Source organism: Methylorubrum sp. POS3, from assembly GCF_043352485.1.
GTDB lineage: Bacteria > Pseudomonadota > Alphaproteobacteria > Rhizobiales > Beijerinckiaceae > Methylobacterium > Methylobacterium suomiense.
This window is the reverse complement of sequence record NZ_JAPRBT010000001.1, coordinates 3,377,494-3,432,308: the sequence shown is the minus strand read 5'-3', so window position 1 is coordinate 3,432,308 and position 54,815 is coordinate 3,377,494. Positions and strand designations below refer to the sequence as shown.

General features: G+C 69.8%; 53 protein-coding genes (1 of these 53 running past the window's edge). 19 read left to right on the top strand and 34 right to left on the bottom strand.

Annotated features, from left to right (window positions below; translation table 11 throughout):
- On the top strand, positions 1 to 1,686 hold the 3' portion of the coding sequence (locus OWC43_RS15885) for an ABC-F family ATP-binding cassette domain-containing protein (RefSeq protein WP_137830987.1). 177 nt of this gene lie to the left of the window's left edge; the window shows 1,686 of its 1,863 coding nt (coding positions 178-1,863); the start codon falls outside the window, past its left edge; its stop codon occupies positions 1,684 to 1,686.
- Between the two features lie 151 nt (positions 1,687 to 1,837).
- Here the strand turns inward: OWC43_RS15885 and OWC43_RS15880 are convergent, their stop codons facing one another.
- Positions 1,838 to 2,320 (bottom strand): DUF302 domain-containing protein, encoded by a 483-nt coding sequence (locus OWC43_RS15880; protein ID WP_238307722.1) that lies wholly within the window; start codon positions 2,318 to 2,320, stop codon positions 1,838 to 1,840.
- Between the two features lie 112 nt (positions 2,321 to 2,432).
- Positions 2,433 to 3,524 (bottom strand): NmrA family NAD(P)-binding protein, encoded by a 1,092-nt coding sequence (locus OWC43_RS15875; protein ID WP_393957368.1) that lies wholly within the window; start codon positions 3,522 to 3,524, stop codon positions 2,433 to 2,435.
- A gap of 127 nt (positions 3,525 to 3,651) precedes the next feature.
- Between OWC43_RS15875 and OWC43_RS15870 the strand changes: the two genes are divergently transcribed.
- Positions 3,652 to 4,209, top strand: coding sequence for a winged helix-turn-helix transcriptional regulator (locus OWC43_RS15870; RefSeq protein WP_393957367.1), 558 nt, complete (start codon positions 3,652 to 3,654; stop codon positions 4,207 to 4,209).
- Between the two features lie 173 nt (positions 4,210 to 4,382).
- Here OWC43_RS15870 and OWC43_RS15865 read toward each other — a convergent pair whose 3' ends face one another.
- On the bottom strand, positions 4,383 to 4,826 hold the full coding sequence (locus tag OWC43_RS15865) for a PACE efflux transporter (protein ID WP_393957366.1): 444 nt from the start codon (positions 4,824 to 4,826) through the stop codon (positions 4,383 to 4,385).
- Between the two features lie 89 nt (positions 4,827 to 4,915).
- On the opposite strand from OWC43_RS15865, the gene OWC43_RS15860 reads away from it, so the two are divergent.
- Positions 4,916 to 5,815, top strand: a complete 900-nt coding sequence (locus OWC43_RS15860; protein ID WP_393957365.1) for a LysR family transcriptional regulator — start codon at positions 4,916 to 4,918, stop codon at positions 5,813 to 5,815.
- A gap of 57 nt (positions 5,816 to 5,872) precedes the next feature.
- Here OWC43_RS15860 and OWC43_RS15855 read toward each other — a convergent pair whose 3' ends face one another.
- From OWC43_RS15855 to OWC43_RS15845, 3 genes are all read right to left on the bottom strand, one after another.
- Entirely contained in the window at positions 5,873 to 6,388 is a 516-nt protein-coding gene (locus tag OWC43_RS15855) for a hypothetical protein (RefSeq protein ID WP_393957364.1), read from the bottom strand.
- Between the two features lie 334 nt (positions 6,389 to 6,722).
- Entirely contained in the window at positions 6,723 to 7,448 is a 726-nt protein-coding gene (locus OWC43_RS15850) for a response regulator transcription factor (protein WP_137830993.1), read from the bottom strand.
- A 111-nt stretch (positions 7,449 to 7,559) separates the two neighbouring features.
- Entirely contained in the window at positions 7,560 to 8,093 is a 534-nt protein-coding gene (locus OWC43_RS15845) for a GNAT family N-acetyltransferase (RefSeq protein WP_137830994.1), read from the bottom strand.
- A gap of 187 nt (positions 8,094 to 8,280) precedes the next feature.
- Here OWC43_RS15845 and OWC43_RS15840 point away from each other — a divergent pair, with 187 nt between their 5' ends.
- The gene (locus OWC43_RS15840) at positions 8,281 to 8,700 is read left to right on the top strand and encodes a DUF983 domain-containing protein (protein ID WP_393957362.1); all 420 of its coding nucleotides are present in this window, start codon (positions 8,281 to 8,283) and stop codon (positions 8,698 to 8,700) included.
- A 100-nt stretch (positions 8,701 to 8,800) separates the two neighbouring features.
- Here the strand turns inward: OWC43_RS15840 and OWC43_RS15835 are convergent, their stop codons facing one another.
- Positions 8,801 to 10,540 carry an L-lactate permease gene (locus OWC43_RS15835; RefSeq protein ID WP_393957361.1) on the bottom strand — a complete coding sequence of 580 codons (1,740 nt, stop codon included), beginning with the start codon at positions 10,538 to 10,540 and terminating at the stop codon, positions 8,801 to 8,803.
- A 245-nt stretch (positions 10,541 to 10,785) separates the two neighbouring features.
- Here OWC43_RS15835 and OWC43_RS15830 point away from each other — a divergent pair, with 245 nt between their 5' ends.
- A complete protein-coding gene (locus OWC43_RS15830; protein WP_393957360.1) occupies positions 10,786 to 11,709 on the top strand; it encodes a manganese catalase family protein in 924 nt (307 codons plus the stop codon).
- A 34-nt stretch (positions 11,710 to 11,743) separates the two neighbouring features.
- On the opposite strand, the gene OWC43_RS15825 is transcribed toward OWC43_RS15830, so the two are convergent.
- Both OWC43_RS15825 and OWC43_RS15820 read right to left on the bottom strand, forming a co-directional pair.
- Positions 11,744 to 12,121 carry a hypothetical protein gene (locus OWC43_RS15825; protein ID WP_393957359.1) on the bottom strand — a complete coding sequence of 126 codons (378 nt, stop codon included), beginning with the start codon at positions 12,119 to 12,121 and terminating at the stop codon, positions 11,744 to 11,746.
- A 171-nt stretch (positions 12,122 to 12,292) separates the two neighbouring features.
- Positions 12,293 to 12,808, bottom strand: coding sequence for a peptide deformylase (locus tag OWC43_RS15820; RefSeq protein WP_393957358.1), 516 nt, complete (start codon positions 12,806 to 12,808; stop codon positions 12,293 to 12,295).
- Positions 12,809 to 13,293: 485 nt separating this feature from the next.
- On the opposite strand from OWC43_RS15820, the gene OWC43_RS15815 reads away from it, so the two are divergent.
- The 3 genes from OWC43_RS15815 to OWC43_RS15805 all read left to right on the top strand — a co-directional run bounded on the left by OWC43_RS15815 (position 13,294) and on the right by OWC43_RS15805 (position 14,646).
- Positions 13,294 to 13,503 carry a cold-shock protein gene (locus tag OWC43_RS15815; RefSeq protein WP_056238742.1) on the top strand — a complete coding sequence of 70 codons (210 nt, stop codon included), beginning with the start codon at positions 13,294 to 13,296 and terminating at the stop codon, positions 13,501 to 13,503.
- A 263-nt stretch (positions 13,504 to 13,766) separates the two neighbouring features.
- Positions 13,767 to 14,147 carry a DUF6481 family protein gene (locus OWC43_RS15810; RefSeq protein ID WP_137831000.1) on the top strand — a complete coding sequence of 127 codons (381 nt, stop codon included), beginning with the start codon at positions 13,767 to 13,769 and terminating at the stop codon, positions 14,145 to 14,147.
- A 289-nt stretch (positions 14,148 to 14,436) separates the two neighbouring features.
- Entirely contained in the window at positions 14,437 to 14,646 is a 210-nt protein-coding gene (locus OWC43_RS15805) for a hypothetical protein (RefSeq protein WP_393957357.1), read from the top strand.
- A 79-nt stretch (positions 14,647 to 14,725) separates the two neighbouring features.
- On the opposite strand, the gene OWC43_RS15800 is transcribed toward OWC43_RS15805, so the two are convergent.
- From OWC43_RS15800 to OWC43_RS15770, 7 genes are all read right to left on the bottom strand, one after another.
- A complete protein-coding gene (locus OWC43_RS15800; protein ID WP_137831002.1) occupies positions 14,726 to 14,935 on the bottom strand; it encodes a hypothetical protein in 210 nt (69 codons plus the stop codon).
- Positions 14,936 to 15,057: 122 nt separating this feature from the next.
- Positions 15,058 to 15,741: an HAD family hydrolase gene (locus OWC43_RS15795; RefSeq protein WP_393957356.1), complete on the bottom strand. Its 684-nt coding sequence runs from the start codon at positions 15,739 to 15,741 to the stop codon at positions 15,058 to 15,060.
- An 11-nt stretch (positions 15,742 to 15,752) separates the two neighbouring features.
- Positions 15,753 to 16,043: a hypothetical protein gene (locus OWC43_RS15790; RefSeq protein WP_393957355.1), complete on the bottom strand. Its 291-nt coding sequence runs from the start codon at positions 16,041 to 16,043 to the stop codon at positions 15,753 to 15,755.
- A gap of 198 nt (positions 16,044 to 16,241) precedes the next feature.
- Complete coding sequence (locus OWC43_RS15785; RefSeq protein WP_137830935.1) at positions 16,242 to 16,691, bottom strand: DUF2934 domain-containing protein; 450 nt, start codon at positions 16,689 to 16,691, stop codon at positions 16,242 to 16,244.
- A gap of 80 nt (positions 16,692 to 16,771) precedes the next feature.
- Entirely contained in the window at positions 16,772 to 17,065 is a 294-nt protein-coding gene (locus tag OWC43_RS15780; protein WP_137830934.1) for a hypothetical protein, read from the bottom strand.
- A gap of 173 nt (positions 17,066 to 17,238) precedes the next feature.
- Positions 17,239 to 17,631, bottom strand: a complete 393-nt coding sequence (locus OWC43_RS15775; protein WP_393957354.1) for a hypothetical protein — start codon at positions 17,629 to 17,631, stop codon at positions 17,239 to 17,241.
- Positions 17,632 to 18,330: 699 nt separating this feature from the next.
- The gene (locus OWC43_RS15770; RefSeq protein ID WP_137830932.1) at positions 18,331 to 19,215 is read right to left on the bottom strand and encodes an outer membrane protein; all 885 of its coding nucleotides are present in this window, start codon (positions 19,213 to 19,215) and stop codon (positions 18,331 to 18,333) included.
- A gap of 434 nt (positions 19,216 to 19,649) precedes the next feature.
- Between OWC43_RS15770 and OWC43_RS15765 the strand changes: the two genes are divergently transcribed.
- The 3 genes from OWC43_RS15765 (at position 19,650) to OWC43_RS15755 (ending at position 22,850) form a co-directional block, all read left to right on the top strand.
- Complete coding sequence (locus OWC43_RS15765; protein ID WP_393957352.1) at positions 19,650 to 19,880, top strand: hypothetical protein; 231 nt, start codon at positions 19,650 to 19,652, stop codon at positions 19,878 to 19,880.
- Positions 19,881 to 20,119: 239 nt separating this feature from the next.
- The gene (locus tag OWC43_RS15760) at positions 20,120 to 21,649 is read left to right on the top strand and encodes a DEAD/DEAH box helicase (RefSeq protein ID WP_393957351.1); all 1,530 of its coding nucleotides are present in this window, start codon (positions 20,120 to 20,122) and stop codon (positions 21,647 to 21,649) included.
- 145 nt (positions 21,650 to 21,794) lie between these two features.
- Complete coding sequence (locus OWC43_RS15755; protein WP_137830929.1) at positions 21,795 to 22,850, top strand: GGDEF domain-containing protein; 1,056 nt, start codon at positions 21,795 to 21,797, stop codon at positions 22,848 to 22,850.
- 114 nt (positions 22,851 to 22,964) lie between these two features.
- Here OWC43_RS15755 and OWC43_RS15750 read toward each other — a convergent pair whose 3' ends face one another.
- On the bottom strand, positions 22,965 to 23,339 hold the full coding sequence (locus OWC43_RS15750; protein ID WP_393957349.1) for a HesB/IscA family protein: 375 nt from the start codon (positions 23,337 to 23,339) through the stop codon (positions 22,965 to 22,967).
- A 154-nt stretch (positions 23,340 to 23,493) separates the two neighbouring features.
- Between OWC43_RS15750 and OWC43_RS15745 the strand changes: the two genes are divergently transcribed.
- A complete protein-coding gene (locus tag OWC43_RS15745) occupies positions 23,494 to 24,081 on the top strand; it encodes a Uma2 family endonuclease (RefSeq protein ID WP_137830927.1) in 588 nt (195 codons plus the stop codon).
- Between the two features lie 4 nt (positions 24,082 to 24,085).
- Here OWC43_RS15745 and OWC43_RS15740 read toward each other — a convergent pair whose 3' ends face one another.
- From OWC43_RS15740 to OWC43_RS15710, 7 genes are all read right to left on the bottom strand, one after another.
- A complete protein-coding gene (locus tag OWC43_RS15740) occupies positions 24,086 to 24,469 on the bottom strand; it encodes an SUF system Fe-S cluster assembly protein (protein WP_137830926.1) in 384 nt (127 codons plus the stop codon).
- Between the two features lie 66 nt (positions 24,470 to 24,535).
- Positions 24,536 to 25,780 (bottom strand): cysteine desulfurase, encoded by a 1,245-nt coding sequence (locus OWC43_RS15735; RefSeq protein ID WP_137830925.1) that lies wholly within the window; start codon positions 25,778 to 25,780, stop codon positions 24,536 to 24,538.
- Positions 25,781 to 26,080: 300 nt separating this feature from the next.
- The gene (locus tag OWC43_RS15730) at positions 26,081 to 27,403 is read right to left on the bottom strand and encodes a SufD family Fe-S cluster assembly protein (protein WP_393957348.1); all 1,323 of its coding nucleotides are present in this window, start codon (positions 27,401 to 27,403) and stop codon (positions 26,081 to 26,083) included.
- Positions 27,403 to 28,155 (bottom strand): Fe-S cluster assembly ATPase SufC, encoded by a 753-nt coding sequence (gene sufC / locus OWC43_RS15725; protein WP_137830923.1) that lies wholly within the window; start codon positions 28,153 to 28,155, stop codon positions 27,403 to 27,405. The genes OWC43_RS15730 and sufC overlap by 1 nt, the downstream gene beginning before the upstream one ends.
- Positions 28,156 to 28,196: 41 nt before the next feature.
- The gene (locus OWC43_RS15720; RefSeq protein WP_393957346.1) at positions 28,197 to 28,646 is read right to left on the bottom strand and encodes a hypothetical protein; all 450 of its coding nucleotides are present in this window, start codon (positions 28,644 to 28,646) and stop codon (positions 28,197 to 28,199) included.
- On the bottom strand, positions 28,643 to 30,112 hold the full coding sequence (sufB, locus tag OWC43_RS15715; RefSeq protein WP_137830921.1) for a Fe-S cluster assembly protein SufB: 1,470 nt from the start codon (positions 30,110 to 30,112) through the stop codon (positions 28,643 to 28,645). Before sufB ends, OWC43_RS15720 begins: the two co-directional genes overlap by 4 nt.
- A 74-nt stretch (positions 30,113 to 30,186) precedes the next feature.
- Positions 30,187 to 31,359, bottom strand: a complete 1,173-nt coding sequence (locus tag OWC43_RS15710; protein ID WP_393957345.1) for a cysteine desulfurase family protein — start codon at positions 31,357 to 31,359, stop codon at positions 30,187 to 30,189.
- 297 nt (positions 31,360 to 31,656) lie between these two features.
- Between OWC43_RS15710 and OWC43_RS15705 the strand changes: the two genes are divergently transcribed.
- Entirely contained in the window at positions 31,657 to 32,313 is a 657-nt protein-coding gene (locus OWC43_RS15705) for an alpha/beta hydrolase (protein WP_056237741.1), read from the top strand.
- A 335-nt stretch (positions 32,314 to 32,648) separates the two neighbouring features.
- On the opposite strand, the gene OWC43_RS15700 is transcribed toward OWC43_RS15705, so the two are convergent.
- The 4 genes from OWC43_RS15700 to OWC43_RS15685 form a co-directional block, all read right to left on the bottom strand.
- Positions 32,649 to 32,936 (bottom strand): Fis family transcriptional regulator, encoded by a 288-nt coding sequence (locus OWC43_RS15700; protein ID WP_393957344.1) that lies wholly within the window; start codon positions 32,934 to 32,936, stop codon positions 32,649 to 32,651.
- A complete protein-coding gene (locus OWC43_RS15695) occupies positions 32,933 to 33,295 on the bottom strand; it encodes a type II toxin-antitoxin system RelE/ParE family toxin (RefSeq protein ID WP_393957342.1) in 363 nt (120 codons plus the stop codon). The genes OWC43_RS15700 and OWC43_RS15695 overlap by 4 nt, the downstream gene beginning before the upstream one ends.
- A 21-nt stretch (positions 33,296 to 33,316) precedes the next feature.
- Entirely contained in the window at positions 33,317 to 37,408 is a 4,092-nt protein-coding gene (locus OWC43_RS15690; RefSeq protein WP_393957341.1) for a Pls/PosA family non-ribosomal peptide synthetase, read from the bottom strand.
- A 301-nt stretch (positions 37,409 to 37,709) separates the two neighbouring features.
- Positions 37,710 to 38,306 (bottom strand): histidine phosphatase family protein, encoded by a 597-nt coding sequence (locus tag OWC43_RS15685; RefSeq protein ID WP_137830916.1) that lies wholly within the window; start codon positions 38,304 to 38,306, stop codon positions 37,710 to 37,712.
- 137 nt (positions 38,307 to 38,443) lie between these two features.
- Here OWC43_RS15685 and OWC43_RS15680 point away from each other — a divergent pair, with 137 nt between their 5' ends.
- The 4 genes from OWC43_RS15680 to OWC43_RS15665 all read left to right on the top strand — a co-directional run bounded on the left by OWC43_RS15680 (position 38,444) and on the right by OWC43_RS15665 (position 43,518).
- Positions 38,444 to 39,526: a polyphosphate kinase 2 family protein gene (locus tag OWC43_RS15680; protein WP_393957339.1), complete on the top strand. Its 1,083-nt coding sequence runs from the start codon at positions 38,444 to 38,446 to the stop codon at positions 39,524 to 39,526.
- 157 nt (positions 39,527 to 39,683) lie between these two features.
- Positions 39,684 to 40,967, top strand: a complete 1,284-nt coding sequence (coaBC, locus tag OWC43_RS15675) for a bifunctional phosphopantothenoylcysteine decarboxylase/phosphopantothenate--cysteine ligase CoaBC (protein ID WP_393957338.1) — start codon at positions 39,684 to 39,686, stop codon at positions 40,965 to 40,967.
- Positions 40,968 to 41,104: 137 nt separating this feature from the next.
- Positions 41,105 to 43,087 carry a putative bifunctional diguanylate cyclase/phosphodiesterase gene (locus OWC43_RS15670; RefSeq protein ID WP_393957337.1) on the top strand — a complete coding sequence of 661 codons (1,983 nt, stop codon included), beginning with the start codon at positions 41,105 to 41,107 and terminating at the stop codon, positions 43,085 to 43,087.
- Between the two features lie 119 nt (positions 43,088 to 43,206).
- Positions 43,207 to 43,518, top strand: a complete 312-nt coding sequence (locus OWC43_RS15665) for a hypothetical protein (protein ID WP_393958571.1) — start codon at positions 43,207 to 43,209, stop codon at positions 43,516 to 43,518.
- 38 nt (positions 43,519 to 43,556) lie between these two features.
- Here the strand turns inward: OWC43_RS15665 and OWC43_RS15660 are convergent, their stop codons facing one another.
- Positions 43,557 to 44,999, bottom strand: coding sequence for a TIGR04222 domain-containing membrane protein (locus tag OWC43_RS15660; RefSeq protein ID WP_393957336.1), 1,443 nt, complete (start codon positions 44,997 to 44,999; stop codon positions 43,557 to 43,559).
- A 128-nt stretch (positions 45,000 to 45,127) separates the two neighbouring features.
- Between OWC43_RS15660 and speB the strand changes: the two genes are divergently transcribed.
- On the top strand, positions 45,128 to 46,174 hold the full coding sequence (gene speB / locus OWC43_RS15655) for an agmatinase (protein ID WP_393957335.1): 1,047 nt from the start codon (positions 45,128 to 45,130) through the stop codon (positions 46,172 to 46,174).
- A 7-nt stretch (positions 46,175 to 46,181) separates the two neighbouring features.
- On the opposite strand, the gene OWC43_RS15650 is transcribed toward speB, so the two are convergent.
- From OWC43_RS15650 to OWC43_RS15635, 4 genes are all read right to left on the bottom strand, one after another.
- Positions 46,182 to 47,378, bottom strand: a complete 1,197-nt coding sequence (locus OWC43_RS15650) for a diguanylate cyclase domain-containing protein (protein WP_393957334.1) — start codon at positions 47,376 to 47,378, stop codon at positions 46,182 to 46,184.
- A gap of 199 nt (positions 47,379 to 47,577) precedes the next feature.
- Complete coding sequence (locus tag OWC43_RS15645) at positions 47,578 to 48,729, bottom strand: HD-GYP domain-containing protein (protein ID WP_393957333.1); 1,152 nt, start codon at positions 48,727 to 48,729, stop codon at positions 47,578 to 47,580.
- Positions 48,730 to 49,029: 300 nt separating this feature from the next.
- Positions 49,030 to 52,170, bottom strand: coding sequence for an efflux RND transporter permease subunit (locus tag OWC43_RS15640; protein ID WP_393957332.1), 3,141 nt, complete (start codon positions 52,168 to 52,170; stop codon positions 49,030 to 49,032).
- 11 nt (positions 52,171 to 52,181) lie between these two features.
- Positions 52,182 to 53,384: an efflux RND transporter periplasmic adaptor subunit gene (locus tag OWC43_RS15635; RefSeq protein ID WP_393957331.1), complete on the bottom strand. Its 1,203-nt coding sequence runs from the start codon at positions 53,382 to 53,384 to the stop codon at positions 52,182 to 52,184.
- Between the two features lie 225 nt (positions 53,385 to 53,609).
- Here OWC43_RS15635 and OWC43_RS15630 point away from each other — a divergent pair, with 225 nt between their 5' ends.
- The gene (locus tag OWC43_RS15630) at positions 53,610 to 53,792 is read left to right on the top strand and encodes a hypothetical protein (protein WP_393957330.1); all 183 of its coding nucleotides are present in this window, start codon (positions 53,610 to 53,612) and stop codon (positions 53,790 to 53,792) included.
- A 144-nt stretch (positions 53,793 to 53,936) separates the two neighbouring features.
- On the opposite strand, the gene mazG is transcribed toward OWC43_RS15630, so the two are convergent.
- A complete protein-coding gene (gene mazG / locus OWC43_RS15625; protein WP_393957329.1) occupies positions 53,937 to 54,758 on the bottom strand; it encodes a nucleoside triphosphate pyrophosphohydrolase in 822 nt (273 codons plus the stop codon).
- Positions 54,759 to 54,815 lie beyond the last annotated feature (57 nt).

Below are 54,815 nucleotides of genomic sequence, written 5' to 3'. Positions count from 1 at the left end.
GTGCCCAAGGGCATGCGCATCGGCGCCGTCGCCCAGGAGGCGCCCGCCGGCCCCGAGACCCTGCACGAGGTCGTGCTCGCCGCCGACACCGAGCGGGCCCGGCTGATGCGGGAGGCGGAGAGCGCGGAAGGCTTGGCGCGCGCCGAGATCGAGACCCGGCTGGTCGATATCGGCGCCCATTCGGCCCCGGCCCGCGCGGCGGCGATCCTGCACGGCCTGGGCTTCGACGCGGCGGCGCAGGCGCGCCCTTGCGCGGATTTCTCCGGCGGCTGGCGCATGCGGGTGGCGCTCGCCGCCGTGCTGTTCTCCGAGCCGGACCTCCTGCTCCTCGACGAGCCGACCAACTACCTCGACATCGAGGGCACGCTCTGGCTCTACGACTACCTCGAGAAGTATCCCCGCACCGCGATCATCATCAGCCACGACCGGGAATTGCTCGACACGAGCGTCGATCACATCCTCCACCTCGATCGCGGCAAGCTCACGATCTATCGCGGCGGCTTCACCAGCTTCGCGCGCCAGCTCGCCGAGAAGCGCGTGCTCCAGGCCAAGGCCAAGGCCAAGCAGGACGCCGAGCGCGCCCATCTCCAGAGCTTCATCGACCGGTTCAAGGCCAAGGCGACCAAGGCGCGCCAGGCTCAGTCGCGGATGAAGCGCCTCGCCAAGATGGAGCCGATCGCGGCGCTGATCGAGGACGACGTGCCGGTGATCCACCTGCCGAGCCCGGAGAAGCCGCTCTCGCCGCCGATCGTGGCGATGGAGCGGGTCCAGGCGGGCTACGGCGAGCGGATCGTGCTGTCGGGCCTCAACCTGTCGCTCGCCCCCGACGACCGGGTGGCGTTGCTGGGCGCCAACGGCAACGGCAAGTCGACCTTCTGCAAGCTGATCGGCGGACGGCTGCCACCGCTCTCGGGCGAGGTGAAGCGCTCCTCCAAGATGGAGGTCGCCTATTTTGCCCAGCACCAGCTCGACGAGCTGCGGCCCGCCGAGAGCGCGGTGGCGCATGTGCGCGACCGCATGCCCGATGCGCCGGAGGCGCGGGTCCGCTCGGCCGCCGCGCGGCTCGGATTCCCGGCGACCAAGGCCGACACGCCGGTGGAGAAGCTCTCGGGCGGCGAGAAGGCGCGGCTCTTGATGGGCTTGGCCGCCTTCGACGGCCCCCATCTCCTCATCCTCGACGAGCCGACCAACCACCTCGACATCGAGAGCCGCCAGGCTCTGGTCGAGGCGATCAACGACTACGAGGGGGCGGTGATCCTCGTCTCCCACGACCGCTTCCTGATCGAGGCCTGCGCCGACCGGCTCTGGCTGGTGCGGGACGGCTCGGTGAAGACCTTCGACGGCGACATGGACGATTACCGCCGCCTCGTGCTCGCCGGGCCGGAGCGGACGGAATCCGGGTCGGAATCGACCGGCGGCCAGAAGGCCGAGGCGCGCCGCTCCGCGGTCGAGCGGCGCGCGGCCCTGGCGCCCCTCAAGAAGAAGCTCGACGGGATCGAGGCGCGGATGGGCAAGCTGTCGGCGGCGATCGCCAAGATCGACGCGGCGCTCGCCGACGGCACCGCCTTCCTCAAGGACGCGGCGAAGGCCGGCGAGCTCGCCCGGATGCGCGCGGAAGCCGCCGACGCGCTCGCCAAGGCCGAGGAGGAGTGGCTGGAGGTGAGCGGGGAGATCGAGGCGGCCTAGCGCATCGCGCTGAACATCGGGTGCAGTCGATGTTCTAGGCCATTGTGTCGTATCGGCTTTTTCCGATAGCCGGCTCCCGCCTTTCGGGCCGATCCTCCCGGATCGCAGGCCCGGCGGCGGGCCTCTCGTCGCGCCCGGGCGGACAGGATCGTCACCCGGCCGCCGCCGTCAGGGCGGCGCGGAGGTGGTCGTCCAGTTCCCCCGCGACGCGACGGACATTCTCGTCCCCGAACTGACCGAAGGTGGTGGCCGGGCGGTCGTACTCGAACGCGACGCGGCCCCCGGCATCCTCGCGCAACAGGACGCGGATCGGCGCGTACAGGGCCGCCGAGAGCACGTGACGCGTCATCCGGGAGGCGGTCAGCGGATTGCCGATGTCGTACTGGATGGCTTTTCGCTCCAGGCCGGCGATCCGCAGCAGCGCGCCGTGATCGCGCGAGCCGAAGATCGAGAGGGGCGCGGCCTGTTCGAGAAGGGTGCGCGCCGCATCGGCCTGCCCGCTCGCGACGAGGGACGCGTAGCGGTGATCGACAGGCGGAAGCGCGTCCTCCAGCGCGGCGCGGACGGCCTCGAAGGATCGGGCCGAGGGAATCACGACGTGCTCGATCGTGATCGCGGTCGATTGAACCTCCATCGGGACATCTCCTCTCTGCGCGATCCGCGGATCGCCTCCGGCCATGGGGGAATTTCTTCGTGGGGTGTTCTCGGCGGGAATGTCCCGAGCGAAGAGGGCCGCCGGTCCGGCCTCAGAGCCTGCCGCGCCTCTGATCCTCGCCGATCTTCAGGATCACGTGTTTGCGGAGATTCTCGGGTTGGAGCTTGTCGAACAAGCCGCCGCGCCCGGCCGCGCGCTCGGCCTCATCCTGGCGGCGCAGCCATTGCTCGACGCTGCGGATGCGGCCGGGATGGATCTCGTCGAGCAGGGCGTAGTCCCGGGAGATGATGTTGTGCTTCCACTGGTTCCAGAAGCCGGTGAAGTTGTCCCGGAAGCTCATCGTGCTCTTGTCGCTCGGGTCCGCGTTGTAACCCGCGGGCTGGTCGGCCATCGCCCCGTAGGCGCGGGCGAAATAGGCGTCGATGTCGATATCGATGTAGCGGGCGGGATGGCCGGTGACGCGCGTGAACGCGGCGGCGAGGGCGTCGTATCGGACCGGCTCGATCGCCACCGCGAGGTTCATGCCGTCGGCGCGGTCCGGGTGGTCGAACAGCCACCGCACGTAGGTGCCGCAATCCTCGAGTGCGACGTGGACCACGGCGCCGTCCCCGAGCGGCACCCGCCACGTCACGACACCGTCCTCGATGCTCGGCGTCATCGGCGTGCGCGACGAGAACGCCATCTCCATATACGGCCCCGTCGTGAACAGGGCCGCCGCCATCCGGTCGCGGTTCGCCGCGTTCTGCGACAGGATCCACTCGCCGACCCGGCCCTTGCCGTCGTAATGCCCGCACCGGAACCGGGAATCGTAACCCGCCTTCTGCAGGGTGTAGTCGAGATTGCCGTAGACGAAGACCCGCACGCCCTCTTCGAGGGCGATCTCGTAACTGCGGATCGCCCAGTACATTTCGGTCTTCTCGCCCGTGTTGAAGCCGTCGATGTTGACGAAGGCGCCATCGCAGGCCCGCAAGCCCGCCCTCAGCGTCTCCTCATCGGCGAACGTCCCCTCCAGGAGCGCGACGTTGCCGAGATCGAGCAGGGACCGGGCCCGGGCCGATCCGGCATCGCGGGTGAGGGCGAGGACGGAGTAGGCTCCGTCGCCGACGAGGCCGGCGACGACCGGCAGCCCCTGGGCACCGGTCGCGCCGACAACGAAGATGCGTGAAACGGTCCGGGACGGCACGGCCTGCGCTCCGCGTTGCGACACGCGAACTTAACTCTGATAATCAGAGTGAAGCAAGACCTGGCCAACGGGCGCAAGGATACCGACCGGGATGCGGCAATGCGGCTGACAGGAGGGCGCGCGGGCGATGCGATCGAGAGGTTTCGAGGGAATGGTCTGCTCGGCCGCCGACGTGCTGGGCGCGCTCGGAGACCGCTGGGGCACGCTCCTCATGCGCGACCTGCTTCTGGGCCTCACCCGCTACGAAGATCTGCGCCGATCGACCGGCGCGACGAACGCCACGCTCTCGGATCGCCTGAGGGAGCTGGAGGCGAACGGATTGGTGGAGCGGCGGCGCTACCAGACCCGGCCGGACCGCTACGAGTACCTGCCCACGCCGCGCGGCCGCGATCTCAAACTGCTCCTGACCGCGATGGTGCAGATCGGCGATACGTGGAACCTCGCCGATCGCGAGGGGCCGCCGCTGCGCTTCGTCGACACGCGCACCGGCCGCCGGGTCGCGCTCGCGCTGGTCGATGCCGAGACGAGGGAGCCGGTCAGCGCCGGCCACGTGGCCGTCGAGGCGGGCTGCGGTGCGGACGCGGTGATGCGCTGGCGGCTCGAGCGGGCCGCGGCCCTGCGGAAGGCCGGATCGGATGCAGGCCCCGTTTCGGCGGACGGGGACGCGACGCCGCGTGCGAGGTGATCGACGCAAGGCACGCCCCTTCCGACCCCCGCTTCCCGGCGGAATGCCGGGCCGGGCCGCCGCGCGCGGCGGCGCTTGGCGCCCCCCGATCGGGCTTCGACCTCGGGACGCGGGCAAAGCCTCCCAAGCGACTTGCCAAGGGGGCAGCCGACGGAACGACTGTGTGGGACGGCTCAGTGCGACGGCTGCGTCGCATTCCCGTCCCAGTCCCGCAGGGGAAAGGCCCGGTCGTAGGCGAGATTGAAGACCAAGGCGTAGGCCACGTAGAAGGCCGCGATCGCGAGATCCATGACCAGGGCCTGGATCAGGCCGATGCCGAGATACCAGGCGATCGGCGGCAGCAGGATCACGAGCAGCCCCGCCTCGAACAGCACGGCGTGCCCGACCCGCAGGAGCAGGGTCTTGCGCGTATGCCCGACGAGGCGCTGCATCGCCCGGTCGAAGCCGAGATTGTAGACGTAGTTCCACCCCGCCGCGGCCACGGTGCTGCCCACGCCGACCACGCCCATATCGGCGGTGTGGAGGCCGAACAGCAGGCTCCCGAACGGAATGATCAGGGCGAGGCCGACGATTTCGAACAGGAGGGCGTGGCGGATACGGTCGCGCGTGCTGCGCATGGTCTGGCTCCGGAAGACCGAATGAATCCGCCGCCTTCTATCTGTGATACCCCGGTCGGCAAGTTAGCACGTATCTGGGAATCAGATGGATGGCCGTTTCGCTCGAGCAGCTTCAGGCCTTCGTGGCCGCGGCCGAGGCCGGGTCCTTTTCCGGCGCCGCGCGGGCATTGCGCAAGGCGCAATCGGCCGTCAGCACGCAGGTGGCCCATCTCGAAGCCGATCTGGGGCTGACCCTGTTCAGCCGTGCGGGCCGGAACCCGGTGCTCACCGCGGCGGGGGAGCGGCTGCTCCTGGAGGCGCGGGTGGTGCTCGATCGGCGCGAGCACCTGATCGGCGTGGCCAGCAGCCTGGAGCGGCGGGTGGAGAACCGGCTCGTGGTCGCCATCGACGAACTCTACCCCGAGCACGCGCTCGGCGCCCTGTTCGCCGATTTCGCCCGGCACTTCCCCTTCGTGGAGCTGGAGTTGCTCTTCCCGCTGATGGAGGATGTCAGCCGCATGGTGCAATCCGGCGCCGCCGATCTCGGGGTGATGTGGCGCCAGGAGGTGCTGCCCACCGAACTCGGCTTCCAGACCATCGGCTGGGTGCCGCTCAAGCTCGTCTGCGGACGGGATCACCCGCTCGCGAAGGCGCGGGTGGAGTGGGAGGAGTTGAAGCGCCACCGCCAGATCCTGGTGGCCGCGCGCAGCGACGGGCCGGAGAAACGCCGGTTGCGGGTCGCCGCCGAGGTGTGGTGGGTCGAGAGCCACTGGGTGATCCTTGAGATGGTCAAGCACGGGATCGGCTGGGCCTTCGTCACCGACCACGTCATCGCCGCCTCCCTCACCGCGCCGCATCTCGTCACGCCGGACCTGCAATTCGATCAGGGCGACTGGCCCATCGCCCTGGAACTCGTCTGGCACAAGCAGCGGCCCTGCGGTCCCGCCGCGGCCTGGCTGCGCGAACGTTTCGCCGCGGAGCGGATCGGCGCCCTGAGGGCGGCCGGTTGAGAGGACGGGCGGGGGCGATCCGGCGAAGCGCCGAGGGTGAAGGATCAGGGCGAAGGGTCAGGGCCGCGCATCGGGCGCCGCGGCCGCCCGGCGCAGCCAGATCGCCGAGGCCACCGTCAGGGGTTCGAGGGGCAGGGTGACCGCGCCCTGGCGCTTGCCCCACAGGTCGAGCCCGCCGAAGCCGACCCTCCGGACGGTGAGCCACGCACCGAAGGGAAACACCGTCTCGGTGCCCTCGCCCGGCCCGAAACATTCCTCGAAGGCGATCGGATCGACCATGAGGGCGTCGTATTGGGCCAGATGCTCGGCCATGCCGACCTTGGAGCGGAACGGTCCCCGGTCGCGCCGGAATGCCGCGAAGCAGGGCTCGTAGGCGGAGAGCGACAGGCGCAGGCGGCCGCCGATGCGCAGATAGGGCGGGTTCGGTCCCTCCGTCCCGAACTGCGCCGGTCCCCAGCCGGCCTCCCGCACCAGGGAGTCCGCCAGCGTCACGGGTGCGGGCGGGTCGGCGGCGTCGGCCGCGCCGGTTCGAGGTTCGGCCGGTTTGGGCCGGGTCGTTTCGGGCTCGGCCATTCCAGGCTCGGCCATGTCATGCCCCTCACCCTCGCCCGTCATCAGGACGGCACACAGGCACTATCCCGCATTGAGGGCCGCCGGGCGACCAGATTCTTTGTTCATGTGGCCTGGTGGGAGCCGGGCATTTCAGAACCTGTTCGGCGTGAAACGTCCGGAGCAAGTCTGCGCGAACCTGAGATCTTTCAGTCGTCCGCCCTCATCCTGAGGTGCCGCAGCGCAGCGGAGGCCTCGAAGGAGGCTCCAGGGATCGCGCGACGTCTGGAGCCCTCCTTCGAGGCCGCTCACGCGGCACCTCAGGATGAGGGTGAGGATGAGCGGGTCGAACAGGCCCTTAGAATCCGCCGCCGGTCTGATCGAAGTCCAGATAGGCGGTCTCGATCACGATCTGGGTGCGGCTGATGACTTCGAGCTTGCGCAGGATCTCGGAGACATGGGCCTTCACGGTCGAGTCGCCGACCTGAAGCTCGTGGGCGATCTGCTTGTTGAGCTTGCCCTGGCGGATCATGGTCAGGACCCGCATCTGCTGCGGCGTCAGCCGGGCGACGCGCTCGGCGAGCGGCGGCTTCTTGCTCGGTCGGGCCGGGGCGGGCGGGGCGGCGCGATCGGGCGGCATGAACAGGGCGCCGTTCAAAACCTCGGAGATCGCCCGCGTCAGCGTCGCCTTGTCGACGGCCTTGGGCACGAAGCCCGCCGCGCCGTGGCGGACCGCCTCGTGCATGATGCGCGGCTCCTCCAGGCCGGAGACGATCAGGATCGGCACCCGGGGAAAGCGGGTGCGGATGGTGACGAGTCCGTCGAAGCCGGCCACGCCCTGCATGGTCAGGTCGAGGAGCGTCAGGTCGATGCCTAGATTCCTGTCGAGAATCTCGCAGGCGCCGCGGATGCCGTCGGCCTCGTGCAGCTCGGCGCCGGGAAAGGCCAGGGCGATGGCGCTCGCCAGCGCCTCGCGGAACAGGGGATGGTCGTCGACCAGGAGGAGCCGCAGGGTGCCCTCCCCGGTCCGCGGGGCGGCCTCCGCGGGAGCGTTCGCCGGATCGGTTGCTGCGCTGGCCATCATTCGCGGGTCACGCCTTCCGGTGGGCCGGTGCACCGGCCTCGTCTCACCCGACTCTTAAGGCATTTCGGCAAAGATGGCTGCCCGTGCTTTTGTCCAATCGCCGTTCCGGCGTCACGCGCCTTCGAGCACGAGCTGGCGCCGTCCCGGACGATGCCCCTCCGAGCCGGTGTCGCGGAACCCGAGCTTGTGCAGCAGGCCCCAGGAGGCGACGTTGCCGGGCCGGCACTCGGCCAGGATCGCGCGGCGGGGAAAGCGCCGCCGCAGCAGGGCGAGGACGCCCCCCACCGCCTCCGCACCGAAGCCGCGCCCCCGGGCGGCGCCGCCGATCCAGTAGCCGATCTCGATGGCGCCCTCGCCCCGCAGATGCGCGCCGACGACGCCGGCGAGCGGTGCCGCGCCGGGCTCGCGCATCCAGGCGCCGAGAAAGCGGTCGCGCCCGTGCCGCCCGCCCGCGATCAGTCCCTCGGCATCCGTGAGGGTGAAGGGATCGGGCAGGAAGTCGATGGCGCCGACGATCGCCGGGTCGTCGGTCAGGCGGTGCAGGGCCGGCGCATCGGCATGCACCAGCGGAGTGATCGACAGCCGTTCGGTCTCGATCCGGGGGAGGTCGAGGAGGCTGTCGCGACGGGCGCGCCGGAAAAACATGTCCGTGATGTGGGCACGCGGATGCCGGGGGAAAGGCACGTGCGTCGGCGCGACTCTAATCCCGGTCCGACCGGAGAAATTCCACAGAGCTGCCCTGCCCTTGCCGGGATGTCGCGGGTTCGTGATGAGAGCGAACCATCGCCGCCGGGCCCCGTTGCCCCTGCGAAGAGAGGTTCGACGAGGTTCGATGCCCGATCCCGCCTACCCCACCCAATCGCCCGTCGCCTGCGCCGTCCGCAGCGCCTGCCCGCGCTGCGGACGCGGACACCTGTTCAAGGGTTTCCTGCAGGTGGCGCCCTCCTGCGACGCCTGCGGGCTCGACTACGCTTTCGCCGACCCCGCCGACGGGCCGGCCTTCTTCGTGATGATGACCACCGCGATCCCCGCGGTCGCCTTCGGCCTCTGGCTCGAACTGACCTACAACCCGCCGGTCTGGCTCCACTTCGTGCTGACGCTGCCGGTGGTGCTGATCGCCTGCACCCTCCCCTTGCGCTTCTTCAAGGGCTGGCTCGTGGCGAGTCAGTACGTCCACCGGGCCGCGGAGGGACGGCTTGCCCGGCCCGCCCCGGCGGCGCCCGCGAGACCGGACTCGTCCGGCCCGGCCTAGCCGCGACCGGCATCGATGCGAAATGCAGAAGGCCCGCCCCGTTCGCACGGGGCGGGCCTTCTCTTTGGTCAGGTCCTGGGTCGGACGGTGCCGGCCCGGATCAGTGCGCGGCGGGCACGCCGGCCGGCGGGTGGATCACCATCTCGGTGAACGGGTAGACATAGGCCTGCAGCATCACGAGACCGCCGACGAGGCAGGCCAGCACGATCGAGTGCCAGAACACGAAGCGCAGGATCTTGCTCTCCTGGCCGAAATACCCGGTCGCGGTCGAGGCCACGACGATCGACTGGGCGTCGATCATCTTGCCCATCACGCCGCCCGAGGAATTGGCCGAGGCCATGAGGATGCCCGACAGGCCGAGCTGCTCGGAGGTGATCCGCTGCAGGCCGCCGAACAGCACGTTGGAGGCGGTGTCCGATCCCGTCAGCGCCACGCCGAGCCAACCGAGCAGCGTGCCGAAGAAGGGGTAGAGGATGCCGGTGCCGGCGAACGCCAGACCCAGCGTGGCATCGACGCCCGCGTAGCGGGTGAGGACGCCGAGCGCGAGCATCGCCGCGATGGTGATGAGCGAGTAGCGCAGCACCCAGATCGTCTCGAAATACGCGGTGATGAGACGCACCGGCGAGAAGCGCATGATGAAGCCGGAGATGATCGCGGCGAACAGCACGCCCGTGCCGGTGTAGGACATGTAGGTGAAGTTGAAGATCGCGGCCTCGGCCTTCGGCTTGGCCTCCACCGGCGGCACCTTCATGATCATGTTGTGCAGGCCCGGCACCTCGTATTTCCACGAGAAGATCGGGTTGACGATGCCCTTGAACCAGCCGGTGCCCCAGACCGCCACGATGATCGACAGGATGATCCACGGCACCCAGGCCATCATGATCTCCCGCGAGGAGGCGGTGCGGCCGCCGAGCTGAACCTTCGGCAGGTCGCTGGGCACGCCCGCGCCGAGGGAGGCCGGGCGCGGCTCGCCGTAGCCGATCGACGGATCGTGGCCGCGCAGGGCGGGCGAGGTCCAGACCTGCGCCGGGCGCCACACCTTCAGGAAGGCCACGAGGGCCGCCATCGAGGCGAGCGAGGCGCCGATATCGACGATCCACGGGTTGACGTAGTTCGAGATCAGGAACTGGGCGAGCGCGAAGGACACGCCGCAGACCGCGATCGGCGGCCAGATCGCCATCATGCCGCGGAAGCCCGCGAACACCCAGATCAGCCAGAACGGCACGATCACCGAGAAGAACGGCAGCTGGCGGCCGATCATGGCGCCGAGGACGTAGGGATCGTAGCCCGTCACCGAGGCCAGTCCCTGAACCGGGGCACCCAGCGCGCCGTAGGCCACGGGGGCCGTGTTGGCGATGAGCGAGAGGCCCGAGGCCGCCAGCGGCGAGAAGCCCAGGCCGATCAGGATGGCGCCCGTGACGGCGACCGGGGTGCCGAAGCCGCCCGCGCCCTCGAAGAAGGCGCCGAAGGCGAAGGCCACCAGGAGCAGCTGGATGCGCCGGTCCTCGGTGATGCCCGCGACCGATTGCTGGAGGATCGCGAACCAGCCCTTCTCCACCGTCAGGCGGTAGAGGAAGATCACGTTGAGGATGATCCAGCCGATCGGGAACATGCCCGTGACCATGCCGAGGATGGTCGCCCGGACGGCGAGATCGGTCGGCATGCCGAAGGCCACCACCGCCACGAGGAAGGCGACGACGAGGGCGAGGACGGCGGCGATATGGACCTTGATCTTACCGCTCGCGATCATGCCCAGCAGGGCGATGACCGGCAGCGAGGCCATGAAGGTCGAGACCCATTGGTTTCCGAATGGGTCGTAAACTTGATTCCAGGGTGTCACGGGCGTCGCCCTCCTCCGTGCCCGGATTTTTTGCCCGGACCTTATCAGAGGGTTGCTAGCAGAGCCGTTTGGCTCGCTCAACGCGTTGTATCCTGTATCCAGGGCAAGTGTCGTGACCTTGCAACAGGTTAAGCCTCACGCGCCGCCGTAACCTGCGTAAACCTGAAGCAGGCTCGGATACCGATCCCTCCGGGCGGGTTCCCACGCCGCGGTCTCTCAGGCCGCACGGTGAAGGAGAGCCCCTCATGTTCATGCGCGTCGACCAGCTGCAGGCCGAGTTGCCCGCCCCCAAGCGTCGCGATCCCAACGCGGCGGCCGCGCTCCAGGAGCTCTTGGGCGGCAAGTACGGTGAGATGTCCACCCTGGGCAATTACATGTTCCAGAGCTTTAATTTCCGCAGCAAGGACAAGCTGAAGCCGTTCTACAGCCTGGTCGCCAGCATCACCGCGGAGGAACTCGGCCATGTCGAGCTCGTCAGCAACGGCGTCGCCATGCTCAACAACGGGCCGGACAACGACGGTGATTCGAGCGATGGCGGCGACATCTCCGGCGCGCCGTTCGAGGACATGAAGGACATCCGCCTCGCCGCGGCCTTCCTGTCGGGCGGGGGCGGGGCGGCGCCGATCAACAGCAACGGCGCCTCGTGGAACAACGATTTCATCACCTCGACCGGCAACGTCGTCGTCGATCTGCTGCACAACTTCCATCTCGAATGCGGCGCGCGGCTGCACAAGCTGCGGGTCTACGAGACGCTCACCGACCCGACCGGCCGCGAGGTCTGCGGCTACCTGCTCGTGCGCGGCTCGGTCCACGCCCATGCCTACGCGCTCGCTCTGAAACAGATCACCGGCGTGGAAATCGAGAAGTTCCTGCCGACGCCCAATATCGATCTCTCGAAGATTCCCGAGAGCCAGAAATACCTGCAGGAGGGCTCGCACCGCCGGCTCTACACCTGGAGCCCGAACGATTACCGCGAGATCGCCGGCCTCTGGGGCAATGGCGAGCAGGCCCTGCCGGGTGATCCGCCGGGCGAGCTGGAGGTGGTGGAGGGCATGCCCGACGGCGGCAAGATCCATCAGCTCACCGGCGTTCCCTCGGCCTTCACGCCGGACTACGCGCCGGAGGAGATGTTCGAGATCGCCCAGAAGCTGACCAAGAAGGCCCGCTGATTCCGGCGCCGGGGAGGCGACGCGCCCTCCCCGGTCACTTCTTCGATTTGGCCGGTGGCGCCGCCTTCGGCTCGGGCGGGGCCACCGCGCCGGCGACGACCCAGTGACAGACCGCCGTCCCCTTGAGGGCGAGGCAATCGTAGGCCCTGCCGCCCAGCGCCGCGTGATCGGCGATCTCGGTGACCGCGGCGCGCTCGACCGTGCTGCAGCCGAGATCGGATTTCGGGTCGCGGATCGTCGCCAGTGCCGCGGCCGTGTCGCCCTTGGTGTCGCGCAGGAGGCTGCGCAGGTTCGAGAGCGACGTGCAGCCGATTACCGGCTCGCCCCCCGCCTTCGCGGCTTTTTCGGCAGCGCCCTGGGCAGCGGCGCCGGTCGCGGCCAGCAGGGCGAGAAGAGGAAGAAAGCGGAGCATCGCGCGGATCCAGGGTGACGGCCGCGACGATACCACGGCGCGGGTCGGCCGGGCGACGCGCGGCGATGGGCCGGTGCGGCCGCACACGCCGCCAGATCCACCGGGCCGAGCGCCGGATCGCCCCTTACCCTCCAAGGTTTCGAAGCCCCCGCCCCGTGACGCGGGGCCGCCTCACCCGGCCTTGCGCGCCGCCTGCCCCCGGATCTTGGCGAAGCGCCGCAAGGCCCGATCCCGGCGCAGGCGGGTCAGGCGCTCGATCCAGAACACGCCGTCGAGCTGATCGATCTCGTGCTGGAGGCAGGCGGCGCGCAGACCCTCGGCCGCCTCCTCCCGCTCCACCCCGTCGAGGTCGCGGTAGCGCACCCGGATCCGGGCGGGTCGCTCGACGGGCTCGATCACCCCCGGCATCGACACGCTGCCCTCGGGATGGGCGGCGCGCTCCTCGGAGGCCCAGACGATGACGGGATCGACATAGGTGGCGGCGTCCTCGTCCGGCTGAAGGCGGATCACCACGATCCGCTCGGCGCGGCCGATATGCGGCGCGGTGAGGCCCATCGCCCCGACCTCGCCGAGGGTGTCGAGCACGTCCCGCGCCAGCGCGCGCACGGCTTCTGGGGACAGGGCCATCGCCGCCGCCGGCCGGCTCAGGCGGGGATCGGGATGGAAGATCAATGGGCAGGCAGGCATGGGCGGTTCGGTCACTTCGGGCGGTTGGGAGAGGGGTGCGACGGGGCGATCCGGCCCCCCTGGCGGGAGCGATCGCGATCCCATCACGGCGGCGCAAGCGGGTCAGCTCAGCCCGCCGCAGGAAGCGTCATAACCTTTGTTAATCAAGGTGACTGCGGGCCGCACGAAGACGTGATGCCAAGACTTTAGTCCTCATTGGCGTTCGGCAGAGAGAGCGCACGATCGTTTCTCTTGAAGGCCAAGCTTGTTCAAGGTCGAAGAACCGACCATCCCGGATGAAACCTTCGACCGGGTTGCAGGTTTGCCTCTTCGATCATACGTATGCCTCGTCGATCGGCGACCGGTCTTTGCGAGACCGTTCCCGATATCCCGGACGGGATGCGGTTCCGGCACCATTCCCCTCGCTCGCTTCGACGAACGGGACGGCCTTGAGGCCGGGACGCGACCTGTGCGGACCCCGACGACGAGGGGCAGGAGAGACCCGCATGAGCAACGGCACCGTGAAGTGGTTCGACGAGATCAAGGGCTACGGATTCATCCAGCCCGACGATGGCGGCAAGGACGTGTTCGTCCATATCTCCGCCGTCCAGCAAGCGGGCCTGCGCGGTCTCGCCGAGGGGCAGAAGGTGACCTTCGACATCGAGAACGATCGCCGCAGCGGCAAGCCGGCAGCCATCAACCTCCAGGCTTCCTGAGGCTGACGACTGCGCAGCGATCAAAAAAATCGCTGATTCGCAGCAACAGATCGAAAAATGTGACCGGCGCTGTGCATGGAACCTTCCATATCTGTTGCGTGTTGCAGCGCACTGGTGCATCGACTGCGCCGGTTGCATAAGATTCGCGCCGAGTTCCGGCCGCCCGGTCCCCGAGAGCTTGTTTCAGATCCCGATCCGTGCGCCGCGACGCGCGCTGATGACCGACCCGGCGGCCGGCCGTATCACCACATGAGAAAGGCCATATGAGCGCATTCGACTTCAGGAACTTCGAGGATCGCCGTCAGAACTCCCAGGCCGCCAAGGCGGCCTTGCTCGAGAAATTCAAGGCCCGTCCCCCGCTGGACGACCCGGAGCAGCGCGCCAAGGCCCAAGCCCGTGCCGAAGTGGCCCGTGCCCGCGACGAGCGCGCCCGCGAGCGTGAGCGTGCCCGCATCGAGGCCGAGCGCAAGGCTGCGGAAGAGAAGCGCGCCCGCGAAGAGGCGGAACTCGCCGCTCAGATCGCCCGCGAGGCCGCCGAGGCCGCCGCCCTCGCCGAGCGCAAGGCCGCCGAGGCCGCCGAGAAGAAGGCTGCCCGCGATGCTCGCTACGCGGCTCGCAAGGCCAAGGTGAAGATCCGCCGCTGACGGGCGGTCTTCCCGATCGATTAAGACCCGCGCGCCGGACGCTTCGAGCCCGGCGCGTTTTTTGTGCGCGGCTCCGCGCAGATCTCAGCTCAAACTACGCAATCTGGACAGGATTTCGCGCGGCGGTGCTTGGCAAGGTGCCGCATTGTCGGCACCTCTTTCCCAAAGACGCTGATAGAAAGCGGATGAGGGAGGACAGTCCTTGGAAAACATCCGGCGCATCATCCCAGGGCGGTCCCCCGGGCCGGCTCGAAGACTTGCTCCGCTGATCGCCGCGGCCGGACTCTCGATGTTCGCCTCGGGCGCCCGGGCCGAACCGCCGATCCGCAGCGCCGAAGATGCCTTCTGCCGGAGCGAAGCGCGGGCGCAGGTGTTCTCGGCACCCGATCCGCTCAATCTCGGCCTTCGCGAGATCGGCCGTCAGATCTGGGCCTCCTGCATGCAGCGCAAGTCGGGCGGCCAGACCAAGAAGGGTCAGCGTCGGCGGCGCCACCGCTGAGACATGCCCCTCATCCGCGTCCGAGCCGCCGGCCCCTATCGGTTCCGGTCGGAGTTCGGCGCGGGGAGGCAGCCGGCGATCAGGCGTCGAGGGGCTCGCCGATCCGGGCGCGCAGGCGGGCCCGCAGATTCTGGTTGGCAGGGCTGCGCTCGGCATCGAGCGCCCACATCAGGCGCAGCAGCCGGCTGATCGGCAAGGCCCGATCCTCAATCGCCTCGGCGACCTGCTGCTGCAGGGACTTGCCCAGGATGGTGGAGGAAGGCGCGAGCGTCTCGGCAGTGGTCGGCATCGAGTGCATCCGAAAAGCGGGCTTCGCCCCCCGCGGGGCGGGCTGATAGACCGTTCCGTCGCGAATGGCCATAGCTTTGCCGGCTTGCGGTTACCCGCTCGCTTGCATGCGGCAAGTCCCGTTCACAGCTTCTTTACCGAGAAGGGTGCCTGCGCGTAACCGTCGAGCAGGTCCTGCAGGTCGCGGTAGATGGCGATGCAGCCGGCCGCCGAGAGGTCCGCCTCGGGGAAGCCGCCGCACAGGACGCCGATCGTGGCGAGGCCCGCTCGCCCCGCCGCCTCGGCGTCGTAGGGCGTGTCGCCCACCGCGATCACCGATTCCTTCGGGCAGTCGGGGATCTTGCGCAGGACCGCCTCGAAGATGTCGGGATGGGGCTTGGAACGGTCGGCATCGTCCGCACTCGTCACCGCGTCGACCAGATCCTCGATGCCGAGGATCTTCTGATAGTGCTCGACCTCGGAGGCCTTGCCCGAGGAGGCGAGGGCCACGGTCAGGCCGTCCTCGCGCAGGTGGGCGAGGAGCGCCCGCACGCCGGGGAAGGGCCGGACCTGATCGAGGTAGCGCCGCTTGAACAGATCCGAGCGGTAGGCCTCGATGGTCTCGCCCTCGCGGGCGAGCCGGTCGGGATCGACGAAGACCGGCAGGAGCTGGTCGCCCCCCTTGCCGATCTGGCGGCGGACCTCCGCTTCCTCCGCCTGGATTCCAAAATGCGCGAAGGCCTCGACCCAGGCGCGGGCATGCTGGTCGACGCTGTCGAGCAGGGTGCCGTCGATGTCGAAGACGACGGCGCCTCGGGGGGATGCCATTGGCCCCGCCCCTATCGCGGAAACAGGTGGACGCCGTCATCCGGCAGCAGGTTGCGGGCCGGGCCGCCGGTCTGCTGGCCGCGGCCCTGCTGGTAATAGGGAAGCTCGGGGCGCCGGTCGTTGTCGCTGCCCGTATCGTATTCCCACGGGGTGTTCCACGGCGCCCGCCCGCTCGCCGCCGGCACGGCCGGCCCCTCGAAGACCGCCTCGCGCCGCGGCCCCGCTTCGGCCGCGCCCGCGGACAGGGTGATTCCGAGGGTTGCCCCGAGAGCCGCCAGCAAACCGGTCGTCAACGCGCGCATGGCACCCTCTCGCGAAACCCCGCCCGAGTCAGGCAGCGAGGATCCAACGGCCGAGCCTGCCCGGCGTTCCCGCCCGCTTGCCCGCCCCCTTCCCGACCACTTCCCAACCCCTTGCCCGACCCGCATGCCCCTGAAACGGCGAAGCCCGCCGACCCCGGGGGCGGCGGGCTCTCGCACCGTATCCCGACAGGGCCGATCTCAGTGCAGGGACGCGCCCTCGGCGGCGGCGCGCGGCTTGGCCCGGGAGGCGGCCTTCGGCGCCGATTTCGAGGCGGGCTTGGCAGCAGCCTTGGTGGTTTTGGCCGCAACCTTGGCCGGCGCCTGATCGACGCTGGTCTCGGCGGCCTTGCGCGCGACCTTGACCGGCTTTACGGCGGCCCGGGCGGCGGGCGACTTGGCCGCCTCGGTGACGCCCGCGAGGGCCTCGGCCGGCGTCCGTACGGCCGGCTTGGCAGCGCGGGGCTTCGCCGGCGCCTTGGCCGCCTTCACCGGGACGGCCTCGGCCGCATGCGCGACGCCCGCCTCGGCGCCCCGGCGCAGCTCCGCCTCGGCCTGAAGCCAATGGATTTCGGCCCGGCCGAAGCCCCGGCCCTCGTCTTCCCAGATGTAGTAGGCGCGCTCGCGCACCTGGTGCTCGCACAACGGCATGAAGCCTCCTGATGGTCGTCCGGCGTGAGCCCGAACGATGGGAGGCCATGGTTAAAGGGCGGTTAACCGCCCCCGCCCCGTCACCGTTTGGAGCCCGTCTTGGGGCTCGCCTTGGGAGCGCGCGAGAGCCGGCGGTGGTTCGCCCGCACCTTGCGGCGATAGCCGGCGACCACCGCCCCGGTGGAGGCGCCGGTGGCGATCTGCATCGCCGCCTCGCCGGCCGCGAAGATCTTCTCGCTGACCATGCGCTGCGCCTCGACCTGGGCGGCGCTGCCGCCGGCCGCGAGTTTGGCGAGGCGCAGGCCGATCACCGCCTGCGCCTCGAAGGCCAGCAGGGTCGTGTCGACCCCGAGCTTCCACCACGGTCCGAACATGTCTGTGCTCCCACGGCGCCGCTCGACGGCCGGGTTCCGACCCGTCGGGAGGCGCCTCGATACAAGCGGTCGATACACGCTCTTGGGCCGAGCCGCACGGACCGTCGAGAAGTCGGTCCGGCTTCGTGCGCCGCGTGGCTGAAGGCGGGCTCCTGGGCCGGGTGGCCCCCGGGTCAGTCGAAGCTGCGGCCCTTGGCGGCCGAGCCGCCGAGGCTGATCTTCTTCGGAGCCGGCGCCGGCCGCCCCCGGCTGGGAACGGCGGCGGGTTCCGGGGTGGCCGGGGCGGGCTTCAGACGCGACTGCCCATGGATCACCGAGCCGATCTCGCCGGCCGCGCGGATCAGGTCGTCCCGCTCGCAGGCACGGGCCACCTTGAGGCCGAGCTGATGCATGTGGCTCTTGCCGTAGAGATAGGCGGCGAGCCGCGCCCGGGTCAGCTCCGGGATCTTCTCCAGGATGTAGGGCAGGTCGTAATCGTCGGCGCGATAGACCTCCCCGAGCAATTCGAGGGAGACCGGGCATTCCGGATCGACGGTCGCGCCGGTGGTCGGGTGGGCCTGGCTCATGGATCACCTGCTGGCGGTGGGTTGGACCAAAGGGGTGTCAACGGGACGGTGTCCTCCGCCGCGGCCATCGCCGCATTCGGGGAACGGGACGCACGCACGACCGGAACCGGCGCCTCCGCCGGACGCCCGACGATGCGCGTGTCGAGACATCCGGTACAGACCGAGGCGATCGCGAGGCGGGCACGCCGGTCGGCGCGCTCCCAGACGGTTTCGCGCCCGGCTTCACGCCCGGATTCACGCTCTTTCCCCGATCCTGCCACGGCTGTCGCCGCGGGGACCGGGTTGGGACGAATCCGCAGGTAGAGCGGTCCCTCCGCACGGACAGCGGCGGGCATAGCCGAGAGCAGCGCGACAGCAAAGAGCGCCGGCGCGCAGACCTGCCCGCCCATCCGGGCCACCCGCGAACGCGACCGCCGATCGAAGCCCCGGTCCTGTCTCATGCGGCGGCACGGCCCTGCCCTGGCGTTTCGGATCCGGCGGGCCCACTCCGAGCCTCCGGGCCGGCAGCATCGGCCGGTATGGTAAACCGGGCATGAAGATCGGGCCCGTGCGGGCCACCTCCGACGCGAGGCGGCGGGTCGGGCAGGACAAAAAAGAGCCCGACGCGGGGGCGCCGGGCTCCGAGGGGGCCGACGGCTCGGGTGAGCCATCGACGCTGGGAAGGTGTCGGGACGTCTCGACGTCCGACCGGGTGCGGTCTCAGTACGAGCCGAACTTGTAGTTGATGCCGGCGCGGACGACGGCGAACTCGCTCTCGCGAACCTCGCGGCCGCCGCTGACGAGCAGGACGCCGGGGCTGTTCACGGTGACGGTGCGGCCGGCGTTGTCGACGGCGAAGGCGCCGTTGCGGGCCGAGCCCTTGTCGAGGTTCACGTACAGGCCTTCGACCTTCAGCGTGACGGCCGACGAGCGGAAGAAGTTCAGGAAGCTGTCGGTCGGCAGGGCGTACTCGACGCCGCCGCCGGCGGCCCAGCCGGTCTGGAAGTCGTTGCTCGACACGCCGGTGCCGAAGTCCCGGCCGCCGCCGCCGCCATAGGCGAAGCCGCCGGTGCCGTAGACGAGGGTGCGGTCGAAGGCGTAGCCGAGGCGGCCGCGCACGGTGCCGAAGTAGTCGAGGCCGGCGATGCCCGCCGGGTTGAACACCTGCTGAGCGGCGAGGGCGTTGACGCCGTTGCTGCTGATGACCTGGAAGCGGTTCCGCTCACGGCCGAAATCGGCGTACTGGGCATCGGCCTCGACACCGACGACGAAGCCGGAGCCCGGCGTGAACTGATAGTTGTAGCCGATCTGACCGCCGCCGACGAAGCCCTCGTTGGTGCGGTTGTTGTTGAAGGCGACGACGGCGGTGGTGCCGGCCGGCACGAGCAGCGAGGCGCCGTTGAGGCCGAGGACGGTCGCGCCGGTGCGGTTGTCGTTGGTGCCGAAGCCGTAGCCCGCGTTGAAACCGGCGTAGAAGCCGGTCCAGGTGAACACGGGAACCGGCTGGAACACCGGCGGCGGGGCGGCGCGGCGGGGGAGGTCGGCGGCCGAGGCGGCGATGGTGCCGGCCACGAGAGCGGTCGAGGCGAGAAGAAGGGTCTTCATGGGGTCGGGTTCCTGGGTTTGGCGGGAGCCGGCACGCAGCGCGCTCCGGGTGTTATGGCCTGCATCCTGGCCTGGTGAGTGCCGGGGGCCTTCCCCGGATGTCGTCGCCCTCCTGCGATGAACGAAGCAATTAGGCCGAACCCGTCAACGAAACATGAAGCTTACGCGCCCGTTTGCATTGGCTCCGGCTCGATGTGTCGTTCCGCACATCTGGTCTCGCTCGCGATCGCTCGAAGAACAAGTCAAGACTTGATCGCCTTTCAAGTCGCAAACGTGGTTAACAAGACCTTCTATAGCTTCGGCGCGGACGACGGTCTCGCATCCTCCGCTCACCCCGCCGGGCGCGGCTTGGTGAAGGCGCCGTTAACCCTGTTCGGGCAGGCTGGAGCCGGGGTCCTGTCAGGGCCCGCGAACAGGCCCGGATCTCTGCCGCCATGCCTCTCGACACCGGCCCGCACCCGACCCGCGGCCTCCTGTCCTGGACCCTCAAGGTGACCGTGGCCGCAGGCCTCGCCGCCGTGGGGCTCGGCCATTACGTCGCCCGCTCGGTCGAACCCGGCGCCGCGCGCATCGCGTCCCTCGACACCGATCCGGTCGTGACGGGCTCGATCGGTCCGTCGGCGCGAACGACCGCCCTCGACCCCTGCCTGCTGCGCGGTCGCTGAGAGCGGACGCCTCCCGGCCCTGTTCGGATGTCCTGGCTGCAACCGTGCCCGCGCGGTGCGGACGGGGCTCGCATCGCCCATCGGCCGTACCATCGATTGACAAGCCCGCACGGCCCTCTAAGTGTCGCGCGCGTCGGGATGCGCGACGACGGCTTGCGCGACGGCACCGCGAGGACCGGCGGAACGCGCCCGGCCCCTACCGACCGGCCGATCCCAAGCGCGATGGTTCCCTGCCCCAGATGTCTTTTGCCGATCTCGGACTGAGCGACAAGGTCCTCCAGGCCGTCACCGCCGCCGGCTATACCGAGCCGACGCCGATCCAGGCCCAGGCGATCCCGCACGTGCTGGCCCGCCGCGACGTTCTCGGCATCGCCCAAACCGGCACCGGCAAGACCGCGGCCTTCACCCTGCCGATGCTGACCATGCTGGAATCGGGCCGCGCCCGCGCCCGCATGCCGCGCACGCTCATCCTGGAGCCGACCCGCGAACTCGCCGCTCAGGTCGAGGAGAATTTCGAGCGCTACGGCACCAACCACAAGCTCAACGTCGCGCTCATCATCGGCGGCGTCTCCTTCGCCGACCAGGATGCCAAGCTCACCCGCGGCACCGACGTGCTGATCGCCACGCCGGGCCGGCTGCTCGACCATTTCGAGCGCGGCAAGCTGCTGCTCACCGGCGTCGAGCTCCTCGTCATCGACGAGGCCGACCGCATGCTCGACATGGGCTTCATCCCCGACATCGAGCGCATCGTGAAGATGGTGCCGTTCACGCGCCAGACCCTGTTCTTCTCCGCGACCATGCCGCCGGAGATCGAGCGGCTGGCCGACATGTTCCTGTCGAACCCGCAGCGGGTCGAGGTCAGCCGCCCGGCCTCGGCCGCGACCACCATCGAGCAGCGCCTCGTGGCGACCGGCGCCGAGGGTCACGAGAAGCGGAAGGTGCTGCGCCAGCTCATCCGCGCGGCGGACGAGCTCCAGAACGGCATCATTTTCTGCAACCGCAAGCGCGACGTGGCGCAGCTGCAGAAGTCGCTGGCCAATCACGGCTTCAACGCCGCCGCGCTCCACGGTGACATGGACCAGCGGGCCCGCATGGCCGCCCTCGACGGCTTCCGCAGCGGCGAGGTGCCCCTGCTCGTGGCCTCCGACGTCGCCGCCCGCGGCCTCGACATCCCGGCGGTGAGCCACGTCTTCAACTTCGACGTGCCGCATCACCCGGAGGATTACGTCCACCGCATCGGCCGCACCGGACGGGCCGGCCGCTCCGGCCACGCCTTCACCCTGGCGAGCCGCTCCGACGAGCGCTCGCTCTCGGCGATCGAATCCCTGATCGGCCAGCCGATCGCGTGGCTCGACGGCGACCTCGCGAGCCTTCCCGAGGCGAGCGAGGACGAGTCCGAGCCGCGCCGCCGCCGCGGTGCCCGGCGCGGCGCCAAGGGATCGTCGGACAGGAGTTCCTCGGACCGGGGCTCCCCCGAGCGGGACGGTGCCAGGGCCGAAGGCGCGCGTTCGGAGGGCCGCGGGCGCTCCGGCCGCCGCGCCGGCGGCGAGCGCACCCGCTCCGAGGAGCCGCGTCGCGAGGCAGAACCGCGCCGGGAGGCCGAGCCCGTCGCCCCTGTCCGGGAGCCCCGCCGCGCGAACGAGCCCCGCGGTCGAAACGAGCCGCGCGGCCGTCACCGCGACGAGGACGACGATACGCCGGTCGGTCTGGGCTCCCACGTGCCCGCCTTCCTGCTGAAGCCGACCGCTCCCCGCAAGAGCAAGGACTGATCCCGGCCACCGCGGGGAAGGGGCTGGGCCGGTCCGGGATCGCATCCCGGCCCCGGATTCCTGGGGGGCCTTAACGTCCTGGCGAGGATCGCCGAGCGATACTCTGGGCAGGACGATCCTCGTCCGGAGGAGCGGAAATCGCCGGATGAGCCCCGACCTCGACCGTGAGCGCAGCCTCGCTCTGGCGCAGCGCAGCTTCGAGCTGATGCGCGACTACTGCACCTGCGCGACCCCGCGCGCCTACGCGGTCTGGTACACCTACGTGGCCGGCAGCCAGCCGCTCATGAACGACGCGATCAAGCGCCTGACCACGCAGAACGGCACGCTGACCAGCGCCGATATCGACCAGCTCCACGATACCTATATCGACGGGCGCCGCCTCGCGCTCGAGATGGACCGGGTGAACTCGACCCTCATCGCCGAGGTCGAGGGCATCATGGAGATGATCGACGTGTCGGTCCGCTCCACGGCCCAGTACGGCGAGTCGCTCCAGGCCTTCACCCACGACATCGCCAACGCCGCGACCAGTCGGACGCGGCTCAGGGAGGTGGTCTCCACGATCATCGCCAACACCCGCGACGTGACGGCGAACAACCGCACCCTCGAAGCCCGCATGCGCGAGAGCCGCAACGAGATCGAGACCCTGCGCGAGACGCTCGAGGCGACACGGCTCGAGAGCCTGACCGATCCGCTGACGGGGCTGGGAAATCGCAAGAGCTTCGAAGAGGGCCTGCGCCGGGAGATCGATGCGGGGGCGAGCCACCGGCCGTCGAGCCTGATCGTGCTCGACATCGACTATTTCAAGCGCTTCAACGACCTCTACGGCCACCTGACCGGCGATCAGGTGCTGCGCCTCGTCGCCATCGTGATGCGCGAGCATATCGGCCAGAAGGGTGCGACCCTCGCCCGCTTCGGCGGCGAGGAATTCGGCATCGTCCTCCCGGAGGTCGATCTGGCCACCGCCCGCGAGATCGCCGAGCGGGTGCGCACCAGCGTGACCGGGCGGGAGCTGGTCAAGCGCTCCACCGGCGAATCGCTCGGCAAGGTCACGGTCTCGCTCGGCGTCGCCCAGCAGCGCCCGGACGACAACGCGGTCTCGCTGCTGGAACGGGCCGATGCCTGCCTGTTCGCGGCCAAGCGGGCCGGACGCAACCGGACCATCGACGAGATCCAAGCCGCCGCCCTGCCGAACGTGGCCTGATCCGGGCGAGCCGCCTCACATTCGAAGCCGTCGCGTCGTCGCCTCGGAGAGGATCCGGAGCGACGCGCCCGTATCCTGGACCCCGGCCCGCATTCGCGGCGGGCTTCGTCAGCCTCAGGCCGGGACGGGGACCCGGTCCGGGGTGACGGGCGTGATCGCCACTGACTCGCCGCAGCCGCAGGCGGAGGTCTGGTTCGGGTTGTTGAACACGAACTGCGACGACAGCTTGTTGGTCTGGAAATCCATCTCGGTGCCGAGCAGGAACAGCACCGCCTTGGGATCGATGAAGACGGTCACGCCGCGATCCTCGATCATGTCCTCGCCGGGCTTGCGCTCCTCGGCATATTCCATCGTGTAGGACATGCCGGCGCAGCCGCCGTTCTTCACGCCGACGCGCAGGCCCGCGATCGGCCGGTCGGCATCAGCCATGATGGCCTTGATCCGATCCGCGGCGCGGTCGGTCAGCGAGATTACCTTGAAACCTGACATGGTTGTCTCTCTCCTGCGGCCGGGTTCAAGGCCCGGGCGGGTGAGTTGGTCGAACATATCGGAAGATAAGCATCCGGCGGGCAAGGGTCCACCGGAGGGTCCCTGCGCCGCACGCATTCCGGCGTGCTATGCTTCCGCAGTCACGGAGGGTGCGATGGCCGATCCTGCGCGGCGGCGGATGACGCCGGAAGAGTTCTTCGAATGGCAATCGGCCCAAGACGGGCTCTACGAACTCGTCGACGGCGTGCCGGTACCGCATGTGAAGATGATGACCGGCGCGAGCGTTCAGCACGACCGCGCGACCGTGAACATCATCGTCAGCCTCGGCGTGCAATTGCGCGGATCCGGCTGCCGCCCGACGACCGACGACGTCGCGCTACGCACCAGCATCGCCACGATCCGGCGGCCCGACGTGACGGTGGAATGCGGCGAACTCATCCGCGACACTTACGAGAACCGTTCGCCGCGTCTCGTCGTCGAAGTGCTGTCGCCCTCGACGACGAACATCGATCGGTTCCGCAAGCTCGACGAGTACAGGCGCCACCCCACCCTCGCCTACATTCTCCTCGTCGAGACGCGCTTTTCCAGCACCGTACTCTACCGCCGTGAGGGTGAGGCATGGCTGGAAGAGAGCTTCGAGGCACCGGATGCCGTCATCGACTTGCCGGCGATCGGTGCGCGTCTGACGCTCGCCGACATCTACGAAGACGTTGTCTTCGAGCCGGGCCGCCCGGCGCGGTGACGGGCTACCACATGTCGAGCGCGACGCGGGCCTCGTCGGACATCCGGCTCTGGTCCCACGGCGGATCGAACACCATCGTGACCTGACAAGACTGGACGCCCGGCACCGCCGTGACGGCGTTCTCGACCCAGCCCGGCATCTCGCCGGCCACCGGGCAGCCCGGGGCGGTCAGGGTCATGTCGATCAGCACACGCCGGTCGTCCTCGATCTGGACGCGGTAGATCAGGCCGAGTTCGTAGATGTCGGCGGGAATCTCCGGGTCGTAGACCGATTTGAGGGCGGCGACGATGTCGTCGGTCAGGCGGTCGATCTCCTCCGCGGGGATCGCCGAGGCCGCCGCGAGGGCGGGGGTGTTGTTGCCGCCGGTGATCGTATCGTCTGCGCTCATCGCAACCTCTCCTCCGGCCCGCGGAGGCCGGCCCCTGCCGGCTTCCGCGATCGGACTAGTATAAAATCAGGCGAACAGCATCTCGGCCTTGGTCAGCGCCGCGGCCAGGGCGTCGATCTCGTCGGTCGTATTATACAGACCGAACGAGGCGCGACAGGTCGAGGTGACGCCGAAGCGGTTCAGCAGCGGCATGGCGCAATGCGTCCCCGCCCGCACCGCCACGCCCTGCCGGTCGATGATGGTGGCGACGTCGTGGGCATGGGCGCCCTTCATCTCGAAGGCGATCACGCCGCCCTTGTCCTTGGCCTTGCCGATCAGCGTCAGGGAATTCATCGCGCCGAGGCGCTCCTGCGCGTAGGCCGTCAGCGCCGCCTCGTGCGCCTCGATCCGATCGCGCCCGAGCGTCATCATGAATTCGAGCGCGGCGCCCAGCCCCACCGCCTCGATGATCGCCGGCGTGCCCGCCTCGAAGCGGTGCGGCGGATCGTTGTAGCTGATCGCGTCCTGGGTCACCGTGCGGATCATCTCGCCGCCGCCCTGGTAGGGCGGCAGCCGGTCCAGCCATTCCTTCTTGCCGTAGAGCACGCCGATGCCGGTCGGCCCGTAGACCTTGTGGCCGGTGAACACGAAGAAGTCGCAGTCGAGCGCCCGCACGTCGACCGCGCGGTGGACGGCGCTCTGGGCGCCGTCGAGCAGCACCGGCACGCCGTGGGCGTGGGCGATGCGCACGATCTCCTCGGCCGGCGTCACCGTGCCGAGCACGTTCGACATGTGGGTGATCGCGACCATCTTGGTGCGCGGCGTGAAGAGCTTTTCGTACTCTTCGACCAGGAAGTTGCCCTCGTCGTCCACCGGCGCCCACTTGATCACGGCACCCTTGCGCTCGCGCAGAAAGTGCCAGGGGACGATGTTGGAGTGGTGCTCCATGATCGAGAGGATGATCTCGTCCCCCTCCCCGATCAGCCCGGCCTGGCCCATCGACGACGCGACGAGGTTGTAGGCCTCCGTCGCGTTGCGGGTGAAGATGATCTCGTCGGTCGAGGCCGCGTTGAGGAATTGGCGCGTGGTCTCGCGGGCGCCCTCGAACCCCTCGGTCGCCGCGTTGGCCATGTAATGCAGGCCGCGATGGACGTTGGCGTAGCCGGTCTGCATGCACGAGACCATGGCGTCGATCACCGCCTTGGGCTTCTGCGAAGAGGCCGCGTTGTCGAGATAGACCAGCGGTTTGCCGTAGACCTTCTCGGAGAGGATCGGGAATTCCCGACGGATCGCCTCGACGTCGTAGGGGGTGGGGCGGACGGGTGCGTTCATCGTCTCGACCTTGAAGCGTGACGGCCAAGGTGCCGCCGATCCCGCTCCTTCCCTCATCCCGAGGTGCCGGAGCGAAGCGGAAGGCTTTGGGCGAGCCCTCCAGATATCACTGCGATCCCTGAAGCCCTCCTTCGAGGCTGAGCTGACGCTCAGCATCTCCGGACGAGGGTTCAGGGTTGGACCCATGCGATGCGCGTGACCCCTCCCCCGTCTCCCGTCGGGCTTGCCCGACTGGAGCATTCAGGATGCGGATATCGGGCGCGCCCGATATCCGTGGGGGAGGGTTGAAGGCGGTGTGCCCTACCCTCTGGCCTTCAGCCAAGCCTCGATCCCGCCGATCAGCGCCTCGCGGGCACCCTCGTGGGTCACCGCCTCCACCGCCTCGCCGACGAAGGCCTGGACCAGCAGGCTCTCGGCGGTGGCGCGCGGCAGGCCGCGGGCCATGAGGTAGAACAGCAGCTCGTCGTCCGGCGCGCCGCAGGTCGCGCCGTGGCCGCAGGCGACGTCGTCGGCGAAGATCTCCAGCTCCGGCTTGTTCATCATCTGCCCCTCGTCCTTGAGGAGCAGGCAATCGGACTTCATCTTGCCGTCGGTCTGCTGCGCGACCTGGCGAACGATGATCTTGCCCTGGAACACGCCGGTGGCTTCGCCGTCGATCACCGTCTTGAACATCTCGCGGCCCACCCCGCCCGTCGCCGCGTGGTCGGCCAGCAGGGTCGAATCCGCGAGCTGCCCGTCGCCCAGCAACGCCGCGCCGTTGACGACCGCGTTGGCGTCCTCGCCCGCGATGTGCAGGTAGAGCTGGTGGCGCGAGAGCTTGGCGCCGGTCACGAGATTGACCGTCTCGAGCTGCGCCCGCGCGTCGAGCCGCACGGAGAGCGTCGACAGGGCGATGGCGGCGTCGCCCTCCCGGTTGATCCGGCTGTGGCGGAAGGCAGCCTCCTCGCCGATGTGCACGTCGAGGGCATCGTTGGGCTGATAGATCAGTCCGGACGGCCCCTCATGGCTCTCCAGCAGGAAGAACTCCGCGCCCGCGCCGAGATCGACCAGCACGCGGGTCGCCGTCGAGAACGATGTCGCGCCGGTACCGACGAAGCGCAGATGGATCGGTGTCGCGGGCTTGGCGCCGGCGGCCACCGAGATCAGCGCGCCGTCCGCCAGGAAGGCGGTGTTGAGCTGATAGACCGGATTCTCGCGCACCTGCTCGACGGGGGCGAGGAGCTTCAGGCGGGCATCGCCCTTCCCCATCGCCTCGTTGAGCGGCGTGACGGTCACGCCCTCGGGCAACCGGTCGAGATCCGACAGGGCGGCGACGAGATGGCCGTTGACGAAGGTGAGGCGCGCGGCCTCGACCTCGCGGAAGCCCGTGGCACCGGCGACCGCGGCCTTGGCGGCGTCCTCGGACGGGGCCTCGGCGGGCGGGGCGGCCTCGGTGATGGCGGCGCGCAGGTCCGTGTACTTGAACGCCTCGACCCGGCGGCTCGGCAGGCCGGTCGCCTCGAAGAAGCGGAACGCCTCCTCGCGGCTGATGGCCTGCTCGCTGGCAAACGCCGCGCGCGAGGACTCGAACAGCTTGGACAGCCCGGCCTCGGCGGGGGAGCGGAGATTGGTGACGTCGGCCATCACGCCGCCTCGCTGGTGCGGTACTCGGCGTAGCCGGAGGCCTCGAGTTCGAGCGCCAGCTCCTTGCCGCCGGTCTTCACGATCTGGCCCTTCGACATGACGTGCACGGTGTCGGGCACGATGTGGTTGAGGAGCCGCTGATAGTGGGTGATGACGAGGAACGAGCGGCCTTGCGCCCGCAGCGCGTTCACGCCCTCGGAGACGATGCGCAGCGCGTCGATGTCGAGGCCGGAATCGGTCTCGTCGAGCACGCAGAACTTCGGCTGCAGCAGCGCCATCTGCAGGATTTCCATGCGCTTCTTCTCGCCGCCGGAGAAGCCGACGTTGAGCGCGCGCTTGAGCATCTCCTTGTTGATCTCGAGCTTGTCGGCGGCGCCGTTCACCGCGCGAATGAACTCGGGGGTCGACAGCTCGTCCTCGCCGCGCGCCTTGCGCTGCGCGTTGAGGCAGGCCTTGAGGAAGGTCATCGTGCCCACGCCCGGGATTTCCAGCGGGTACTGGAAGGCCAGGAAGATGCCGGCGGCGGCGCGCTCGTCGGCCGCCATCTCCAGCACGTTCTGCCCGTCGAGCAGGATCTCGCCGTCGAGGACCTCGTAGTCCTCCTTGCCGGCGATGACGTAGGAGAGCGTCGACTTGCCGGAGCCGTTCGGGCCCATGATCGCGGCGACCTCGCCGTCGTTCACGGTGAGGTTCAGGCCGTTGAGGATGCGGTTGTCCTCGATCTGTACGACGAGGTTCTTGATTTCCAGCATGTCAGTTCACGTCCATATTCGATGTTCAGTTCGCTCGATGACTATTTATCAGCTGCGCTGTAAAACTCATCGAGCTCAAAGTATCCACAGCTCCCGATCCAGAACGTATTCCTCGTTTGGGGCGCCTTGGTGAGCGCAACGGTCAGCAACCTTCGCTGAGACGCCGCCTGAAAGAGAGAAGTGCCGAGACCGCAATTCCCCCCCTCATTGCCACCTGAGGTCTGAATTCGGATTTTGCGATCCAGTTTGCCCTTGATCGTCTTGACCACCATTGCGTCGCCGAAAACCTCCGGCTCGCCGCGCCTGGCATCCGGAATCTCGACGCGATCGACACGAAGGGTCGCGACGATCTCCGCTTGGTCGAGGCGATAGGCCCGCCTTTCCTCGTCCGTCTTGAGACGGAGAGGAAAGGGGCAATCGCAAGCCTGCGCCCGACCAGCCGACGCGGCGGCTGCCACGACCAGCATCGCGGCAGCCGGCGTCCGTCTCATCCCACCGAGCCTTCGAGGCTGATCGAGATCAGCTTCTGGGCCTCCACCGCGAACTCCATCGGAAGCTGCTGCAGCACGTCGCGGACGAAGCCGTTGACGATGAGCGCGGTCGCCTCCTCCTCGGAGAGGCCGCGCTGCTGGCAGTAGAACTTCTGGTCCTCGGAGATCTTCGAGGTGGTGGCCTCGTGCTCGAAGACGGCGGACGCGTTCTTCGACTCGATGTAGGGCACGGTGTGCGCCCCGCACTGGTCGCCGATCAGCAAGCTGTCGCAATTGGTGAAGTTGCGCGCGCCCTTGGCCTTCTTGTGGGCCGAGACGAGCCCGCGATAGGTGTTCTGCGAACGCCCGGCCGAGATGCCCTTGGAGATGATCCGGCTGGTGGTGTTCTTGCCCAGATGGATCATCTTGGTGCCGGAATCGACCTGCTGCATCCCGTTCGACACCGCGATCGAGTAGAACTCTCCGCGGGAATCGTCACCCCGAAGGATGCAGGACGGGTATTTCCAGGTGATCGCCGAGCCGGTCTCGACCTGCGTCCACGAGATCTTCGAGCGGGCGCCGCGGCAATCGCCGCGCTTCGTCACGAAGTTGTAGATGCCGCCCTTGCCCTCGTTGTCGCCGGGGTACCAGTTCTGGACGGTCGAGTACTTGATCTCGGCATCCTCCAGGGCGACCAGCTCGACCACGGCGGCGTGGAGCTGGTTGTCGTCGCGCTTCGGGGCGGTGCAGCCCTCCAGATACGAGACGTAGGAGCCCTTGTCCGCGATGATGAGGGTGCGCTCGAACTGCCCCGTGTCGCGCTCATTGATGCGGAAGTAGGTCGACAGCTCCATCGGGCAGCGCACGCCCGGCGGGATGTAGACGAACGAACCGTCCGAGAACACGGCGGAGTTCAGGGTGGCGAAGAAGTTGTCGGTCACCGGCACGACCGAGCCGAGATACTTCTTCACGAGATCGGGATACTCGCGGATGGCCTCGGAGATCGGCATGAAGATCACGCCGGCCTTCTCGAGTTCCTTTTTGAAGGTGGTCGCCACCGAGACCGAATCGAACACCGCATCGACCGCGACCCGGCGCTCGGGGGCGATGCCCTCCAGGGCCTCGACCTCGCGCAGGGGGATGCCGAGCTTCTCGTAGGTCTTGAGGATCTCGGGATCGATCTCGTCGAGCGATTCCGGCCCCTTCCGCTTCGGCGCGGCGTAATAATAGATGTCGTTATAGTCGACGCGGTCGTATTCCACGCGCGCCCACTCCGGCTCCTTCATGGTGAGCCAGCGCTTGTAGGCGTCGAGGCGCCATTCGAGCATCCATTCGGGCTCGTTTTTACGCGCCGAGATGAAGCGGATCACGTCCTCGGAGATGCCCTTCTCGGACTTCTCCATCTCGATGACGGTCTCGAACCCGTACTTGTACTGGTCAATGTCGATCGAACGAACGCGATCGATGGTCTCCTGCACAGCAGGCATTCAGCCTCTCCTCACCGACTCCGGTTTCAAGGACCGGGGGTTTCAACGAAAGCAATGGCTTGGGCGGGCGGCGCTCAGGCAGCCTGCCCTCGCCGTCGATATAGGGACGACACGACCCGTTCGAACCCCTCTAAGAAGCGTTGCAGGTCGTCCTCGTCCGAATTCCAGCCGAAACTCACGCGCAGCGCCCCTGCGGCGAGCGCGGGGCTCACGCCCATCGCGCCGAGCACCGGCGAGCGGGCGACCTTGCCCGAGGCACAGGCCGAGCCCGAGGAAACGGCCACGCCGGCCAGATCCAGGGCGATCAGGGCGGTCGCCGCCTCCAGTTCCGGTACGGCGAAGCTCAGCGTGTTCGGCAGCCGCTCGGCCCCCGCCCCGAAGACCACCGCTTCGGGCGCGAGCGCCCGCACCCCGGCTTCGAGCCGATCGCGCAGGGTGGCGAGGCGTAGGCCCTCGGCGGCGAGCGCCGCGTGGGCGATTCGCCCCGCCTCGCCCATGCCGACGATCCCGGGCAAGTTCTCGGTGCCGCAGCGCAGCCGTGCCTCCTGGCCACCGCCGCGCAGGAGCGGCGCCTCCAGGCTCACGCCCTCGGCGAGCACCAGGGCGCCGACCCCCTTGGGCGCCGCGAACTTGTGGCCCGACAGGGTCAGGGCATCGAGCCCGAGGGCGTCGAGGCTCAGGGGAATCTTTCCGACCGCCTGCACCGCGTCGCTGTGAACCAGCGCCTGTCCGTGGGCGCGGGCGAGCCGCACGATCGCCGCGAGGGGCTGCACCGCGCCGGTCTCGTTGTTGGCCGCGTGGACCGAGATCAGCACGGCCTCGTCGCGGCAGGCATCCAGGCGATCCGCGAGAACATCGAGGCGAAGCGTGCCGGCCGCATCCACCGGCAGGATCTCGACCATCGTGTCGGGGAACCGATGGCCCACGGCGACGCAAGCGTGCTCGGTCGCCGAGATCATCAGCCGGGTCGGCGCGGGCATGCCCCGGCGGCGCAAGGCCCCCGACAGGACGGTGTTGGCGGCTTCCGTGCCGCCGCTCGTGAAGACGACCCGTTCCGGTGCCGCCCCGACCAGGGCCGCCACCCTCGCGCGGGCCTCCTGCAGGGCCTGACGCGCCGCCCGCCCCTCGGCATGGACCGAGGACGGATTGCCCGGCAGCGTCAGCGCGCGCGCGACCGCCGCCGCGACCGCCGGCCGTGCCGGAGAGGTCGCGTTGTGGTCGAGGTAACTGCGCGCTGCCCTGTCCATCCGTCGCCTGAACTGTCTTCGCCGACCTTTGGCCGCCCTCTGTCCGCCGCGCGAACCCGCGATTTCCTTGATTTCGCCCCCCTTCCCCATGCTAAGGCGCCCGCAACGGCGCCCTCAACGCAGGGACGAGGCTTCGAAACACTCTATCTTAGAACAATTCTAATTACCTAGAATTATTCTAAGACGCTTGTAGAAGGCGCGCCGAGCGAGTCAAGGCAGGGTCGGCACGTGCCGGCCGCCGAACCCGTGTCGTTCCCGGCGCGTTCCGGGCAGGCACGGGATCCACCTGAGGACACCATGCCCGAAGTCATCTTTTCCGGCCCCGCCGGCCGCCTCGAAGGCCGCTACCAAGCGCCCAAGAAGAAGGGCGCCCCGATCGCGATCGTGCTGCATCCCCACCCCCAGTTCGGGGGCACGATGAACAATCAAATCGTGTACAATCTTTTCTACACCTTCGCCAATCGCGGATTCGCAGCCCTGCGCTTCAATTTCCGTGGGGTCGGGCGCAGCCAGGGCGCGTTCGATCACGGCTCTGGCGAGCTGTCGGACGCCGCCGCCGCCCTCGACTGGGTGCAGTCGGTCAATCCGGAGGCCAAGTCCTGCTGGATCGCGGGCGTGTCGTTCGGTTCCTGGATCGGCATGCAGTTGCTGATGCGCCGCCCGGAGATCGAGGGCTTCATCTCCATCGCCGCCATGGCCAACCGCTACGACTTCACCTTCCTGGCGCCCTGCCCCTCCTCCGGCCTGTTCGTGCACGGCTCGGAGGATCGCGTGGCCCCGGCCCGCGAGGTGATCCCGGTGATCGAGAAGGTGAAGACGCAGAAGGGCGTCATCATCGAGCACCAGATGGTCGAGGGCGCCAACCACTTCTTCGACGGCAAGGTCGACGAGCTGACCCAGACGGTCGACACCTATCTGGACAAGCGCCTCGGGGGGAAGACCGAGGCGGCGTGAGGCGGGCATTCACGGCGGCTTCAGCCTTTGACGGTCGCCGTGAAGTCCGACCATTGCTCGACGCGAAAAGCACGCAGGTCCCGGACCGAAGCGGGAAACCAGGGCAGCGCCTTGAGCGCCATGATGGCCGCGAACAGCTGAGCGAGATCCTCGCCCTGGCTGATGTAGAGGCTGCCCTGAATCCGGTCGAAGCCGTGGCTCGCGAGTGCCGTCCGGATATCGCCGTAGGCCTACGGAACGCCTTTCGGATGATGCGCCTGCGTCTCCGCGACCACCAGCAGGCTGCCCCGTGCACCCGCCACACGGCAGCCCCCATCCAGGCGTTCAGTCGGTCCTCAGACGAGTTCGACCCGCAATTCCCGGCCCACCGCCCGCGCCGCACGGACCAGGGTTTCCAACGTCGCGCCGCCGCTCGATGGGTCAAGCAGGCGATCGACCTGGGCACGGCTCGTCTGCATGCGTTCGGCCATCTGGACCTTGCTGATCTTCTGCCGCTTCATCTCGGCGGCGATCTGCTCGGCGATGACGCTCTTGGCCGCGGCCGCGGTAACCACCTCGGTGAGGCCCTCTTCGTCCAGCCAGCTCTCGAAGCTCGACCCAATATGAAGGTTGTCCGCGTTCATCCGATGATGTCCTTCAGGCGCTGCCGTGCCAGATCGAGATCCGCCGACGGGGTCCGCTGAGCCTTCTTGATGAAGGCGTGCAGGGCGATCAGTCGCCCTTCGTGGAAGCCGAACAGCAGGCGGGCTTCGCGCCGGCTCGGAAGCGTGGACCGCACCTCGAACAACCCGCCCGACATCGGACGACAAAACGGCAGACCGATCGGCCAGCCGAGTTGAACACGGCGGACATCGAAGCCGACGACCCGCTTGTCCTCCGGCGGCAACGCCCTCAGCCAGTCGCGGACCGGCTCGTGCCCCGCCGCGGTCCGATAGAATGCGAGAGGGATGGCGGCACGGGAGGCATACGTCGATCGTACCAAAATTGGTACGATCGACAAGGCTCATGCCGCCTTCGCCGCTCCCTCCGCCGCCCCATGCACCACCGGCACGGCGGGCGCGCCCTCCCATTGCGAGTGCGGGGGAATCGACTCGCCCTTCATCACGATGGTGAGGGGCCGCAGCCGCGCGTAATCGCCGACATGGCTGTCGTAGAGGACGGTGGAGAAGGCGCCGACCGAGACGCCGTTGCCGATGGCGACCCGGCCGACCTTCATGATCCGGTCCTCGTAGAGGTGGGTCTGGAGCGCCGCCGAGCGGTTGATGGCGGCAAAGTCGCCGATCGACACGCAGTCGAACTCGGTGATGTCGGTCATGAGCAGGCAGGCGCCCCGGCCGACCCGCACGCCGAACAGCCGCAGCACCCAGGGCAGGAACGGCGTGCCCATCAGGTGTTCCAGGAGCACCTTGCCGGCCAGCCCCCAATATGCCACCGCGATGGCCTCCGTGCGCATCGCCCACCACGACCACATCGGCCGCATGCCGGGCCGGTAGCGCCCCATCAGGAGCCATTTCAGGCCGATCACCGTCGAGGTCTGGATCAGCGCGATGACGACGCTCGCCACCACGAACGACACCGCGAGGCCGAGCCAGTCGCCTTCCAGGATCGCGGGATAGAACACCCAGTCGATCGCGCAGATGGCGAGCGACAGGTAGAGCATCGGCGAGAACGAGGTGGCGAAGGCCTCGAACAGGCCGCGCCGCAGCTTGGCCCCGACGCTCGGCTCGAAGGTCTGACTGGCGGAGCCGAGATCGACCTTCTGGCGCACCGGCAGGCGGATCGGCGGCGAGCCGAACCACGTCTCGCCCGGATGCATCATGGCATTGGCCGGCGGCTTCGACTTGATGCCGATCAGCACGTCGTCGGGGATCGTGGCGCCGGGGGGAAGAACGCCGTCATTGCCGACGAAGACGCGGGCGCCGGTCTCGACCGGGTGAAGGTGCATCCAGCCGCGGCGGATCTCCTCTTCGCCCACCACCACCTCGTCGGCGACGAAATTGTTGGCGCCGACCGAGACGAGGTCGTGGCGCGAGCCGAGATTGGTCGAGATCTCGGCGCCCTTGCCCATGCGGGCGCCCATCAGGCGGTACCACGCCCGCATGTAGACGGTGGCGAAAAGCGAGGAGAGGGTCTCCAGGGTGACTTCCGCGGCGAGCGCCACGAGCCACTTGCGGAGGTAGAAGCCCGACCAGATCGAGTAGGTGCCGTGGCGCGCCCGCGGCAGCACCGCCCAGCGGATGCCGGAGATCAGCAGCACCGTGCCCGCCGTCATCAGCATGGCGGTGGGCCATGTCAGCAGCGGCAGATAGGCGTGGTAATCCACGTCCGTCATCTCGGAGAGCCGGTCCGAGATCTGGTCGAAGATGTAGAAGGCCGGGAAGATCGGCAGCAGCCCGACCGCGGGGACCGCCGCGAGCAGGAAGGCGTAGACGGCGCCGAAGGCCGCCCGCCGCGCCGGCGAGGCGGTGGCCGGCTCGGGCAGGGCAGCGAAATCGACGGTGCCGACCCGGCGGCCCGGCGAGCCGTCCCAGGATTCGGCGGTGCCGACCGTGGTGCCCGCCGGCACGGTGGTGAGATCGGCGATCTCGGCGTGATCCTCGATCACCGTGTTGTGGCCAATGACGCAGGAGGTGCCGATGGCGACGTCCTCGCCGATGGCCACGGGACCGATCACGAGCTCGTTGCCGACGACCTCGGCATTGGCGATCACGAGCCGCCCGCCGAGGGAGGCGCCGCGGCCGATGGTCAGCAGGTCCGGCGCGCCGACATCGAGGTCGGAGATCAGCACGTCCTCGCCGATCTTGGCGCCGAGGAGCCGCAGATAGGTGGCGATGACGGGCGAACCCTGAAGCCACTTGATGTGCACGAGCGGCGTCAGGCGCTGCGCCAGCCACCAGCGGTAATAGTAGACGCCCCAGAGCGGGTAGCGTCCCGCCTTCGTCCGCCCGAGGATCAGCCACTTGGCCAGGATCGCGACCGTCGCCGTCACCGCATTGATGCCGATATAGACGAGCAGCAGAACCGCGAGTTCGCCCCAGAAGCCGAGCCCGCCGCCGGTCAGCAGCAGGTAGGTGACGAAGATGCCGAGCCACTGCGCGGTGGCCAGCGCGATCACGAAGGGCAGGGCCACGGCCTGGGCCAGCCCGCACAGGGCGCGACGCAGGAGCGGGGGCGGGTCGAAGCCGAGATCCTGGACGGCCGTCTCGGCGCCGACACCGCCGGTGCGCTCGATCAGGTTCGACGCCATCACCCGCAACGTGCGGCCGGCATAGACGTCCTGCAGGGTGATGCCGGCGAGGGCGGGCGTCTCGCGCACCGCACCGACGAAGCGGGCGGCGAGCAGCGAGTGGCCGCCGAGTTCGGAGAAGAAGTCGGCGTTCAGCCCGATCGGCTGCTCGCCGAAGATCCGTTTGGCGGCGGCCAGCAGCGCGGCCTCGGTCTCGTTGTCGGGCTCCTCCTGCTCGCCCTCGCTCGTCGCGACGGTCAGCGGCGCGATCTTGAGCGCCTTGCGGTCGACCTTACCGGAGGTGAGACGCGGCAGGGTCTCCACCGCTTCGAAATGGCCCGGCACCATGTAGGGCGGCATCTGCGCCGCCAGATCCTTTCGGAGTTTGCCCCGATCGAGATCGACGCCGCGTTCGGGGACCAGGAAGGCGACGAGGCGGTCGACCTCGTCGTCGCGGCGCAGCACCACCGCGGCTTGGTTGACGCCCTCCTCCGCCCGGATCCGCGCCTCGATCTCGCCGAGCTCCACGCGGAAGCCGCGGATCTTGACCTGATCGTCGATGCGGCCGTGGAAGACGATGTCGCCGTCCGTCGTCATCGAGACGGCGTCGCCCGAGCGGTAGAGCACCGGATCGGTGCCGTCGGAGGCGTAGGGGTTGGCGACGAATTTTTCCGCCGTCAGCTCCGGGCGCTTGAGATAGCCCTTGGCGACGCCGGGGCCGCCGATCAGCAACTCCCCCTGCTCGCCGGGTTTCAGGAGGTTCAGCGCCTCGTCGGCGACGTAGACGGAATAGTTCGGGATCGGGCCGCCGATGGTGACGGGCACGCCCGGCCGCATCTCGGCGGCGGTGGCCACCACGGTCGCCTCGGTCGGGCCGTAGGTGTTGAACAGGCGCCGCTCGGGCGTCGCCCAACGCGCCACCAGCGGCTCGGGCAGGGCCTCGCCGCCCAGCAGCACGAGGCGGACGGTGGGCAGGTCGCCGGGGATCATGGCGAGCAAGGTCGGCACCGTGTCGAGCACGGTGACGCCGGCGCGCGCGATCAGGCCGGGCAGCGCCTCGACATCGCCCATCATGGCCGGGCTCGCCACGTAGAGGCAGGCGCCCACCAGGTAGGGCACCCAGATCTCCTCCATCGAGAGATCGAAGGCGACGGACGCCCCCTGGAACACCACATCCTCGGGCGCCATGCCGTAGACGGCGTTTCCCGAGCGCAGGAAGTGGCAGATATTGGCGTGGCTGATGACGATGCCCTTCGGCACGCCGGTCGAGCCCGAGGTGTAGATCAGGTAGGCCGGGTGCTCGGGCATCAGGCCCGCCGCGTCGAGGTCCGGAGCGGCTGCGCCTTCCGCCGCCGCGCCCAACAATTCGGCGGTGGTGAGCGGTGCCACCCCCTCCGGCGCCTGCGGGCGCAGGGCGTCGGAGACCAGCAGCGCCTTGGCCTCCGCATCGGAGAGGCAGACCGCGACCCGGTCGGCGGGGGCCTCGGCGTCGAAGGGAAGCCAGGCCGCGCCCGATTTGGCGATGGCGATCTGGGCGATCAGCAGATCGGTGCCGCGGGCCATCCAGAGGCCGACCACGTCGCCCGGCCCGATCCCGCGCGCGGCCAGGGCCGCGGCGAGCCGGTCGGAGCGGGCATCGACCGCGCCGTAGGTCAGGACGGGCGGGCGCCCGTCGGGCCCGGAGGCGGCCGCGTCGATCAGGCAGGGGGCCTGCGCGCTGGCCCGGGCGCTGTCGCGGAAGAGCGACGCCAGGGTTTCGCGGCGGATCAGGTCGGGGCGCGCCGGCCCGCGCAGGATCGCCCGGCCCGTGGGCGGCCCTGCGCCCGCGCTCTCCGGCCGGGTCCGGCTCTTCTCGGTGAGACCGTCCATCCGCTGCTCCGTGCCGGCTCCGCCGGCCGATGGGTCGATGATCCGTCCGCGCCCCCGCGGCTTTCGCCTGATAACGCACCGCACGGGGCGCTTTTGCGACGGGATCGCGCCGCCTTCCGGCCCTCGGAGGCGTCCCATACACCTGCTGACCGGCGAAGGAACCCGGTCGACCGCCCGTGGACCCCGGCACGGATGGGCGCCGAACCGGAGAGGAGGGCGGGGACATCCGAGACGCGTCTTGCGAGACGGATCTTGCGAGAAGGGCTTGGACGCATGGCCGCAGCGCCGCCGCGCGGCGCGTTCAGGTCCAGCGCCACCCCTCGGCGTCGAGGACGAGGACGCTGCCCTGGCGGATGCCCATCCGCACCGCGGCACGGATGTCGAGATGGCCGAGGATGACGAGGAGCGCGCGGGCGACGCCGCCATGGGAGACCATCACGGTGGGGCGGCGCAGCTCGGCCACGACCTCCTCCACCCGGGCCTCGACCATGGCGTAGCTCTCGGCATTGTCGCCGCGCGGACGGTAGCCCCAGCGGTCGCGGTCGCGGGCGAGGGCCCCTGCCGGGTCGCGCCGCCGGATCTCGGCCCAGGTATGGCCCTCCCAGCTGCCGAAGCCGATCTCCCGCAGGCGCGGGTCGGTGCGGTAGCCCGTCGGCGGCAGGCCGATGCGGGCGCGCGCGGTCTCCATGGTCCGGCGGGTGCGCAGCAGCGGGCTCGCCACGTAGTCGGCGGTGGGCAACACCGCCCCGGCCACGCGCCGCAGCCGCTCCGCCGCCTCCCCGGCCTGCGCGAGGCCGTGGGCGTTGAGATCGATGTCGCGATGCCCCTGAAGCCGTCCTTCCGCATTCCAATCGGTCTGGCCGTGGCGCAGGAAGTAGATCGTCGGCGTCTCGCTCACGCCGCCCGGCTCCCGGCAGGCGGTCCCGCCAGACCGGGGCGGGAACGGCGGGGGCGACGCGTCTGTTTGGGGCTCAAAGCTTCCCCTCCCCGCGGGCCTCAGCCCCGCGATCGGCTCACGAGCGAGTGATCTTCGGCATGAGCAAGACGAACGGCAAGGACGCGGACGGCCCGGAGACGGGGAAAAACCGGGAAACAGCGTCGCAGGGTGACGCGGAGCACACGGGCAAGACGAAGGGCAAGAGGGCCGAGAACAGGGCGGAGAAGGCCGACGCGGAGACCCGGAAGGACGCGCGAAAGGCGCGCGCCGACCATCACCCGCCCTCCTCCGCCGCCTGGGCGCGGGCCGTGGATGCCGGGATGGGCGGCACCGCGCCGAGCCTGTCGCCGCATCTGCATCCGCGCCTGCCGCGGCCCGCCCCCGGCATCGTCACGGTGGAGCCCGGCACGCGCTTCTCCCTCGCCTCGGTCGATCCCGACGCCACCGGCGGCCTCGACAAGGCCGAGGCCAAGGTGGCGCTCGCCGGGGAGCACGCGCGGATCAAGGCGTGGCAGGAGAAGCTCTATGCCGAGCATCGCCGCTCGCTCCTCGTGGTGTTCCAGGCGATCGACACCGGCGGCAAGGACGGCACCATCCGCTCGGTGCTGGAGGGCGTGAACCCGCAAGGGTGCCGGGTCTGGTCGTTCAAGGTGCCGAGCGCGGAGGAACTCGATCAGGATTTCCTCTGGCGCTACCACGCCAAGGCGCCGGGCCGCGGCCTCATCGGCGTGTTCAACCGCAGCCATTACGAGGACGTTCTGGTGGTGCGGGTGAAGGGGCTCGTCCCCGAGGAGACGTGGCGCGAGCGCTACGGCCTGATCAACGATTTCGAGCGGCTGCTGACGCTCTCCGGCACGACGATCCTGAAGTTCTTCCTGCACATCTCCAAGGACGAGCAGAAGGAGCGCCTGGAGGCGCGCCTCGAAGACGCGGAAAAGCACTGGAAGTTCGACCCCGCCGACCTCGTCGAGCGGAAGAGCTGGGACGCCTACCGCACCGCCTTCGACGACGCACTCTCGCGCTGCTCGACCCCCTACGCCCCCTGGCACGTGGTTCCGGCCAACCGCAAATGGGCCCGCAATCTCATGGTGGCCCGCACCATCGCCGACACCCTGGAGGCGATGGACCCGCGCTTTCCCCCGCCGCGGGAGGGACTCGAGGGCCTCAAGGTGCCGGATTGAGGCGCAGCGGTCACGGTCCGGGTCGTCCCGCGATCGTCGACGCAGCGGGCGGAGGAGGATCTGAACGCTCCCCCGCGCCGGTCAGCGGGCCATGCCCTGTGCCCGTAACGCGCTCCTCCCCTTGACGCGCGGCCGCAAAAAACCTCGTTCTGCGGCCATGTCCCGCTCGCCCTCCGCTCCCGGTCCGCTGGCCGGCCGTCGCATCCTGCTGATCGTCGGCGGCGGGATCGCCGCCTACAAGGCCCTCGACCTGATCCGGCGCCTGCGCGATCGGGGCGCCGCGGTGCGCCCGCTGCTCACCGAATCGGCGCAGGAATTCATCACGCCGCTGGCGGCGGCGGCGCTCGCGGGCGAGCGGGCGCATACCGACCTGTTCGACCGGGAGAGCGAGGCCGAGATCGGTCATATCCGCCTCGCCCGCGACGCCGACGCCGTCGTGGTGGCGCCGGCCACCGCCAACATGATGGCCCGGATGGCGACCGGCCATGCGCCGGATCTCGCCGCGACGGTGCTGCTCGCCACCACCCTGCCGATCCTGATCGCGCCGGCCATGAACGTGCGGATGTGGCTGCACCCGGCGACGCAGCGCAATCTCGCGACCCTGAAGGGCGACGGCGTCGCGGTGGTCGGCCCGAACGAGGGCGCCATGGCCGAGGCGGAGTTCGGCCCCGGACGCTTGGCCGAGCCGCACGAGATCGCCGACGCGCTGGAGGCGATGCTGGTGCAACGCTCGGAGCCTCGCGACTTCGGGTTCCTGGCTGGCCGCGAAGTTCCGAAAAAACTGGCCGGGCGGCACGTGCTGGTCACCTCCGGGCCGACCCACGAGGCGATCGATCCGGTGCGCTACCTCGCCAACCGCTCCTCGGGCCGCCAGGGCCACGCGGTCGCCGCGGCCGCCGCGGCGGCGGGCGCGCGCGTCACGCTGGTCTCCGGGCCGGTGACCATCCCCGATCCGGCGGGCGTCGCGGTGGTGCGCGTCGAGAGCGCCCGCGCGATGCTGGCCGCCGTCGAGGCGGCGCTCCCGGCCGATCTCGCGGTCTTCGCCGCGGCGGTCGGCGACTGGCGTCCGGCGGAGACGCGGGATGCCAAGATCAAGAAGGACGGCCACGCGCCGGCCCCCCTCGCCCTCGTCGAGAATCCCGACATCCTCGCCACGATCTCGGCCCGCGCCGAGGGGCGCCCGCCCCTGGTGGTCGGCTTCGCCGCGGAGACCGATGCCGTCCTCGACAACGCGCGCAAGAAGATCGCGCGGAAGGGCTGCGACCTGATCGTCGCCAACGACGTTTCGGCGGAGGGCGGCGTGATGGGCGGATCCGAGAACACCGTCCATCTCGTCGCCCGCGACGGCAGCGTCGAGACGTGGCCGACCCTCGACAAGGAGGAGGTCGGCCGGCGCTTGGTGGCGCGCTTCGCCGCGTTGCTGGAGGCCCGAAGGGGCTGAAATCTGCGCTCGCGAACCCGGTCGGCTCGGCCATTCGGCAATCATCTGCGGATTCGAGCCCCGGAGGCGGGTGACGGGTCATCGATTCTTAAAGTCCGGCGGATCACATCTGCGTGATTGTTCCAGAGCGCAGCCGCATGTCCTTCTCTCATCGGATCCGCACGCTCCTGGCGGGGGACCTGTTCGCCCGTCTCTGCGACCGCATCGCCGTCCGGCAGATCATCGAGCTGCGGAGTCAGGTCGTCTCGCTCTACGCCTTGCTCTCGATCAACGCCTGTGCGCTGGCCTTCACCCATCTCGGCCTCGCGCCGGCTTGGCTCACCCTCGCCTGTCCCGCCCTGTTCGTGACGTTGTGCGCGACCCGATCGGTGCAATGGTGGCGGCTGCGGCCGGAGACCCTGTCGGCTCACGAGGCGCGGCGGCGCCTGCGCCTCACGGGAATCCTGGCCACCGTACTATCGGTCGTCTTCCTCGGCTGGGCATTCGCCATCAGCACGTATGGCGGGCCCTACGAGCAGGGGCACATGGCGATCTTCGTCGCCATCACGGTGATCGGCTGCATCTTCTGTCTGACGCACCTGCCGATCGCGGCCCTCAGCGTGGCGCTGATCGTGACGGTGGCGTTCCTGAGCTACTGCTTGGCGTCCGGCAACGCGGTGTTCATCGCCATCGCCCTCAACACGACCTTCGTGACGGTCGTGATGGTGCGTATTCTCGTCAACAACTTCCTGGCCTTCATCAAGCTCACGCGGTCGCAGCTCGAAGCGGAGCGGCTCGCCGAGGAGAATGCGCGCCTCGCCCTAACCGACAGCCTGACCGGGCTGCCCAACCGCCGTGCCTTCTTCCAGCAGGTCGAAGCCCTGACCGAGGAAACGGCACAGAGGGCGGCCGAGGACGGCCTTCCGTTCGCCCTCGCGATCTTCGATCTCGACCGGTTCAAGCCGATCAACGACACCTACGGCCACAAGGCCGGTGACCGGGTCCTTCAGGAGACCGGGCGGCGGCTCGCCGCCTGTGCCGGACCCGAGGTGGTGGTGGCGCGGCTCGGCGGCGACGAGTTCGGCGTCCTGCTCCGCCGACCGGCGGAAGGCGGCGATCCGGCGGAGGTCTGCGCCCGGATCTGCGAGGCCCTCCGGGTCCCGATCCGGCTCGGGGAAGCGCTCGTCACGACGGGCTGCTCCGCCGGCCTCGCCCTGTTTCCCAGCGCCGGTCGCACGGCGGCGGAGCTGTTCGACCGGGCCGACTATGCCCTCTACCATTCGAAGCTTCATCGACGCGGCCACACGACGGTGTTCTCGCAGGAGCACGAGAGCGCCATCCGCACCGAGCGCACCATCGAGGACGCGCTCCACAGCCCCGATCTCGCCCAGCAGCTCGAAGTGCATGTCCAACCGATCCTCGATCTGCGGACGAGCCGCGTCGTCATGGTCGAGGGATTGGCGCGCTGGACGCATCCGATCCTGGGCCGGGTGACGCCGGACCGCTTCATCGCCGCCGCCGAGCGCTGCGGCGCGATCCATCGGCTGACGGCGACCCTGCTGCGCAAGGCGCTGGCCGACGCCGCCCGCCTGCCACCGGAGATCGGCCTGTCCTTCAACCTCTCCGCGCACGACCTCGTCTCCCGCGAGACCGTCGCCGCCATCCTGGCGATCGTGGGGGAGAGCGGGCTCGATCCGCGGCGCCTCACCCTGGAATTGACCGAGACGGCGCTGATGCGGGATTTCGAGCGCGCCCGCGAAGGCATCACGCTGCTGCGCGCGCTCGGCATCCGCATCGCGCTCGACGATTTCGGGACGGGCTATTCGAGCCTGAGCTACGTCCACCGCCTGCCGCTGGACCGGGTGAAGATCGACCGCAGCTTCATGGCCGACCTGCACTCGGCCCGCGGCGAGCGCATCGTCGCCACCATCCTGGATTTCTGCCGGAACCTCGACCTGTCCTGCGTCGTCGAGGGCGTCGAGACCGAGGAGCAACGGACGATCCTGCATCGTCTCGGCGGCCGCTTCCTGCAGGGCTACCTGATCGGCAAGCCCATGCGCATGACCGCCCTACTGGACAGCCTGGCGGTCATCGAGCGTGGCGCTGGCGGAGACGCATCCGAGCAGCGGCTGATCGCCTGATCCGGGACCCTCGCCCATTCCGCGAGCGGCGAGGCAATCTGCCGCCGACGGGTTGTCGCCCTCGATCCGGCGCCCAGTTCCGGCCCCTCACGAGACCGCGAGCGATGAGGAGCGACGCCATGGCCAAGGCCGACCGACACAGCATGGGTCCGGGAACGCAGGGCAAGGGTGATGGCAGCGGCGCCATGACCGAGTTGCCCGAGGGGGTGCTCGGCGAGAACCAGGTTCTGAGCAACCGCGACAAGTCCCGGCATTCGGACGAGCGCGGCCTCGACAGCCGTCACGTCCAGACCGAGCAATATCACGACCATGTCGGCGCCCGCCGGACGGACGAGGATTCCGACGCCGGGGCGGCCAATGCCAGCGGCCCGACCGGGCCGTCGACCAACAGCTCCGGGGAAGCGAGCAGCCTGCGCAAGCAGGGCGGCTGATCGGACAGGGAAGAGCGAGGGGGAAGCGAGGGCGGCGGTCAACCGCAGGCGCCTCCCCCGCATCCGCCGCCGCAGCTGCCGCCGCCTCCCCCGCAACCGACACCGGCGAAACCGCCATCGCCACCGCCGCCCGATCTCCGGCCATAGGCCTGGAGATGCGTGCCGGTCAGCGCCGCGCCACCGCCGAGGGCGAAGGCGAACAGCACCTCTTCGGAGCGCGGTGCCTCCGCCGCCCGCCGGAAACGGGAGCGGTATCGGTTGAGTGTGCCCTCGCCCCGCTCGGTGCGATCCGGCAATTGGGCGATCAGGAGCGCGCCAAGCGCGATCGTGACGAGGATCGCCAGGACGAGAGCCCCGATCGGCCGCCGGTGAGACGCCTCCGTCAGAGCCCCGGCGATCCCGAACAGGACCACCGGACCGAGTACCAACAGGACGGTGCGCACCGTTCGTGCCCGGAGCGCGGCGGCGGGCACGAGTCCCCGCCGCTCCAGTTCGGCCCGCAGCGGCGGCAGCCTTTCCCGCACCGACCGATGCAGGGCGCCCTGCGAGACGTGGCCCTGGACGAGGCCCCGGAACGGGGCGAGAAAATCGGGCAGCGGGTCGCCGCGCGGCTCGACCCTGATCTCCGGTCCGGAGAGCAGGGTGCTCTTCGGGGTCAGGTGCGCCGCGCCGGCCTCGATCAGCCCGGCCACCACCGTCCGGACGGCCCGGCCCTCTCCGCCCGCGAGCCACGCGACCTCCAGGAGTTCGAGATCGTCGGGCGTGAGGCCGTCCTGCGTGTCGACGCGCAGGCGGTTGCCCAGGATGAGGGCCAGGATCAGGCCGCCGATCGCCAGGAACAGGTAGAGGGCGAGAAGATCCGGGCCCCGCCCATCGAGGGGATCGAGGGGCAGGGCTTGGGCCGGCTGCGCCGTGAGGGCAAAGGCGCAGGGGAGCGCGACGGCGATTACTCCGCGGAAACGGCCGCGCAGGAAGCGCGGCCGCGGCAGAACGAACACGCGGTCTCCGTCGATCGCGCGATAGCGCGGCCGGTCGCGGAACCGCCCGCGGAAGCCGGGCCAGAACAGCGGATCGGGCGGGCCGAAATGGGCTTCGTAGAGGGCGAGCGTATCGGCATAATGCGCCCGGAAGCGCCGCCCCTCGACGGGACCGCCCGCGGTCGGGTCGTGGTGGAGCGGCACCCGCAGCACCGCCTTGCACCAGATCTCCCAGTAATCGCGCGAATAGGTCAGGTGCTGGTGCCAGACCACGTCGATCTCCTCGCTCGGAGTCACCGGCGTATCGGAAAGTGCGGCCAGGAAGCAGAAGCGGCGATATTCCTCGATCGCGTCCCGGGCGAAGGGCAGGTCCCAGCCATGGTCGCGGGCGAGCCGGGCGGTGAAATCGAGGGCGTGGTCGCTCCGCTCGAAGGGATGGGCCGCGATCCGGTCCCACAGGGCCCGCTGCTCCGGGGTCCAGACGATGCGCTCGATCTCCACCATCGGTGCTCTCAGGGATTGCCGATTCGCGATCGACACTATCACGGGATGCATCCCGACTCACAGCTCCGCTTGATGCGGGGACGCGATGGGCCAGCTTGATGGGTGGCTGGGCGGGGCGGGAGGCAGACATGACGGCGAACGCAAACGGCGCGGGGCAAGGGGCAGGGCAAGGCTCAGGGCAGGAGAGAACCGGGCGCCTCGCGCGCTTCCGGCCGGCTTCCGGGATGGAGACGCCTCGCTTCTCGGGATTGTCGAGCTTCATGCGGCTGCCGGTGCTCGCGCCCGAGGCGGCACCGGGCGCGATCGAGATCGGGCTGATCGGGATCCCGTTCGACGGCACCACCACGAACCGGCCCGGCGCCCGGCTGGGGCCGCGGGCGGTGCGCGAGGCCTCGACCGGCACGCGGGCGCTCAACCACGCCACGGGGGTGGCGCCCTACGCCCTCGCGGCTTGCGCCGATCTCGGCGACGTGCCGGTCAATCCGGTCGATGTCGCCGAGACCGACCGGCGCATCGAGGCGTTTTTCCGGCCCCTCGCCGAGGCCGGCATCGTGCCGCTCTCGGTCGGCGGCGACCATTTCGTCAGCTTCCCGGTGCTCCGGGCGCTGGGCGCGCGCCGCCCGCTCGGGCTGATCCATATCGACGCCCACAGCGACACCGACGACAGCCAGTATGGCGGATCCCGGCTCACCCACGGCACGCCGTTCCGGCGGGCGGTGGAGGCGGGTGCCCTCGATCCGCGACGCTGCGTGCAGATCGGCATCCGCGGCAGCATGGACGCCGCCGACGAGCGCGACTGGGCGAAGATGCAGGGCATCCGCATCATCGAGATGGAGGAGGTCTGCGCCCGCGGCCTGCCGGAGGTGGCGGCGGAGATCCGCGCCGTGGTCGGCGGGGCGCCGACCTATCTGAGCTTCGACATCGACGCCCTCGATCCGGCCTTCGCGCCCGGCACCGGTACGCCGGAGATCGGCGGCTTCACCACGCGGGAGGCCCTGCACCTGCTGCGGGGCCTGCGCGGGGTCGACCTCGTCGGTGCCGATCTCGTCGAGGTCGCCCCCTCCCTCGATCCGACCGGCATCACCGCCCTGGCCGGGGCGGGCCTCCTGTTCGAGATCCTGTGCCTGCTGGCCGAGCGGGTCGGTGCGCGCGCCGCCGCGGGCGAGGTCGCCTGATCCGTTCTCAGGCGCGCAGCCGCTCCGCCTCGATCACGGCTTCCGGAAGGGTCTCGGAGGCCTGGCGCGAGGCGACGCTGCAGCGGCCCTTGCCCAGCGACTTGGCCCGGTAGAGCGCAGAATCGGCCGCGCGCATCAGGGCGGCGAGACCGGTCCCGTGATCGGGCGCCAGGGCGATACCGACGCTGAGGCCGACCGCGAGGGACTGGCCCTCCGGCCCGATCGGGTGAGGCGTGGAGATGCGGGCGATCAGCCGCCCGCCGAGATCGATCAGGCCCCCCCGCCCCTGCCCGGAGCAGAGCACCACGAATTCGTCCCCACCGATTCGCGCCGGGATCGCGCCGGGGCCGGCCTCGTCGGCGATGCGCTCGGCCACGCTCTGGAGCAGGCGGTCGCCGACGGCGTGGCCATAGGTGTCGTTGATCGCCTTGAAGCCGTCGAGATCGAGATAGAGCAGGCCGGAGGCCGCGCTGCGCTCGAACGCCGCCGTCAGCCCGGCCCGGTTGGTCAGGCCGGTCAGCCCGTCGTGGAGGGCGAGATCGGCATTCTCCCGCTCGGCCCGCATGGTGGCGACGAGGAGCGCGTTCAGCCGGTAGGCCGCCCGGGTCATGGCCAGGAGATAGCAGGGGATCTGCACGAAGGTGACGGCCAGCAGCGGCTCGCCCGCCACCGCCGCCCCGAGGCAGCAGGGCCCGAGCGTCAGCGCGATCATCACGGCGGTCAGCCGCGGGGCGGAGAAGTTGCGGAAGCAGGTGCCGCCCACCATCCCCGCCGAGGACAGGCAGGCGAGCGTCGCCGCCACCCAATCCCCCGAGACGAGGGTGACGAAGGTGCCGTAGCCGAGGCTGCCCGCCCAGGCGACGGCGAGGAGCAGGTTGAGATCGGTCGGCGTCGGGCGCCTCGCCCGCGCGGCGCGGTCGGCGACGATCAGCACCACGAGCCGGCTCAGGCAGATCGCCACCTCCAGCACCAGCCAAGCCAGGATCTGCGGCTGCGGCAGGCGGGCGGCGATCACTGCGGCGACCAGGATCGTGTTGGCGACGCCGCCCGCGAAGATCGGCAGCGTTCCGTAGAGATTGGCGATCAGGGCGATCCGGATCGGCTCGGGCACGTCGCGGCCCGGCTCGGCGAGCCAGCGCGCGAGCCGCGTTCGCGGCGGTGAATAGAGTCTCGCGGTGTCGCGCATGCGGGCCCGGACGGTCACGGCTCGGGCTTCCCGGCTTCGAACCGGTCCCTGCGGCAAGTCTAGGTCCGGTTTCGTTACGAAACGGTATTTACAGACAATCCCGCACCGAATTGGCTTCAACTGCGAAAAAACGGCGAATATTTTTGAAAAATTCCAAGCAATGCATGCGCCGAAGGGCGCCCCGGCCCAACCGACGCGCCGCGCGGATGTGCGGATATCAGCACGGATCGATCTGCCGCGCCGGTTGACCGGATTCGACTCCGGCAGCGCGCGCGACGACGGGACGGTAGGCCCGCAGCAGGTCGGGATCGAGCTGGCCGGCCTGCGCCTCCATCACCGCGAAGGCCTCGGCATGGGTCATCGGTGCGCGGTAGACCCGCCGCTCGGTCAGGGCCGAGTGCACGTCGCAGATCGCCACGAGCCGCACGAGATCGCCGATCCGCGCCGCGGTCAGACCCTCGGGATAGCCCGAGCCGTCGAGGCGCTCGTGATGATAGCGCACCACGTCGAGGATCTCGGGACCGAACGCGGCCTCCCGGGCGAGCAGGTCGGCGCCGAGGGCCGCGTGGGCGCGCATGATCCGCATCTCGTCCGGGGTCAGGGCACCGGGCTTGTTGAGGATGGCCAGCGGGATCAGGGCCTTGCCGACATCGTGCAGGAGGGCGGCCCGGGCGAGGCGGCGCCGATCGGCGTAGGAGAAGCCGAGTTGGCCCGCGAAGGCGGCGGCGAAGCCCGCCACGCTCAGGGAATGCTGGTAGACTTGGATGTCATGCCGCCAGACGAGGTCGAGCCAAGCGCGGATGCCGATCTCGGACACGGTATCGAGCACGATCGTGGTGCCCGCCTCCACTTCCTCCACGCTCGGGGGCCGGCCCGCGGCGGCGTTGTCGAACAGGCGCGTGACGAGGCGGGTGGCGGCGCCGACCCGGGCCTGCGGCGCGGTCGCTCCCGGACTTCGCTCCGACGGTCCGACCTCGCGAGAGGGGGGCGCCCCCTGCGTCGCCTCGACCAAGCGCCGCAGGGTCGGGACGATCCCGGCCGAGCCGTGCGGATCGATCACCACGGGGGCGCCGAACAGCCGTGACGCCGCCGCGTCCTGGGCAGTGTTGCCGCGGGCGAGATAGAGGCAGGGAATGGCCCGCGCGCGGATCAGCCCCGCCAGCCGCTCGATCCAGATGCCACCATCGGCTTCCGCCCGGTCGGCGGCGATGTCGATGACGAAGGCGACCGGCTGCCCGGCGGGCAGGGGGGCGTTGGGCTCGATCACCCGGCAGGGCAGGACCAAGTCGATGCCGTGCGCCAGCCGTTCCGCCCGCTCCCGACGATCGGAAACGAGACAGACGAAACGGTTCTGGGAGCGGTCCTTCATGGGGCATCCGTCGGCCGTAAGCCTCCCGACTCGGACGCGGCCTCGCCCCGATTACAACAAATGCGTTGCGAAAAGCTTGGCGATTTTCGCGGCCGCGCTCCAAGACATCTTTTCGAATCGTTCGAAAATATCAGAAGTTCACTGCGCCGATACAACCTTGGCGTTTAATATCTCTACGATCGCAGGCGAGCCCAGATCCGGAACGCGGGAATGCTTCCGGAACGATGCCGCGACGGATCGCGCGAGCCCGCCGGTCGTGCCGGCGGCACCCTGTCGTTGTGCGCGGCCGGTCCCCCTCGCCTACTCGGCGGCGGCCGGCCGTTCATAGGATCCCGGCGCGTTGGCCGGCGCGCCCGGGCGATAGGGCGCCTCCTCCGGTCCCGGCTCGTCGGTGGCGCCGACGAAGCGGCCGAACAGGCGTACGAACAGGCGCGAGAGGTCGTCGACGAGGAGGTAGATCGCCGGCACGAAGACCAGCGAGAGCAGGGTCGAGACGATCAGTCCACCGATCACCGCCACCGCCATCGGCGCGCGGAACTCGCCGCCGATGCCGAAGGCCATGGCCGAGGGCACCATGCCGGCCGCCATGGCGATGGTGGTCATCACGATGGGCCGCGCCCGCTTGCGGCCGGCCTCCACGATCGCCGTGACGCGATCGACGCCGCGCGCCGTCTCCTCCACGGCGAAATCGACCAGCATGATCGCGTTCTTGGTCACCACGCCCATCAGCATCAGGATGCCGATGACCACCGGCATCGAGATCGGCATCTTGAAGATCAGGAGGCCGAGGATGGCGCCGCCGATGGAGAGCGGCAGCGAGAACAGGATGGTGAGCGGCTGGAGAAAATTGCCGAACAGCAGGATGAGGACGCCGAACACCATCATCAGCCCGGCGCCCATGGCGAGGGCGAAGCCCTCGAACACCTCGCCCATCACCTCGGCATCACCCGCCTGCTTGATGGTGACGCCCTCGGGCAGTTGGGTCGCGGCGGGCAGCGCCAGCACCTGATCGACGATGGTGCCGAGCGCGTCCGAGCCCTGGAGATCGCCCTCGACGGCGACCCGAATCGTGCGGTCGTAGCGCTCGATGCCGGAGGGGCCACGCCCGAGCCTGAGATCGGCCACCGCCGCGAGCGGAACCGCGGCGCCCGCCTTCACCGGCACCTTGAGGGCCTCGATCTCGGGCAATTGTCCGCGCAAAGTCTCCGGCAGCATCACCCGGATCGGGATCTGGCGGTCCTTGGCGTTGAACTTGGCGAGGTTGGCGGCGATGTCGCCGATCGTGCCGACCCGCACGGTCTCGGCGATGAGGTCGGTCGAGACGCCGAGATCGGCCGCCACCGCGGGCTTCGGGGTGATGCGGATCTCGGTGCGGTCGAGGGGGGCCGTCGACATCACGTTGACGAGGTGGGGAACGCCCGCGGCCTCGCGCTGGAGCCGGGCGGCGACCTCGGTCACCACCTCCTTGTCGGGCCCCGCGACGATCAGGGCGAACTCGCGGTCGCCCCCGTCCTGCTGCGACCAGAAGCGGATGTCCGGCACCTGGCGGAGGATGTCGGAGATCTTCCGGTCGATCTGCTTCTGGGTCAGCCGGCGGGTGTTCTTCGGCGTGAGGTTCACGATGAGGCTCGCGAGGCGCACCTCCCTCCGAGTCGGCAATTGCCGCCCGCCATCGACGAAGACGGATCGGACCTCGGGCATCGCCCGGATCGCCGCGACGATGCCGTCGCTGACGCGCTCGGTGTCGTCGAGCCGGGCGCCGGGGGGCAGCTCCACCACGAACATGCTGCGGGCCATGTCCTCCGCCGGCAGGAAGCCCGCGGGCAGGAGCCGCGTCGAGGCGATCGATCCGGCAAAGCAGGCGAGGCCGAGGATCAGCGTCACGTATTTGTGGCGCACCGACCAGGCCACGACCCGGCCGTAGAGCCGCATCACCGGCCCCTCGCGCTCATCGTCGGGACCGTGGTCGCGCAGGAAATAGGCGGCGAGCAGCGGCGTGATCAGCCGCGCCACCAAGAGCGAGGCGAACACCGCCGCCGCGATGGTGAGGCCGAACTGCTTGAAGAACTGCCCGGCGATGCCCGGCATGAAGGAGACGGGGGTGAAGATCGCGATGATGGTCGCCGTGATGGCGATCACCGCGAGCCCGATCTCGTCGGCGGCTTCCAGCGCCGCCCGGTAGGGCGATTTGCCCATCCGCATGTGGCGGACGATGTTCTCGATCTCGACGATGGCGTCGTCCACGAGGATGCCGGTCACCAGGGTGATGGCGAGCAGGCTGACCGCGTTGAGCGAGAAGCCGAGGACGCTCATCGCCCAGAAGGTCGGCAGCATCGAGAGCGGCAGGGCGATGGCCGCGATCAGGGTGGCGCGCCAGTCCCGCAGGAACAGGAACACCACGATCACGGCGAGGACCGCCCCTTCGAGCAGGCTCGTCATCGCCGCGTGGTAATTGCCGATGGTGTTGACGACGCTGGTGTCGATCAGGTCGAAGCGCACGCCCGGATGGGCGGCGTGCAGCTCCTCGATGCGCTGGGCGACCCCGACCGCGACCTCGGCATCGCTCGCCCCCCGGCCGCGGGAGATCGCGAAGCCGACCACCGGCTCGCCGTTGAAGCGGGCGAAGGTGCGCGGCTCCTCCGCCGAATCCATGAGCGTCGCGAGTTCGTCGAGCCGCACCTTGCGCCCGCCCGGCACGACGATGGAGGTCGCCCCGAGCGTCTCCAGGCTCGCCGACCCGCCCAATGTCCGGATCGATTGCTCGGAGCCCGCGAGCTCCCCGCGCCCGCCCGCCATGTCGGCGGAGGTCAGGCGCAATTGCCGGTTCACGTCCGCCGCCGTGATGCCGAGCGCGAGCAGCCGGTCGGGCTTCAGCGTCACCCGGATCTCGCGGGCGACGCCGCCGAGCCGCTCGACGCTGGCGACGCCCTTCACCCCCTGGAGCGTGCGGGCGACCTTGTCCTCGACGAACCACGACAGGTCTTCCGGGGTCATGGCGGGCGCCGACGCCCCGTAGATCATGATCGGCAGGCCGGCGACCTCGATGCGGGTGATGACCGGCTCGTCGATGGTCCGCGGCAGGTTGATCCGGATCTTCGAGATCGCGTCCTTCACGTCGTTGACGGCGCGGTCGTGGTTGGTCTCCAGGCGGAACTCGATGGTGGTGACCGAGGAACCCTCCGAGATCGTCGAGAGGATGTGCTTGACGCCCCTCACCCCCGACACCGAATCCTCGACCCACTTGGTCACCTGGGTCTGAAGCTCCGACGGCGCGGCACCCGATTGCGTGATCACGACCGTGACGATCGGGATGTCGATATTGGGAAACCGGGTGATCGGCAGGCTGCGGAAGCTGACGAGGCCGAGCACGATCAGCACGAGGAACAGGACGAGCGACGGGATCGGCTTGCGGATCGCCCAGGCGGAGACGTTGAGGCGCATCGGCTCCCCCCTCAGCGCGGCGCGGCGGCGGACCGCGCCGTCGGCAGGATCGGCCGCACCCCGTCGCCGTCGCGCAGGAACGAGCCGGCCCGCGCCACCACCGCGTCCCCAGAGGCGATGCCGGATCGGATCTCGGTGAAGCCTTCCGCCGAGAGCCCGGTCTCGACCCGCCGGGCCGCGACGCGCCCCTCCGTCACGACGAGCACGGTGGCCGTACCGTCGGCGGCGTAGAGCACGGCGGCGAGCGGCACCGTGACGCCGGAGCGCCGGGCCACCTCGACCCGGCCGCGGGCGAAGGCGCCGATATGCAGAGCCGCGTCCGGCTCCAGGCGGATGCGGACCTTGCCGAGCCGCGTCGCGCGGTCGACCTCCGGATAGACCCGGCGCACCGCACCGGGGATGGCGCGCCCCTCCTCCAGTTCCAGGCGCGCCGGAGCGCCGGGATGGAGCCGGGGCAGGGCCGTCTCGGGCACCTCCCCTTCGAGCTCGATCTCGCCGCGGGCGATCAGGCGGAACAGCGGCTCGCCGACGGCGCTCGCGGTGGCGCCGATGCGGGCCGTGCGGCGGCTGACGATGCCGGATTCGGGCGCGCGGATCTCGGTGCGGGCACGCCGGAGCGCGATCTCGCGCCCCTGCGCCTGCGCGGCGGCGAGATCGGCCTGAGCCAGCGCGAGCCCCGCCTGCGCGGCGGCGAGCCGCCCATTGGCCCCGTCGGAGGCCGAGACGCGCTGTTCCAGGGTGACCGCGGTGGCGTTGCCGGTCTGGACCAGCGCCCGCGCCCGCTCCAGCGCCTGGCGCGCCTCGGTCTGCACCGCCTCGGCCTGGACGATCTGGCTCCGGGCCTGGAGGATCGCGGCCTCGGCCTTGGCGCTCGCCGCTTCATTGGCGGCCTCCTGCGTCTCGATCATCTCCCGCGAGAGGCGCGCCAGCACCGCGCCCTTCGCGACCCGGTCGCCCTCCTCCACGGCGAGTTCGACGATGCGCAGGCCCTCGACCTCGGGGGCGACCAGGATCTCGTCCCGGGGCACCAGGGTGCCGGTGACGATCGCCCGCTCGACGAGCTCGCGCCGCTCGGCCGGCACCACGCTCACGGCGGGAAGAAGTGCGGCCGGATCCGGGACGGCGGCGGCGGGCGCCTCCTCAGCGGCGCGGGCGCCGCCGGGAGCGAGGCTCAGCAGAGCCGCGACCGGCAGGACGAGGAGGCGGGCAGGCATGAAACGTCACTTCAATAAGGGGTCGGCAATACGCGCCCACCTTGTCCCGATCGCGGGCGATTTCGTGGCGCGGTGGAAGGTCGCACCCGTTCGACCCCTGCATGTACTGCAACCGTGCCCGGCCCTGCGGGTTGTCCCGTGACAGGATTCGCCGTGCCGCCCGGAGCGATGGCTCGCGGGAAGGACCGGGCGAACCGCCGCCCCGTTCTCGATGAGGTTCCCGGCATGAGCATCTTCCAGATTCGCCAGAAGATCAGCGGCACCGTCCTCTGGACCGGCAGCGCCGACGACGAGCGCGCCGCCCTCGATGCCATGGCCCGCGAGGCCGGCTACGCCGATTACGCCGCCCTGCCCGACGGCCTGCGCAGCGTCGGCTTCGAGACGTCGAAGCTCGACCTGATCTCCTGAGGTTCGGGGATCCGAAGGCCTCAGGCCCCGGTGGGGCCGAAAGACGGCTTCGCCGACCAGGGCTCTGCCCTGACCCGCGAAAGGACTCGTCCTTTCGAAACAGCAATCATGAGGCTCACCGGAGCATTCTTGCCTCGGTGGCCCTCATGATTCCGTGCGCTTGACCGCCTGCCAGGCGGCCTCCATGGCGGCGAGGTCGCTGCCCTCGAGGCCCGCATCGAGGCGGGCCGCCATGGCGGTGAAGCGCCGCTCGAACTTGAGCGTGCCCCGCCGCAGGGCCTCCTCCGGATCGACCCCCGCGTGCCGGGCGAGGTTGGCGACCGAAAACAGCAGGTCGCCGATCTCCTCGAACACCGCCTCCGGGTCGCCGGCCGCCAGGCTCTCCTCGACCTCGTCCACCTCCTCGCGCACCTTGCCGAGCACTTGGCCCGCATCCGGCCAGTCGAAGCCGGTGGCCGCCGCCCGGCGCGAGATCGCGTCGGCCCGGGCCAGAGCCGGCAGCGCGAGGGGCACGCCAGCGAGGGGGCCGGGCTCCGGTGCGCCGCGCCCCGCTGCCGCCTCCGCGGCCCGCTCCTGCGCCTTGATCACGCCCCAGGCCGCCTTGATCGCCGCCGGATCGTCCGGCCGCTGTCCCGGCGGCAGGAACGCGCCGGTGGCGTCGAAGACGTGCGGATGGCGGCGGATCAGCTTGGCGCAGATCGCCTCGGCGACGTCGTCGAAATCGAAGGCGCCGGCTTCCTGGGCGATCCGGGACTGGAACACGACCTGGAGCAGAAGGTCGCCGAGCTCGTCGCGCAGGTCGTCCGCATCCTTCCGATCGACCGCGTCGGCCACCTCGTAGGCCTCCTCGATCGTGTAGGGGACGATGCTCTCGGGCGTTTGCGCCAAGTCCCAGGCGCAGCCCCGGTCGGGATCGCGCAAGCGCGCCATCAGCGTCCGCAGCCGGTCGATCGCCGCCTCGTTCATCTCCGTCCTCCCCGCCATCCGCCGCGCCGCCGGCCGTACCCGCCCCCGGCTCATAGC

Bases quoted from the DNA above. Each gene is read 5' to 3' on its own strand.
- OWC43_RS15630 (WP_393957330.1), top strand. From the start codon at position 53,610: ATGAGCATCTTCCAGATTCGCCAGAAGATCAGCGGCACCGTCCTCTGG.
- OWC43_RS15745 (WP_137830927.1), top strand. From the start codon at position 23,494: ATGGCCGATCCTGCGCGGCGGCGGATGACGCCGGAAGAGTTCTTCGAA.
- OWC43_RS15880 (WP_238307722.1), bottom strand. From the start codon at position 2,320: ATGGAGGTTCAATCGACCGCGATCACGATCGAGCACGTCGTGATTCCC.
- OWC43_RS15750 (WP_393957349.1), bottom strand. From the start codon at position 23,339: ATGTCAGGTTTCAAGGTAATCTCGCTGACCGACCGCGCCGCGGATCGG.
- OWC43_RS15775 (WP_393957354.1), bottom strand. From the start codon at position 17,631: ATGAGCCAGGCCCACCCGACCACCGGCGCGACCGTCGATCCGGAATGC.
- OWC43_RS15735 (WP_137830925.1), bottom strand. From the start codon at position 25,780: ATGAACGCACCCGTCCGCCCCACCCCCTACGACGTCGAGGCGATCCGT.
- OWC43_RS15635 (WP_393957331.1), bottom strand. From the start codon at position 53,384: ATGCCTGCCCGCCTCCTCGTCCTGCCGGTCGCGGCTCTGCTGAGCCTC.
- OWC43_RS15690 (WP_393957341.1), bottom strand. From the start codon at position 37,408: ATGGACGGTCTCACCGAGAAGAGCCGGACCCGGCCGGAGAGCGCGGGC.
- OWC43_RS15780 (WP_137830934.1), bottom strand. From the start codon at position 17,065: ATGTTCGGACCGTGGTGGAAGCTCGGGGTCGACACGACCCTGCTGGCC.
- sufB (WP_137830921.1), bottom strand. From the start codon at position 30,112: ATGCCTGCTGTGCAGGAGACCATCGATCGCGTTCGTTCGATCGACATT.
- OWC43_RS15825 (WP_393957359.1), bottom strand. From the start codon at position 12,121: ATGCTCCGCTTTCTTCCTCTTCTCGCCCTGCTGGCCGCGACCGGCGCC.
- OWC43_RS15830 (WP_393957360.1), top strand. From the start codon at position 10,786: ATGTTCATGCGCGTCGACCAGCTGCAGGCCGAGTTGCCCGCCCCCAAG.
- OWC43_RS15855 (WP_393957364.1), bottom strand. From the start codon at position 6,388: ATGGCCGAGCCCGAAACGACCCGGCCCAAACCGGCCGAACCTCGAACC.
- speB (WP_393957335.1), top strand. From the start codon at position 45,128: ATGACGGCGAACGCAAACGGCGCGGGGCAAGGGGCAGGGCAAGGCTCA.
- OWC43_RS15645 (WP_393957333.1), bottom strand. From the start codon at position 48,729: ATGAAGGACCGCTCCCAGAACCGTTTCGTCTGTCTCGTTTCCGATCGT.
- OWC43_RS15795 (WP_393957356.1), bottom strand. From the start codon at position 15,741: ATGGCATCCCCCCGAGGCGCCGTCGTCTTCGACATCGACGGCACCCTG.
- OWC43_RS15810 (WP_137831000.1), top strand. From the start codon at position 13,767: ATGAGCGCATTCGACTTCAGGAACTTCGAGGATCGCCGTCAGAACTCC.
- OWC43_RS15710 (WP_393957345.1), bottom strand. From the start codon at position 31,359: ATGGACAGGGCAGCGCGCAGTTACCTCGACCACAACGCGACCTCTCCG.
- OWC43_RS15850 (WP_137830993.1), bottom strand. From the start codon at position 7,448: ATGATGGCCAGCGCAGCAACCGATCCGGCGAACGCTCCCGCGGAGGCC.
- OWC43_RS15860 (WP_393957365.1), top strand. From the start codon at position 4,916: ATGGCCGTTTCGCTCGAGCAGCTTCAGGCCTTCGTGGCCGCGGCCGAG.
- OWC43_RS15770 (WP_137830932.1), bottom strand. From the start codon at position 19,215: ATGAAGACCCTTCTTCTCGCCTCGACCGCTCTCGTGGCCGGCACCATC.
- OWC43_RS15815 (WP_056238742.1), top strand. From the start codon at position 13,294: ATGAGCAACGGCACCGTGAAGTGGTTCGACGAGATCAAGGGCTACGGA.
- OWC43_RS15755 (WP_137830929.1), top strand. From the start codon at position 21,795: ATGAGCCCCGACCTCGACCGTGAGCGCAGCCTCGCTCTGGCGCAGCGC.
- OWC43_RS15705 (WP_056237741.1), top strand. From the start codon at position 31,657: ATGCCCGAAGTCATCTTTTCCGGCCCCGCCGGCCGCCTCGAAGGCCGC.
- coaBC (WP_393957338.1), top strand. From the start codon at position 39,684: ATGTCCCGCTCGCCCTCCGCTCCCGGTCCGCTGGCCGGCCGTCGCATC.
- OWC43_RS15730 (WP_393957348.1), bottom strand. From the start codon at position 27,403: ATGGCCGACGTCACCAATCTCCGCTCCCCCGCCGAGGCCGGGCTGTCC.
- OWC43_RS15640 (WP_393957332.1), bottom strand. From the start codon at position 52,170: ATGCGCCTCAACGTCTCCGCCTGGGCGATCCGCAAGCCGATCCCGTCG.
- OWC43_RS15660 (WP_393957336.1), bottom strand. From the start codon at position 44,999: ATGGTGGAGATCGAGCGCATCGTCTGGACCCCGGAGCAGCGGGCCCTG.
- OWC43_RS15670 (WP_393957337.1), top strand. From the start codon at position 41,105: ATGTCCTTCTCTCATCGGATCCGCACGCTCCTGGCGGGGGACCTGTTC.
- OWC43_RS15805 (WP_393957357.1), top strand. From the start codon at position 14,437: ATGTTCGCCTCGGGCGCCCGGGCCGAACCGCCGATCCGCAGCGCCGAA.
- OWC43_RS15760 (WP_393957351.1), top strand. From the start codon at position 20,120: ATGTCTTTTGCCGATCTCGGACTGAGCGACAAGGTCCTCCAGGCCGTC.
- OWC43_RS15665 (WP_393958571.1), top strand. From the start codon at position 43,207: ATGGCCAAGGCCGACCGACACAGCATGGGTCCGGGAACGCAGGGCAAG.
- OWC43_RS15700 (WP_393957344.1), bottom strand. From the start codon at position 32,936: ATGAACGCGGACAACCTTCATATTGGGTCGAGCTTCGAGAGCTGGCTG.
- OWC43_RS15865 (WP_393957366.1), bottom strand. From the start codon at position 4,826: ATGCGCAGCACGCGCGACCGTATCCGCCACGCCCTCCTGTTCGAAATC.
- mazG (WP_393957329.1), bottom strand. From the start codon at position 54,758: ATGAACGAGGCGGCGATCGACCGGCTGCGGACGCTGATGGCGCGCTTG.
- OWC43_RS15740 (WP_137830926.1), bottom strand. From the start codon at position 24,469: ATGAGCGCAGACGATACGATCACCGGCGGCAACAACACCCCCGCCCTC.
- OWC43_RS15790 (WP_393957355.1), bottom strand. From the start codon at position 16,043: ATGCGCGCGTTGACGACCGGTTTGCTGGCGGCTCTCGGGGCAACCCTC.
- OWC43_RS15820 (WP_393957358.1), bottom strand. From the start codon at position 12,808: ATGCCTGCCTGCCCATTGATCTTCCATCCCGATCCCCGCCTGAGCCGG.
- OWC43_RS15800 (WP_137831002.1), bottom strand. From the start codon at position 14,935: ATGCCGACCACTGCCGAGACGCTCGCGCCTTCCTCCACCATCCTGGGC.
- OWC43_RS15845 (WP_137830994.1), bottom strand. From the start codon at position 8,093: ATGTTTTTCCGGCGCGCCCGTCGCGACAGCCTCCTCGACCTCCCCCGG.
- OWC43_RS15785 (WP_137830935.1), bottom strand. From the start codon at position 16,691: ATGCCGTTGTGCGAGCACCAGGTGCGCGAGCGCGCCTACTACATCTGG.
- OWC43_RS15840 (WP_393957362.1), top strand. From the start codon at position 8,281: ATGCCCGATCCCGCCTACCCCACCCAATCGCCCGTCGCCTGCGCCGTC.
- OWC43_RS15765 (WP_393957352.1), top strand. From the start codon at position 19,650: ATGCCTCTCGACACCGGCCCGCACCCGACCCGCGGCCTCCTGTCCTGG.
- OWC43_RS15680 (WP_393957339.1), top strand. From the start codon at position 38,444: ATGAGCAAGACGAACGGCAAGGACGCGGACGGCCCGGAGACGGGGAAA.
- OWC43_RS15870 (WP_393957367.1), top strand. From the start codon at position 3,652: ATGCGATCGAGAGGTTTCGAGGGAATGGTCTGCTCGGCCGCCGACGTG.
- sufC (WP_137830923.1), bottom strand. From the start codon at position 28,155: ATGCTGGAAATCAAGAACCTCGTCGTACAGATCGAGGACAACCGCATC.
- OWC43_RS15720 (WP_393957346.1), bottom strand. From the start codon at position 28,646: ATGAGACGGACGCCGGCTGCCGCGATGCTGGTCGTGGCAGCCGCCGCG.